Genomic DNA, 57671 nt, shown 5'->3' with positions numbered 1-57671 from the left:
TCTGGCACTGCTGGTGTTCTTCTGGCGGCCGCTGCTAATGACCGCGATAGATGAGGACCTTGCCCGCGTTGAAGGTATAGCCGTAGAAAAACTGCGCCTGTTATTGATGGTGTTAATGGCTGTGGTTATCGCGTTAAGTATGAAACTAGTCGGCGTTTTATTGATTACTGCTCTGTTGATTATTCCCGCAGCAACTGCACGTCGGTTAACTCAGTCACCGGAAGCGATGGCTTTGCTCGCTGCCTCCATTGGCGTTATTGCGGTGGTTGGCGGATTGTTCGCCTCTGTTGTACTTGATGTACCAGCCGGCCCTGGAATAGTTCTTTGCGCCGCAGCACTTTTCGTTCTATCCTTACTCAAACACGCGCGCTAGCGCCTGTGATTTTTTCCCGCGAGCGAGAGAAACCCAGCACCCGATTTTTCCTGTGCTATGGTTTTTTTAATTCGCAGAAAAACTACAGGACGTACAATGCGGTGGAAAATCAGTCAGTGTAGAACCAAGCTAAGTTTACGCATTTTTTTATTAAGCCTGGCTTTAATTGCTGGCTGCGTTAAATCACCACGCATCTACGATGTACAGCGTCACACAGTAGATAACGCCGTGAGTTTACCCCAGAACTGGACGCCCGCTACCCGCGACCATATGAACCAACTAAGCTTTGGTTCTCGCCTGATTCCTTACGAGTGGTTTTACGCACTAGAGCAAGCCGACTCTGATACGCGTTTTTTCTCTCACCAAAACATTCAAGAGCTTGGCTTTATTCCGAGTAATGTTTCAGAACAGAATGCCGATGGCTTACCCATAGGTTTTGTTGCGGACGAATGGCGCGGTGAAAAATGGCTGGGTCTCACCTGCACCGCCTGCCATACCGGACAGCTCCATTTCCGCGGCCAGACTTTGCTGATCGAAGGCGCGCCCGGAATGTTCGACTTTCAAGCTTTCGAAAAGGGACTCTTTCGCGCGCTGCAAACCCTCCTGACAGACAACAACAAGTACCAGCGTTTCACCAGGCAGCTGCAACCAGAAAACCCGGGTGAACTCATTGCCGCCTTGAACGAACGGGTAAGATTCATGAATGCGCGGCTGAAAGCCAATCGCACCACCGTACCTTATGGCTACGGTCGCCTAGACGCGTTCGGACAAATATTTAACGCGGTTAGCGCCGCCGCGCTCGAATTACCCGACAACACACACACTGCAAACGCGCCGGTGAGTGTGCCGGTGTTGTGGGACGCCTCACACCTGGATGTGGTGCAGTGGAATGCGTCCGCCGTCAATAAAGAGCCCGGTCCTCTCGGTCAGAATGTCACCACAGCACTTGCGGTATACGGCACGTTAGAACTGGATAAAAAAACCCTGCTTGGCTACAGCAATTCAGTAAACATCCGGAATTTGGGCACAATACAGCGGCACTATTACGACCTAATGTCGCCCCAGTGGCCCCAGGATATTCTTGGCACGATAAACACTGGCCTGGTACAAACAGGAGCAGCGCTCTACCAGAGCCACTGTGCCAGCTGCCATGTCGTGATCGATAGCCGCAACCCAAAACGCCAGTTGAGAGCAACAGTGGTACCGCAAAATATTATTGGTACAGACCCGGTGATGACGCAAAATTTCGCCGCAGCAAAAGCCCGCACCGGCAAACTCGAAGGGCGTAAAATCGTCGCTGGCCTCAAGGGGAACAAACTCCCGACTGTTGCACCTACTTTGGATATAGTGACTCACTTGGTCTCCAGTGTGATGGCGAATCGACCACTGGCAAGTATCAACGCAATAATGACCGAGCGCCAACCACAATATGAATACGAAGTGGATAGAAAGGCATTGAATTATAAAGCGCGTCCATTAAACGGGCTTTGGGCCTCAGCACCATTTTTACACAATGGTTCGGTGCCCACGATTTACGACCTGCTGCTGCCCGCAGCGGAGCGACCGAAAGTGTTTTTGGTGGGAGATGTGGATTTCGATCCGCAGCGGTTGGGATTATCCCAATCGGGTGGGACCTATCGATCGACTTACGACACCTCGCTGTATGGCAACAGCAATCAGGGGCACGAAATCGCTACACATCTAAGCGAAAAAGACAGGCTGGCATTACTCGAATACTTGAAAACACTATAGTTGCAGAAAAATCGTTAAAAAATTAACGAAACAGAACCGATTCACCTACCCGGTCAATCAATAGTTTTCGGTAGTACTCCGCTTTCGCAATCTGTAAAAATTCGAGTGGATTATAGTCATCGGTTATTACCGGCGCATTGCCTGCAGGAATATTCACTTCACGTTGTGCCAGCCATTGGGCAGTACCCTTTGAGCTGGGATGCAAGCCAGGATTAAGTGGTGCGTCGGACACAATAAACACATAATCCGAAAAATCCTCGCCGAGCCTGGGCACATAGTTTTTCCGATGAGCAAAAACGGCGTCTAGCGTGGCGGCGATTGACTGTACCGGTTTCAATCGTGTTGGGTCAGTAAATCCAACAAAATTAACCGCAAGCACACCATTTGGCGTGAGTCGGCTTTTCAATAATTGAATCATTTCTTCGCTGAGCAAATGAAACGGCTCTGCGCCGCCAGTGAAACAATCGTGAATAATCAGGTCATACTTTTGATTTTCCAATCGTTGCACCTGATAACGAGCATCGCCGACGATAACCTTTCCTGTCGGGCGGAAATTAAAAAAGTCGACCGCACTTTTGGCTACCGCGGGATCGATTTCGATTGCATCTGTAGCAATTCCAAACTTGGCAAGATCGGCAACAAGATGGCCTGCCCCCAAACCGATCAACAAGGCTTTTTCACTTTCGAGCTTAAACCAGGGCAAAGTGCGCACGATACTTTGATACCCCAAAAGCCCCTGCCCTGTTGGCAGATGTTCGACGCCGATGGTTGATGCATCGGACATCAACCAGCGCAAATCTTTCTCTGGCTGATCAACAACCCTTACCCAACCGTAGTGGGTTTCCTGCTCAAATAACACATTGTAATTTTCGTAGGATTTTGCAGACGCATTTGCCGCCTGTGCTCCCACGCCGATCACCACCAGTAATCCAGCGATCAACCACGGCCACAAGCGGGTGGCTAATTTCATACGGTGGCGTTCGTATATTACTAAGAGCAACGCGAGCAGCAAAAGCACGAGTGCTAGCGCCCATAAAATTGCGTGAGTTCCGAACAAAGGCAGCAGATAAAAACCCAGCACCAGGGTGCCAAGCACGCTGCCAATAGTACTGATTGCGTAGACATTACCCGCAGTTGCACCCACCCGCTCAACCCTGGCAGTGGCCATTTGAATCACCAGTGGGCCCGCCATACCTAGCATTAACAATGCCGGGGTAAATAGCACAAAAGCGCTTGCCAGCGCGCCGCCGCGTAATCCCAGCCCGTTAAACATAAGTTGCACCGGCTGGCTTAAAACCGGGATAGCGGCAATAAAAACGGACGCCGTAAATACCGCATGGGGCAATCGCCATTGCCCTCGATTTGCGGCGAAAAAGCCGCCGAGGTAATAGCCGAATGCCAGTGCCAGCAACGACACTGACAGTAACGAGGACCACACCACCAAGCTAACGCCATAGTACGGGCCAATAATTCGCGTACCCAGAAGTTCGACCATCATCACTGCAGCACCAGTGACGGATACGGTGCCGTAAAAAACAAAGTTATCCAGTTTTGCCTGGGAGCCTTTCTGTACTGTCGGCTGTTTACTCATACCCAATGTCTCGTTAACTACGTGCGATTAACACGATTAATTCATACAGCTCTCGCCTGTGACTTTTACACCCAGCGGTGCATTTTCTCCGCCTTTTACGCCACTAAATTTAAATGTGACTGTCTGCCCGGGAGCAATTTCAGCGTTCCACGACAAGTACTCTCCCGTATAGGGGTTATTGCCCGATAGGGCCACATCGTCAGCATCGATAATGGCTGAACCGTCGGGGTATTCCCAAGTAACCGACCAACCATTAACAGGGTGGTTTCCTTTGTTAATCAGGCGGATCTCACCCGTAAACCCATATTGCGTCACACTGGAAATAATGTGTTCACACAGTAAAAACTGTTTGTCTGTGGGTTTATCGGGTTTCGGTTGGGCTGGCTCCTGTGCAGACTCTAAGGGTTGAGCTTGCGCGGGCTCGGCGGGGGTAGGAATATTTTTTTCGCTGGTCACCGTTTTTTCAGCCGGCTTTTCCGAGTGGAATTTTAGTGGCTGAACCGGTGGCGAATCGGTCATCTTAGGGACAGGGGTAAGTGAAACTTTATTCGCGGTTGACGGCCCCCTGTTTACGACAAGCAATACAGCACCAACAACTACAAAAAGCAATAACACAAGCAAGAGACTTTTTTTCATTCTTGTACCGCTCTTGTTTTACGACATTATCAGAACCAAACCGCGCCTGACTCACTGCAAATTACATATCGTCTAACGGCTGATACGAACAACGAAAACCTGTTAACTAAAGAAAACTAACCCGGCGTTGCCGGGCTAGAAAACACCTAAAAACCGATGGAGGCAAGGGAACAATCCCCGCCTCCCGGCAATTATTGAATATTGGTGCAGGTGTTGCGACCTATACAGGTCTGCTGATTTTCGTTGTGCCACCCACTATCAGCGTTTTGACAGATAGGCACCATCCATCCATACCAGTTACAGGTTCCGCCAGTCGTGCTGCCGGAAGAGCTGGAGCTGCTGGAGGAGGAGCTTGAACTTGAGGAGCTGGATGAAGAGCTTGAGCTGCTGGAAGACCCGCCAGTAGAACTGGAACTTGAGCTGGAACTTGAGCTGGAACTAGACGATGAGCTGGAACTGGAGCTCGAGGATGAGGAAGAAGACGTACTGCTACCACTGCCGCCGCCACCAAAGTCTACGTCAACGCAGCTGAAAAAACGCTCGTAAGTATGTTCGTTACGACCCCACTCAGCAAAAATCACATGGCGTCCTGATCGGGATGGAACATTACAGGTAACATTGATGTGGCTGTTTGCCATATCGGCTTCTACTGCAGAGTTAGTGCTGAAGTCGCCAGGCACAATGCTTTCATCACAGAACGGCTGATCTTCGAAATCGGCCCAGGTAAGTTCACGCGTAGGGTCGAACGAGAAGCCAGGCTTGGTGATGTAGAACACCAGCTCTTCAGTATCGCTGAAGTGCGGACCATAGCTGATATCCCAAACAAAAGTTTGCTGGCCAGAGTTAAACGACGTTACCGGCCAATTGGCTGGAGTATCGTAGGGTGCGGGGTTCCAGGTTTCGCCATCGAAGCCACACACGTGCTCGGTACCTTTTACAACTTTGCGACCTTCGTGGTGCGCAACCACACTCATAAAGTTGTACCAGTGGGAGTTTTGACCGCCCGCTGCACGGTAATTAGCGAAGGCTTCGTCACACTTGGCACTGCTGGGGTTATCGGGTTTTTGCTCGGCACCACAGTGTTGCTGACGAGAAGGGGGGCTTTCGATGTAGCCGTGACCGAAAGCCAATCCTGCGAAACCGAATAGCGCGACGGCAGCAGAGGCTTTAACAAATTTTGAAGCAAACATGGTTGTTTCTCCTGGTTGCATTGGAAGTTTTCAGTTTTGAGCGGGTCATCCTTGGAATAGGGAGTTTTACCTTTGGTTGCGGTAACACTCGCCGGCGCAGTGAGCTCTAAGCTCTTTTTCCATTAATTGCATCACCTTATTATTTTTATTGTCGCAACTTGACCACACGGTTTTGCTCAATCGGAAAGAGACGCAAACTCGGAGTGGGCTAACGCGGTAAAACCCTGAATCTACACGGGTTTTTCTCAGCTGCTGAACCTCCCACTTTTTTATTATTATCAGTAAAAGTGATGAGGCTATTTTCTCAGCGAGCTTGGTGAGCCAGAACAGTATTCTCTGAAGCTGGACGATTAATCAACAGGTAGATTATGGATTTCTGAAATAATGGCGCAAAAATCAACACACAAGATCAAGCAAAAACCCCTAGCGCGATAATTCGCTATGTATAAAAACGCATTAATTTAATTTTCTAATTTATTCAGTCGTTATTTCACACGAATTTTTTATTTTGCCACCCCAGCAAACCACCCAAATTTATCAATGGCATAAACCAAGACTATCAAGCGCTTTTTAAGGTAGTCCTTTGGTCCAGTTTTTTATTCGTATTTTTGTATGCATTTTTTAACCGCCAATGAATTTTTCGACTGTGTTAGATCGTCCAGACTCTAATTCCAATCGCATGTATTTATAAACGAGAGATACAAGCGAGAGACACAAAACAGACACGTGGGCGCTATATCCGGATATTAGTTCCAACCGTGCGAGTTCTCACAAGCATTGCAAACCAGGTTTCATTTTACTATGGAGTGTTACCAAATTCCCCACCACAGTAACACTGCCATAGAACTCGCGCGGTATACTCGCTTGATCCAACTCGTTCATAAGCGAAAAAAAATAGGTCTCCTTTTCCAGATTTGTTAGCCACGCCTTTTTTATAGCCCAGCTAACTGGGCTATAAAAATTTCAACAAAAAAAAACTAGGTAGGTCGACGACATAAACTCGGCAACCTGGCTTTCAACAAATAGCTCACTACAAAATGAGGAGACTCGGCAGCTAAAAATGGATTCTATGTGGGGAGGCTTTGTCCAGCCGAGGTTTTAAACGCGAAGGTTAAAGCGGCTGCGATTGTGGCTTTTGAAATACCTGGTCTACCGCCGCGATTATTTTTAACTGAGCAACCGTCGCAGGGTGCTGAATTTCAGCCGAACGAATCAACAAGCGGTGCAGCGCATTTATTCTGCCAGTAGAAAATTCATGTTTACAAGGCTGGAGTACCGCACGAACCTCAGTCGCAAGATCGCCTATTTCCCGCAACATATGATGACTTGCTGAATACAATTCGGACGCGCGATTATTTGCCACGTTAAATTCATTTTCGAACAAGGTAATAATCGCGCTTTTCAGTTCGCGTGTTGTACTGGTTTCACACGTCGCAACGCCGACTGTGAGTAACGCTGTTGCATCTATCGGATCGAACAAATTGTGGCAAGGGTTTCCGCTGTACTTATTTTTCCACTCGCGCTGGCGAAGCCAGTAAAGCGGATTGAAAACATTTAAGGATCGACCGGATCGCTGCTGGCGATACAGCGCCCATACCAGGCCTGTAATCGCGGTAAGCAACGCAATGAGGATGTGCATGAAAAACCGTCCTGTTGAACACTCGTCACTGGCTCGGTCGCTCGCAAACACACAACCCCAGTGTCCACGCCTGTCGTTATAGGTGGCCTCCCAGTAGTCGAAAGATCACCCACAGCTTCGGCAATTACGACAGATGCTAGTCGAATTAAAAAGTGCTACAAATGACTTTTTCACACTAAGAACATGATTATTCACACGCCAAACACTCTTATTACGTTTAGTTATGTTGGGTACAAAGTGTCTGAGGTGGACACATCCGTTGTTTCTTTGGCGGGACATTCGCCCTGCCAGCCAGGGCGCTCGGTAAATAAGGAGTCAAGCCGACAGTCGATTCGATCCCATACTGGCTGAACAATCTGACCATCGAACTGCCTAGCTGCGCGGCGTGAGTAGTAACTGATGATTATCCTGGTCGATCTGAAAATGGAAGCGGCTTAATACGTTCATCCCCAGGAGACCGTCGATTTGTCCACCGAGGTTTACCTCCTGCACAGAGACTTGCATATCGTTCAACTGAAATTCGCCAAATTGGGCACTGGCCACCTGCATTAGACGCCCCTGAGCGACACCGTTTGCGGTATTGAAATAGCGCCACCCCATGTCCTGCCAGCCAGTGGCGGAAATTTGCTGGCCGAACGCACGGGTGTTTAACATAGTAATACTGGCGCCAGTATCCAGCATCAAACTTACCGGCTCACCGTTGTTCAAGCGCAGCTCGACCAGATAGTGGTCGCCGACCGGGCGCAGCGGAACACTGCTCGCAAAGCCCGGCGACGAGCTGGCCTGGTATTCCCCTTCATCCGCCCACAGCTCCCGCAATTCTTGCGCTTTGCGGCGCCAGCTAGGGTCGGATGAAATTTCGTCCAAATAGCGAAACGCGGTTTTGTCATCGCCCTGCATAAGCAGAAGCTCAGCGTAGCGGTATTTGTCCCCGGAACTTGCGACTCCCAATAGCGTGAGTTGCTCATAAAAACTTGCCAGGCCAAACCAATCTTCCGCCGATGCTAATTGTGCATCGTAACGTACTACGAACTTATACAGCTGCTCTCGCACCTGGCTGCGCTCGATGCGGCTGGTGGCGTAGCTGTCGGCTTGAATAAAACTGTGTAGCGCTTCATTGATATAGCCTTTCGCCCAGTTGTACTGCGCTTGCAGCAATATCACTTTAATATCGTTGTAGCGGTAATTTAACCAGGTTTCGGCGAGCTCAGAGAACGCCCGCAACTCAGCGTTACTCAATTTAAGCTCCAGATGCTGATATACCATCGCGCGCCAGCTTTGTAGCTCGCTTTCGCTTAGCGCAGATTCCCTGGCCGTGTAGAAATTCACAGCTTGTTGATACTGCTGGTTATTCAGGAGTGTTTCGAAGGTCGCCGCGTCATTATTTCGCGCACTAAGCTGTTGTAACGCTGAATCGCCAGCCGGAACGGTGCGACTGTTGTCCGGTTCGCTCTCAGTTGGCGCATCCGCTGCTGGTGCAGGTGAGTCCACAAACACGGGTACGTATTTGTCCTTCTCAAGCACGATTTGTGTTTGCGTAGACGGCGTTTTGCCGGTCGATAGCCCGTCCCGGCCAGTAAATTGATCGCGAACAACCCATCCCGCAGAAAATGCTGCGCCTATTAGCAATACCTGTTTAAGCACGCTCACTGGTTCACCTTGGTGTGTTTTTCTATTCGATCAAAAATTAAAAACAGGGTTTCACAGGCGGAAATTCACCCCGCGTCTATTTAATTGCCGGGTGAATACATATTTTGACAAATGATGGGGAAGCCCGGGTGAACCCCAGGCTATTAAACCAGAAAGGAGATTACAAGAACGCGGGCTTTATACCCAGCTCACCGCAGCTTTTCGAGAACAGGAATAACCGCTGGCTCAACGCCACGCCACAAGCGAAATGACTCTGCTGCCTGACCAACCAGCATGCCCAGACCATCGCTGAGCTGCTGCACCCCCATATCGCGCGCAAATTCGAGAAACGGCGTGAGGTCATCCGCATACATCATGTCGTACACCGCCGTATGCTCGCCAAAACAGCCAAAGTGAACGGGAGGTACTTCGCCGGCAATACTGGCGGAAGTGCCGTTAATAATCAGATCAAACGGCTCGGAAGGTAAGTTGTTATAGCTGTATCCGTCCACTTTACCGAAGCTGGTAAATTGCTTCGCCAGCTCCTCAGCTTTAGAGCGGGTGCGGTTGGCAATGGCAATACTCGCAGGGCTCTGCTGCAGAATCGGCAGCAATACACCACGTACAGCACCTCCGGCGCCCAACAGCAGTATTTTTTTGTTTTCCATTGGCCAGTTGAGCCGCTGCACAATATCGTGTACCAAACCAGCACCATCAGTGTTATCGCCGATGATCTCGCCATCTTCAAGGCGTGCCAAGGTGTTAACCGCACCAGCAAGCTGCGCCCGCTCGGTGAGTAATTTGGCGAATTGAAACGCCTCCTGCTTGAATGGCACAGTAACATTGGCACCGGCGCCACCGGCCGCAAAGAAGTTTTCCGCTGCCGACATAAACGCATCCAGCTCCACCAGTTCACGGGTGTACTCCAAATGCTGATCGGTTTGCTGGGCAAATGCGCGATGGATCTCGGGTGACTTCGAGTGCTCTATAGGGTTGCCGAATACACAGTATCGGTCGATTGTTTCAGTCAAGATAACCACTCCCTCGGTTGTAAATAATTATCGTAAAGGCTGGCTTCAGGGCTGCCGGCTTCCGGTTGCCAATCGTACTCCCAGCGAACCAGTGGCGGCAGCGACATTAAAATAGACTCAGTGCGACCGCCGGTTTGCAGACCAAACAAGGTGCCGCGATCGTACACCAGATTAAATTCCACGTAGCGACCACGGCGATACAATTGGAACTGCCGCTCCCGCTCACCGTAGGGCAGGTGTTTTCGACGCTCTACAATGGGCAAATAGGCACGGCAATAACTGTCACCAACAGATTGCATAAACGCAAAGCTGCGGTTGAACCCCCAGTGGTTTAAATCATCGAAAAATAAACCACCAATACCGCGGGGTTCCTGTCTATGCTTCAAGTAGAAATACTCGTCGCACCAGCGCTTGTATTCAGTATAGACCCCAGCCCCAAACTCTTCACAGGCATCCGCCGCTGTTCGGTGCCAGTGCCGACAATCTTCCTCGTTACCGTAGTAGGGTGTCAGATCGTAGCCGCCGCCAAACCACCACACCGGCGCTTCGCCCGGCTTTTCGGCAATAAAAAAGCGTACATTGGCATGACTGGTGGGGACATACGGGTTGCTCGGGTGAATCACCAGCGACACGCCCATAGCCTCGAAGCTGCGGCCGGCAAGTTCAGGCCTGTGGGCGGTGGCTGATGCCGGCATAGCCGCGCCCATCACATGAGAAAAATTTACTCCACCCTTCTCAATCACCGCGCCGTCGGTGAGCACGCGGGATTCCCCACCGCCACCCTCCGCACGCTGCCAGGTGTCAGCCGCGAAACGACCGCCGCCGTCAACGGCTTCAAGCTGGTTGCAGATGCGTTGTTGCAGATCGAGAAGATAGGATTTAACCGCCGCTTTATCGGGCGTATCGCTGGGGTTGGCCATGCCTGTTCCTGTAATTCAGGGGCGAATTATTTGCCCGCTGCGCAAATCGCGTATGACTGACGGGGTTGGATTGCCGCCAACGCGGCCAGGCGCATAGTAAACGCTATCGCGGAAATAATGGCGCACCTGAGTCGCATCCCGCGCGGGTCTCAGTGCCTGTGGGTTTGCCGAGGTCGACACTATCGGCCCGCCGTATGCCTGACACAGCGCCCGCACAACCGGGTGAGAAGACACTCGCACCGCAATAGTTGCATGCTGGCCACACACATTTGCCGGAATTCTGCCGTGATGAGGTATGAGCCAGGTATTCGGACCCGGCCAGGAGGCGGAGAGCTGTTGCTCCTGCGCTGGCGTAATGCCTTGCAGGAGCCACTGGATTTGCGCCGCGGACGCGGCGACGATAATCAGCCCTTTTTCAGGTTTGCGCCGTTTTAGCCAGAGGACTTTGTCGACAGCGTGCTGATTGAAGGGATCGCATCCGAGGCCCCATACCGCCTCCGTTGGATAGGCAATAACATCGCCTTTGTTCAATGCATCAACGCAGCGATGAATCGCGGGGTGGGCTCGGTAATCCATCAAGGAACGCCTTAGCGATTCTTCAGTTTTTCCTGCAGCGCAGCGTCTTTTTCCTGCACTTGTTGCGCATTGGCGGCGCGCTCGTCGATCAGTTTCTGATGCATGGCGGCATCGCCAACACCAATAATCTGAGCGGCCAGGTAGGCGGCGTTTTTTGCACCCGCTTTACCAATCGCAACGGTGGCAACTGGAATACCACCAGGCATTTGTACGGTGGACAGCAACGCGTCGAGACCGTCCAGGGAACCGTCGATTGGTACGCCGATAACTGGCTTAAGGGTGGTCGCAGATACCGCACCGGCCAGGTGAGCGGCCATACCGGCAGCACAGATAAAGGCTGCACAACCGCGCTTGTCCGCGTCCACAACATAATCGTGGGTCGCTTTCGGTGTACGGTGGGCAGAGGTGACTTTGGCTTCGAAAGGAATCTCGAGTTTTTCGAGAACGGTGAAAGCAGCTTCCATGATCGGCAGGTCTGAATCGGACCCCATCAAAATCGCGACAAATGGTTGGCTCATAACATTGGCTCCAGTAATTAAGAACGTCGTAAATCGCTGTAATTTATAGGGTTTTTACAGGATTTCGGGTAAAAATTAGTGAGGCCGGGCAAGGTACTCTAATTGGCGTGAAAGGACAAGTCTGGCACGGAACTATGTTTTAGGCGCATATATCCGGTACCGACATTCGCCACCAGCCCCTTAAGCTCTAAGGTTAGCAGGCAGGCCATTACATCGCCCACGGGCAGCTCTGTGCGTTCAGCAATTTCGTCGATGGGGGTCGATTCGTAGCCGAGCTGTTCGAGAATAATCGACTCTTCTTCCGTGGCCACAATTTCTGACTGCTGGGGTTCGTCGGCGACCTTGTCGAGATCCAATTGCTGCCATTGGAGACGAAGAAAATGCTGTAACTCGTCGACAATATCTTTCGCGTCGTCCACCAGCTTGGCACCTTCCCGAATAAGCTGGTGGCAACCTTTGGCGAGGGGGTTATGGATGGAACCAGGAATCGCAAAAATCTCCCGGTTTTGCTGAATGGCATAGCGCGCGGTAATCAATGAGCCACTGCGCGGCGCCGCTTCCACGACCAGTACGCCATAACTTAAACCGCTAATAACCCGGTTGCGTTGCGGAAAGTTGGCGGGTAGCGCCGTGGTACCCAGCGGGAACTCACTAACCAAAGCACCACCGGTTTGCACAATTTGATCGGCCATCTGCTTATTGCGCTGCGGATATACCTGGTCGATACCGGTGCCCAGCACCGCTATGGTTTTGCCTTGCGCAGCCAGCGCGCCCTGATGTGCAGCAGAGTCCACCCCCAACGCCAGCCCGCTGGTCACCACAAAACCGGAAGCTGCCAGCTCACGGCTGAAGTCGAACGCGGAACCGCGCCCGGAAGGCGTGGGGTTGCGACTGCCGACCACAGCGATCTGGGGAAATGACAACAACCGGGCATCGCCTGCCACATAGAGCACAGGCGGTGGGCGTTTTATTTCGCGCAATAGCTCTGGATAGTATTCGTGATCGGTATCGAGAATTTCGATGTTGTTGTTCTCGCACCACTCAAGGTCGGCGGCCATCAATTTGGCCAGGCGGGAATTATCGGCTTCGTGCTGGAATTCGCGCAGCAGCTGGCGCGCTTCCTCATTGAGCAGATCGGCGAGAGATTCGGGAGAGGTATTGAGCACACCCAAAGCACTGGGCGAACGCTCCATCAACTTCCAAAAAGTGCTGGCACCAACACCGGGGAGGTATTGTAAAAGCAGCTTCTGTTGTACCACGCTTAACATGTTGTAAACGTCCATCCGTGGGGTTTAGTGTTCTGAATGCTAACAGTGACTCGTGGTAATGTCACTGCTAGCGTTGGAATAAGCTTGGTTAAATTTATGGATTAGTGACGCGATCGGAAACCGATATTCCACGCTCAGCTTCCAAAACCAATCCAAGACTGACCTTGTCGAACACCCGAAATACCATCATCAGGCCCGCACGCTCGTCCGGAAGTTGCACCCGCTCCTGGGTAACGCGATCGATAATTTTTCCGCCTTTCTTATAAATTGCCATCACGTTACCGGGCGCAAGGCCCTCGCGACCGCCGCGATTAATTACCACAACATCCATATTGCCCACCTGGTGTACGCCACCCTCAACCGCCAGGATAACCCCGTTGATGTCGGATTCGGGAGGCGATGGGTAAAAGGTGGAGTCTATCGCGCGCTGCTCTTCCCGCAACAAGAGGTCGCCTGCGCGGATTTCTTCCGTGGTTCGGGAAATACTCAGTGTTGCCACTTCACCCGACACCCTCACCAGCGAACCTGTACCTATATCTCGCGCAAGCACGCCCAGCTTCTCGCGGGTTTCCGGGTCGACGAACGTCTCTCCGCGACGGTAAATACCGTATACCTGCTTGCCTTCCGGAAACTCGCCGCGCGCATAGAGACTATCGCCAGCGCCAACCACCAAATGCTCATCCATGCCCGCCAATACCCAGGGCGCACCCTTCAGGTCGGCTTCGTCAACAATACGGCTGCGAGACAAAAAGCTGTTTATTTTGTCCAACGGAATAGTTTCGATGGCTTCACCCGCGCTGAGTACGCGCGCTTGGGGCGAAAGTTTATACACATTGCCACGGCTCTCGATTGTGAGTCGTGGCTTGCCATCCATATAGATCAGGCGGATGACATCGCCAGGGTAAATGAGGTGGGGATTGGCAATCTGGGTGTTCACATGCCAGATCTCAGGCCACATCCAGGGATTCTTGAGGAAGGTTGCGGAAATATCCCACAAGGTGTCGCCTTTAACCACTGTATAGGTCGCCGGGACAGGATCATTCAGTTCCGGCACCTCTGCAGCCTGAGCTAGTGCAAATAGGGGGCTAGCCAGAAGTAGCAGGGCGGCGAGCAGGCCAGACAATTGCTTATTCATCTCGAGAGTCCTGTTCAGATCGGCGCTGTTGTCCCTTCACCCTTGGCCAAAGTGCAGGAGTAAAATCAGCCGCTAACCGTTATAATGGATGAAGAAACCCGGCCAGGCGCGCAGGATTGTCTGAAAAAGTTACTTGCGACCGGCCACAAAAAAACAGTATAACTCCTGTTTGATCATAATGTTAGCAGCGAAAGTTGCCTAGTTACTAGAAGTTTGTCACGTAATGGCACTGTTACCTATATTAGAATTTCCAGACGCCCGCCTGCGCACGGTTGCAAAACCAGTAGAGCAAGTGGACGAACGCGTGCGCGCGATTATCGACGACATGTTCGAAACCATGTACGACGCGCCGGGCATTGGCTTGGCGGCAACACAGGTGAATGTGCACGAGCAGATTATTGTTATCGACATCAGCGAGAATCACGATGAACCACTGGTGTTTATCAATCCACGCATCGACGTCCTCGACGAAACCCTGTTCGATTATGAGGAAGGCTGCCTCTCGGTGCCTGGCTTTTATGAAGAGGTTACCCGCCCCCGTCATGTGCGCGTTACCGCGCTGAACCGCGACGGAGAAGAGTTTGTGCTGGAACCGGAAGGCTTGTTAGCGGTGTGTATCCAGCACGAAATCGATCACTTGAAAGGCAAACTGTTCGTCGACTACGTATCTAATATCAAGCGCCAACGTATTCGTAAAAAGCTCGAAAAACAACACAAAGAGCGCGCCTGATTCCGACCCGCCCCATAACACACAAGGTTCGCTGTGAATTCGCACAGACGCAGACTCATATTCGCCGGTACGCCGGAATTCGCCGCCGCGCACCTGCGCGCCCTACTCGCCAGCGAGCATGACATTGTTGCCGTTTATACCCAGCCGGACCGCCCGGCCGGGCGCGGCAAAAAGCTGACTGCGAGCCCGGTAAAAGCCCTTGCCCAGGAACACGATCTTCCGGTTTATCAGCCCGCGTCTCTGCGTGCCGCCGAAGCCCAGGCTGAACTCGCTGCATTGGGTGCGGATGTCATGATAGTGGTGGCCTATGGGCTGATTTTGCCACAGGCAGTGCTCAATGCACCGCGCCTTGGCTGCTTGAATGTGCACGGTTCGATTCTGCCCCGCTGGCGCGGTGCAGCACCCATTCAACGGGCAATTGAGGCGGGAGATACCCATTCCGGCGTGACCATCATGCAAATGGACGCAGGTCTCGACACAGGTGCGATGTTGCTTAAGCGCGAATGCCCTATTCAGACTAACGACACCGCCAGCGATCTGCATGATCGGCTCGCGGAACTGGGCCCACCCGCGTTACTGGACACTCTGGCACAACTCGAAGATCTCACACCTGAAGCGCAAGACGATAGCCAGGCGAATTACGCCCACAAAATTGAAAAAGCGGAAGCAGTGCTGGACTGGCGATTGCCCGCTCTACAGCTGCATCGCCAGATTCGCGCCTTCAACCCGTTCCCGATCTGCTACACATTGCTCGACGATGATCGTCTGCGCATTCACAGCGCGGAACTCTGCGACCTGAGCGGTGAATCAGGCACAGTGGTAGCCGCCGACCGTGAGCGCTTGGTTATTGCGTGCGGTGAGGCATCGTTAGCGGTAACCCGCTTGCAATTGCCCGGCAAAAAGGCAATGACACCGGCTGAATTTGCCAACGGGCACAGTCATCTCTGCCCGGTGGGTACGCGCCTGGGCCTTCCGCCACAGGGAGAGCAGCATGGCTGATGCCCGCGTGCAAGCCGCACGGACGCTCGGCGAGGTGCTGGCAAAACACTGCTCACTCAACAAACCGTTCGATACCGGTATTAATAAGCTCGACGAACGTGATCGGGGTCTTTTCCAGGAGCTCTGTTACGGCACTTTGCGTTGGTATCATCGATTAGAAGCCATTGCCGGCGAACTTCTGCAAAAACCCCTGCGTAATAAAGACCAGGATGTGTATGCGCTGCTGTTAATCGGTTTGTATCAACTTGAATATCTGCGCGTACCCGACCACGCCGCCATCTCCGAAACTGTCAACGCCAGTCGCGCCCTTAAAAAGCCCTGGGCCAGTGGCCTGCTCAACGGGGCCCTGCGCAGCTTCCAGCGCGATCGGGAGCAAATATTCAAAAAGATTTCCGGCAAGCCGCAAGCATCGTTCAGCCACCCCAACTGGCTCGTTGCCCGCTTGCAACAAAGCTGGGGCGCACAGGCAAGCCGGATTTTGCACGCAAATAACCAGCAGCCACCGGTGTGCCTGCGGGTAAACCTCAAGCGCCAAAGCCGCGACGAATATTTGGTCAAATTGCAACAGGCCGGGCTGCAGGCGCAACCACTGGCGAGCTCACCGAGCGCTGTGCGTTTATTGTCACCCCTGGATATACAACAGCTGCCGGGATTCAGCGAGGGCCTGGTATCCGTACAGGATGAGGCCGCGCAGCTCGCCGCCTATCTGCTTGCGCTCGAGCCCGGGCAACGGGTATTGGATGCCTGCTGTGCGCCGGGCGGCAAAAGTTGTCACATTCTGGAAGCCGAGCCCGCGCTTACGGAACTGGTGTGCCTGGATTCCGAACAAGACCGTATGGCCCGTGTTGAAGAGAATCTCGCGCGCCTGCAATTATCTGGCGCAACGCTCACAACCGGCGACGCCAGCACCTGCCAATGGTGGAATAATCAACCGTTCGACCGCGTTTTGCTGGACGTTCCCTGCTCGGCAACCGGGGTTATTCGTCGCCACCCAGATATAAAACTGCTGCGGCGCGAAGATGATCTTGCTAAGCTTTCCGCTTTGCAGCAAGCGATTCTGAATAATGTATGGCAGATGTTGAAGCCCGGCGGCCTCCTCGTCTACGCCACCTGTTCAGTATTGCCGGAAGAAAACAGCGAGCTGATTACGCAATTTGTCACAGACCACAAAGACGCCGAGCTGGCGCCGATGGACGCAGATTGGGGAATCGAACAGCCCGCAGGGCGCCAGCTGCTGCCACAGCTCGAAGGCCCTGACGGTTTCTACTATGCTCGTTTGATCAAGGCTGGCTAGCCTGGCAGCCAGCCGTTTGGGGCACACATGAAAATTATCATACTCGGTGCTGGCCGCGTTGGCGGCACACTGGCGAGCAACCTGGCCAGTGAAGCCAACGATATTACCGTAGTGGATAGCAATGAAGGCTATCTGCGCGAACTGCGCGACCGCATTGATATCGGCGTAGTGGCTGGCCACGCATCACACCCGGAAGTGCTATTGCGCGCAGGCATCGAAGACGCCGACATGCTGATTGCCGTGACCGGCGTCGACGAAATCAATATGGTCGCCTGCCAGATCGCTCACAGCCTGTTTCGCACCCCCACCAAAATTGCCCGCATCCGCTCCCAGGAATACGCCAGCCATCCCGGACTGTTCCGGCCCGATGCGCTGCCCGTCGATGTAATTATCAGCCCGGAGCAAATTGTCTCCGCCTACCTTTTTCGGCTGATCGAGCAGCCGGGCGCCCTGCAGGTACTGGATTTTGCGGAAGGCGCAGTCCAGCTGGTGGCCGTGCGCGCTTACTACGGTGGCCCGCTGGTAGGTCAGGAGCTGCGCTTTTTACGCAAGCATATGCCCAATGTGGACACCCGAGTTGCGGCGATTTATCGACGTAACAGGCCGATTATGCCTACCGGTTCAACGGTAATCGAAGCCGATGATGAAGTTTTCTTTCTTGCCGCAAAGCAGGATATTCGCGCGGTAATGAGCGAGCTGCGCCGCCTTGATCGCCCGTACAAACGCATCATCATTGCCGGTGGCGGCAACATTGGTCAGCGCCTCGCCGAGCAGCTCGAGAACAATTACTCGGTAAAGGTGATAGAAAACAACGAAGCCCGTTGCCTCGCACTGACCGAACGCTTGAGCAAATCCATTGTGTTGCTGGGCAACTCATCCAGTCAGGAGCTGCTGGCGGAGGAGCATATTGAAGATACTGATGTGTTCCTGGCCGTCACCAACTCCGATGAAGCCAACATCATGTCGTCCATGCTTGCCAAGCGCATGGGCGCTCGCAAGGTGCTGACCCTCATCAGCAACCCCGCCTACGCGGATCTGGTACAGGGCAGCGATATCGATATTGCCATCTCCCCGCAGCTGGCGACTATAGGAACGCTGCTTACGCACGTAAGGCGTGGCGACATAGTGAACGTTCACTCACTCCGCCGCGGCGCAGCCGAAGCCATCGAGGTGATTGCGCACGGTGACAGCCGCACCTCCAAGGTGGTGGGGCGCGCGATCGAAGATATCGATTTGCCCGAAGGCGCCACCATCGGTGCAATTGTGCGTGAAGCCAGCGCAGAGGATTATCGGGACAGCGGTGTACGCAGTGATATGTCCCTGGGCAGCACCGGCAAAACCTACCAATATCAGGAAGTTATTATTGCCCACGATGACGTAGTGATCGAATCCGGCGATCACGTAATTTTGTTCCTGGTCGACAAGCGCTACACCCGCGACATCGAGCGCCTGTTTCAGGTCGGCTTCACCTTCTTTTAAGCGTGGCCAGCTGACTCATGCACTTCGCCATCATCGCCAAGGTACTCGGGATATTGCTGATGCTGTTCAGCCTGACCCTGACACCGCCGATTCTGGTATCTCTGTACTATGGCGAACAGGCGCACATCAGCTTTTTACTGGCTTTCGCAATTACCTTCAGCACCGGTTTGTTTACCTGGCTCCCGGTGCACAATGTGCAGAGCGACCTCAGTACCCGAGATGGGTTTTTAATTACCTCGCTCTTCTGGACCGTGCTCGCCCTGTTCGGTGCCCTGCCTTTTATCATCGCGCACAGTACCCAGCTGAGTGTCACCGACGCAGTGTTCGAATCACTCTCGGGGCTGACCACCACGGGCGCTACCGTGCTTACCGGGCTCGACTACCTGCCTCGCTCGATTCTGTTCTATCGCCAACAGCTGCAATGGTTGGGGGGTATCGGTATTATCGTTATCGCGGTAGCCATTTTGCCGATGCTCGGCATTGGCGGCATGCAGCTTTATCGGGCGGAAACACCGGGGCCGGTAAAAGACAGCAAATTAACACCGCGCATTACCGAAACCGCAAAAGCACTGTTCTTTATGTATGTAGCGCTAACCGCAGCCTGTGCATTCAGCTACTGGCTCGCGGGCATGCCGCCGTTTGAAGCTGTCGCTCATTCCTTCGCAACGGTCGCTATCGGCGGCTTTTCCACACACGACCTCAGTATGGGGTATTACGACAGCGCGCCGATTCTGATTGTGTCCTCACTGTTTATGGTGCTCTCCGGTATCAACTTCGCGCTGCACTTTGTTGCCTGGCAATCCCGCGGTATCAGCCACTATTTAACCGATCCGGAATTCCGTTTCTATCTCACCATGATTCTGATCGGTATCGTCATTACCGTGAGCTACCTTGCCAGCACCGGTATCTACCCAACGGAAAAGAGCATTCTTTACGGCATTTTCGAGTTGATATCTATCCTCACCACCACGGGTTTCGCGGTGGTGGATTTCACGCTTTGGCCAACTTTTCTGCCCTATTTGATTTTTATGTTCGCCTTTATGGGTGGCTGTGCAGGGTCCACCGGCGGTGGCTTAAAGATGATTCGGGTGGTTTTGATCATGAAGCAGGGCCTGCGGGAAATTCACCGCCTGATTCACCCCAATGCCGTTATTCCTATCAAACTGGGCCGCAAAACCATTTCCGACCGAGTGGTGGAAGCGGTGTGGGGGTTCTTTGCCGTCTATGTGGTGTCGTTTCTCGTCATGGTGATTGCCCTGCTCGGGCTGGAGCTCGACTTCGTCACCGCCTTCACCGCCGTGGGCGCTTGCCTCAATAATCTGGGCCCAGGCCTGGGCGCGGTCGCAGCACACTATGGCGATATTGGTGATACTGCGAAGTGGATTCTCTGCTTTGCCATGCTGCTGGGGCGACTGGAAGTCTTCACGTTATTGGTGTTGTTTACCCCGATGTTCTGGAAAAGATGATGCGTGCGCCAGAGATTTTTTAATAACCAGAATTATCATTTAAGCCCATCGTTATATCTTTTATAATCACCCCGCCGTAATCGTAGAATAAATAGAACAAGTACCGATTACTGAGCGCCACGTTGTCATTTCCTTTCAACCGAGGAATGCCTGGCTTTCGCCACTGCAGCGAGCCGGGCGGTAACACTACCCATGTTTAAATCGTCACAGCTACCTACAGTGTCGTGGGTCCTGCTGGCTGGAATCCTGCTCGTTGCCACATGGCTCGGCACGCAGATGATGCCGCCAGCACAGACATTCCACGACGAAAGCTTCCATATGCCGCAGATCCGTGCCTACCATATGGAACGCTATTCCCACCTGGAGAAATCGCTCACGATGATTCCGGGCTACCACCTGGCGGTGGCGACTGTGTCGAAAACGCTGTTTGGCCAGGGCATTAAAGATACCCGCCTTGCCAGCACCCTGTTATCACTGCCCGCGCTACTGTTTTTCTTCCTTTGTGCACGCCGGTTAGGCCATACATCACCTCTACTCAGTACCACGACCTATTACCTCAACCCGATATTCTTCCCCTTCTTTTTTGTCATTTACACGGATGTGCCGTCCTTGACACTGGTATTGGCGGGGCTCTATTTCACGCTGAGTCAGCGCTTTACCCTCGCTGGCCTTGTTATGCTGCTGTCGCTTGGGGTGCGCCAGACTAATGTCATGTGGTTGGCGTTGTTCTGGCTTTTCGCCCTCTATAATCTGCTGGGCAATCCGCTCCATATCCGTTGGCTCAAACCCGAGAACTGGCGCCAGTTGGGTGGGGCACTGTTGCGAACCTGGGCGTTTCCTATCGGAATTGTGGCGTTTCTAGTGTTCGTTTATCAAAACGGCGGCGTTGCTATTGGCGACGCCACTGCACACAAAATGGACCGCATCTTTGTCACTCAGGTGTTTTTCCTGCTGCTGGCTGTCGGCCTGCTTTTTATACCACTGCACCTGATGAATGCCCGCGCGGGGTTTGATCTGCTGCGCTTTCAGCCCCAGTGCGCGGTGATTCTCAGTCTGCTGCTGGTGCTCTACCTGCTCACCTTCTGGGCAGAACACGGCTACAACCTGTTCGACTTTTTCTTGCGCAATCGCGTTGTCATGTGGACCCGCGCCAATGAGGTACATAAAGTGCTGGCGTTTGTCCCCATGGCGATAGCGTTGCTGAGCTTAATGGTCACGCCTTTGCGCGAGAAACGATTTTACTGGCTGTACGTGGTGGCTATTGCTTCGCTGCTCCCCCACTCCCTGGTGGACCAGCGTTATTTCATGGAAGCCATCACCATGTTCCTGCTTTTCATGGTGCCGCAACACACCAGACTGCACTGGTACACCCTGGCGCTTTTCATACCTGTAACTTTGATTATTTGTATCGGAATTGGCGATATTCGCTTCTTTATTTAGCTAATTCCGCGCTCCTCCGGCGCTAAGACAGGTGTTTGTAAGCGAGTATTCACTCTAATTTTGACGTACATGAGCCGAGCCTGATGCGATCTACCTTCGTTAAATATGCACCATGGACCCTCCTTCTGATTATTGTGGTACTCGCCAGTAAAGGCGCTTATATGTACCCCCACGACCCGCTCGCGCAAACCGTCGGCTCCATTGCCGGGCATGAGTGGCAGTACAACATCTGGCGTACCCTCGGTATGGCCGACGCCCTCGCTGATGGTATGCCAGGGCGCTGGCTGAGCAGCTATTCGCACCACTGGGGCTACCCACTGTTTGAATACACCAGTCCTTTCCCTTACACCCTCAGCAGTGTGCTCCTGTTACTTGGCTTCGACGCGCACAGCGCGTTGAATATGGTCTGGTTGCTGACGTTTGCGGGCGCAGGCGTTGCCATGTTTTGGGCCATGCGCCCGATATTCGGTATTTGGAGTGCACTTGCTGCAGCCACCTGTTACATACTCGCGCCCTATCATCTGGTGGACATTTTTGTGCGCACCAACCTGGTGGAGACCTCCGCATTTTTGTTTCCCCCATTCGTTATTCGCGGGCTATGGGAGGCGCAACACGACCGCCTGAAAGGCGTGCTCTACGGCAGTATCGGCATCGCCCTGCTACCCCTTTCACACATGCTCTCGACCTACCTGATCGGCTTGTCGCTCATCGTATTTTGTGGCGTCTACTTCCTGTTATTGCCGCTGCGGGAGAAATTGCCTTTCGCGATAGGTGCGCTACTTATCGCGACCGTTGGACTTGGTTTAAGCAGCTTTTTCTGGTGGCCAGCGCTGGCAGACATCAGCGCAATCAAGGGTATGGACGCAATGACCGGCGGCTTTTACAGCTACACCAAACACTTCGTGTATCCCCACCAGCTGATCAGCAGCAAATTTGAATACGGGGCCAGTGAACCCGGGCCGGTAGACTACATGTCATTCAGTTTGAGCCTTGAGCGGGTGATACTCGCTGGCGCCGCAGTCGCTCTCGCGGTATTTGCCCTGCTGCGCGGGTTACTGCACCGCGACACACGCAACGAGCCACGCGCAGAGCTTGCCGCCAAACAGCAGCGCGCTCGCCTGGTTATCAGCGCTGCAATAACTGCCGCCTGCGCCAGTTTCCTCACCCTGGCTATTAGCGAGCCACTCTGGAAACTGTTGCCCGGTATTGAAGCCGCGCAATTTCCATGGCGTTTCCTGTTCCCCGCAAGTTTCTACCTGGCAATTTGCGCTGGCGCGGTACCGGTACTCGCCGGTCAACTTAGCCCAAAATTCCGTTGGTTAACGCCTCTATTAGGCGGCCTGGTGGTATTGGCGATTCTGCACTTGCAGTGGCAAGCTGCGCGTGCGGGCAGCTATGGTACGGTGGAACCCGGCGAGATCGCGCAACTTAAATCGGGCGAACTAGGCGTATGGACGACGAATCAGTTGGAATTTATGCCCGTAGGAACCGAAATTCCCTACAAGGAAGCACGCCGGGAAGCCACAGTTACTCTGTACGACAGCTTCTTTACACCGCAACCTGCGCGGGTATCCTTAGCGGAAATCGAAAATGGACGGGCAAAGGTCTTATTGCAGCCAGGCGCCGCGGGGACGCTCGTCATTAATCAGCACTGGCATCCCGCTTGGCGTGCGAGTGCTGATGGCGAGCCGCTGGCGACACGCCCTTTTGAGCAACATCCATTTGCCCCCATCGCCGTCGATCTGCCCGAGGGCGTGCAAGAACTGGAAGTTGTGTTTGGGTATTCCACCAGTGGCCGCTGGGGCCTGTGGCTGAGTTTACTGGCGTTCGCTGTCGTCGTCGCCTGGGCTGTAAGCACTCAACGTGGCGGACTACTGCGGAATGCGGTTGTCCCCTTGGGGTACTTGTGCACGTTACTGGTGTTTTATTGGCTGACCGGAACTCCTCGCACCGCCAGTAAAGAAGACCTGTTCGCCAGTGTGCACACCACAATTGCCGCCGAAGACTACGCAAACCCGGTGAATATGCATAGCGAGTGGAATGCGAAGGGCAACTTCATCATTCCCAGTAGCGGCGTCGCAGTGGAATTTGCGGAAGTTCAGCACAACAGCCACATATCCCTCTCCCTGGATTCCAATGACAGCTTTATGTTATGGCTGTTGAACAACGATGAGCTGGTTACCAGCGATTTTCTCCACGGTCGCAATGTGGGCGGCATGTTCACCTACACCCTTATGTTCAACAAAAACACCATGGACACCGGCTTCGATAAACTCGTATTGGTACCAGTAGCCGGTGACGGCGCCTTCAGTCTGGGTCACGTCGTTGCGCACAGCCAACACCCGGTGCCCGAAGACCATAAACGCGTGCAGCTAAGTGCCGGGATTCCAACCGTGCGCGCGGAGGACTACGAACTCTATAAAGCAAATCGCACCGAGTGGGACGACCCGTCTAACGCCACTATGAAAGAAACAGGTTTGCTCGTGGACTTCGGCAAACCCGTGACTGGCGACCGCATCGACTTAAGTCTCGACTGGAACGATTTCTACCTGGTGGGATTTGTGCGAGGCGAGGAATTTGTCGGCTTCGCAACCGCGCGAAAGGCTGCGGGGACAAACCTGAAAGGTCTGGCGCGCCGGAATTTGGCGATTCCAGACAATGTAAAAGAACTCGGCTTTGACAAGGTGCGGATCGTGCCCACCTGGGGCGATGGGTACTACAGCTTGGGCCATATCCGCATTGCCGGCTTGCGCGATGCACCGGCTGGACCAGTGCAGCCGGTATCAGAGCCGTAAATTTTCGGCCTGCGGGATAGCGCAGCCCTGGCGGTTGTAATTCAGGCGCATGCGCTCTGCATATTGGTTTTGCTCGCGGCGGGACAGGGTTTCGCCATCCTGCTGTAACACAATACGCTTGCTGGATGCATTGTGATTGATACCGCGCGTCAATCGCTCGTAATATTGAGCCGCGTTATCGCACACTTTTTGCCGATTCGCATCCGCCAACACCTGGGGATCATCGTCCGGGGTATTGCTGTAACGGGTGTCAATCGGTGTCGGTTTACGGCGAATTTTCACTGCATCAGCGCGGTTTATATCCGGCAGCGACACATTTTCAGCTTTAGCCTGCTCAGGTGCTTTGTCGCTGAAATGCAATTTTCCGTTGGCATCGCGCCAACGGTAGATTTCCGCAGCACTGACTGAAGGGAGAATAATGGGGATGGCGATCAAGCCGATCGCAAGTAATGCGCGCATTCGCATCGCTGTAAGTCCTTTTGTTCGATGAATCGAGTTGGTCCGTTTGTACTGTCCATTTTGTACTAAAAGTATACCAATGCGAATTAGCGCACACATTAGGTCGATCCGCTGGTTTTATAGCCTCACGCTATCAGCGGTAAGTATTGCAAAAATATTCGGCACTGATTTTCGCCTAACGGTGGTAAAAACGCGGCATTCCCTCTGGCTGGCGGCGAAAACGCTTGTATTCCCACTGGTATTGCGACGGCGCCAGCGCGACAGATTGTTCGACACCTACATTTAGAGCGCGCAGGCTTTCCGCCTCATCTGCAGAATCAATGCCCGCTGGCGCCTCCCAAAAATGGATTGCAAAGCCACTAGGCACGCGAATCGCCGCCCCCATAATGACTTGCGCGCCAGTTTTCTGTAACAGTTTATGCACCAGTGTCATGGTGAGCGCCTGATGGCCAAACAACTCGGCAAAATCGCCGCCGTTATCGTCCGGGTTTTGATCTGGCAGAATGCCAATTGTCTCGCCGCGTTTTAAGGTTCGCATCAGGCCGGCCACACCGCGGACATCTGTCGGTAGCTGGGTCGCGCCCTGCTTTGAACGCGCGGCGATCATCAGGGGTTCCAGATGTTTCTTTTTCGGTGGCTGATACAAAAATGCTATCGGCCCATAACCGGAACAGATAGCGCCCAACACCTCCCAATTCCCCACGTGCGGGCCAAGAATCATCAAACCTCGCGATTTATCCCGCTGAGTTATCAGGTGTTCGCCGCTGATCGACACAATTTGGCCGTGTAACCACTCAGTTGAACGCTGCCAGACAATGTTGATTTCAAATGCCAGGCGACCGGATTCAATCACACTCTGGCGCGCCAGTGCTGTCTGCTCCCTGGCACTCAGTTGCGGATAGCAGGCTTCAATATTGCGCCTGGTGGTATGCACCTCACGCGGCCCCACCAGCCAGGCAATTCGCCCCAGCAGTGTGCCAAAGAACAAGCCTGCAGGCAGGGGTAAACGGCCAATGCTGCGGAGGGTTAAGAGAGTCAATTTTGCGATGATCTTTTCCACGTATACTCACGATCACGCGCTCATGGTGGCGCGTTTGTATTTTGTTAGTTTGTACTTACTTTTATCTCGGGCGGCGAGATGGTGGATTATCCTTCATCCCGGTATAATTGCCGACCCCAAAAATACAGTTTAGAAAAAAACGCTGACCATTAGCGATCCACGAGAGAGAATCACTGTGTCTAAACCCGATGTGTCAACCTTTCAGGGCCTGATTCTGGCCCTGCAGCAATACTGGGCCGAACAGGGCTGTGTCGTTTTGCAGCCGCTGGATATGGAAGTCGGTGCGGGTACCTTTCACCCTGCCACCTTTTTGCGTGCCATCGGCCCGGAAACCTGGAACAGCGCCTATGTGCAGCCTTCCCGCCGCCCAACCGACGGCCGTTACGGTGAAAACCCGAACCGCCTGCAGCACTACTACCAGTTTCAGGTGGTACTGAAGCCGTCACCGGACAATATTCAGGAACTCTACCTCGGATCGCTAAAACACCTTGGCGTTGACCCCGGCATCCACGATATCCGCTTCGTGGAAGACAACTGGGAATCCCCCACCCTCGGCGCCTGGGGGCTCGGCTGGGAAGTGTGGCTGAACGGCATGGAAGTAACCCAATTTACCTACTTCCAGCAGGTGGGCGGCCTCGAGTGCTACCCGGTAACCGGCGAGATTACCTACGGTATTGAGCGCATCGCCATGTACCTGCAGAACGTTAACTCCATTTACGACCTGGTGTGGACCATCAGCCCGGACGGTACGCCCGTCACCTATGGCGATGTGTTCCACCAGAACGAAGTGGAAATGAGCCACTACAACTTCAGCCATGCCAACGTGGACTTTCTGTTCCAGACCTTCGATACCTGCGAGGCCGAGTCCAGCAAGCTGATCGACGCAGGATTGCCGCTACCCGCCTACGAAATGGTGATGAAAGCCTCCCACGCATTCAACCTGCTGGATGCCCGCCAGGCTATTTCTGTTACTGAGCGCCAGCGTTTTATCCTGCGTGTGCGCACTCTCGCCCGCAATGTAGCGCAGGCCTATTTCGACGCCCGTTTGAAACTCGGGTTCCCGATGGCTCCCGCCGCCTTGCGGGATGAAGTGATCGCCAGGGCCAACGCTGAGGGGGAGAAGTAATATGCATTTCTTAGTAGAACTGGGCACCGAAGAGCTGCCACCCACCGCGCTGAAAACCCTGTCGCACGCCTTCACTCAAGGTATCCAGGACGGGCTCACGCAAAAAAATCTAGGTTTTGATTCTGTAGAATCTTACGCCACGCCACGTCGTCTTGCGGTCTCGGTCACCGGGCTTGCCGACAAGACGCCGCAGGAATCTGTAAAAATTTTCGGCCCTCCGGCGCAGGTGGCGTTTAAAGACGGCGCACCTACCAAAGCCGCAGAGGCTTTCGCCAGGAAAAATGGCATTGCGCTGGAAGCACTGCAAACCGGCATGGACGGCAAAGTAGAGAAGCTGGTGTACGAAACCACGGCGGGCGGTGAAGCCACGGTCGATCTGCTGGCGGATCTGGTAGCGCAATCGCTCGCCAACCTGCCCATCGCCAAGCGCATGCGCTGGGGCGCAAGCCGCACGGAATTCGTCCGCCCGGTGCACTGGCTGGTCATGCTGGCCGACGACAAGGTCCTCCCCGCAGAGATTCTGGGGCTGACCAGTGGCAATGAAACCCGCGGCCACCGCTTTCACTACAATCAGCCAATTACCTTAAAGCACGCGAATCAGTACGCTGCCGCACTGGCGGAGACTGGCCACGTTGTCGCCAGCTTTAGCGAGCGCCAGGCGATGATTGTGAAGCAAGTGAATACCGCCGCCGACAAACTCGGTGGCACTGCGGTGATCGACGCGGATTTGCTCGATGAAGTCACCGCACTGGTGGAATACCCGGTCGCGCTGGCAGGCAACTTCGAGAATGAATTCCTGAACGTGCCCTCCGAAGCCCTGATCTCTTCGATGAAGGAGCACCAAAAGTATTTCCACGTGGTAGATAACGACGGTGAACTCCTGCCGCACTTTATCACGATCGCCAATATTGTGTCGCAAGACCCGGCGCAAGTGATCGACGGCAACGAACGCGTCATTCGCCCGCGCCTGTCAGATGCCAAGTTTTTCTTCGAGACTGATAAACAAACCAGTCTGGAAGCGCGTCGCGAAAAGCTCAAGACGGTCGTTTTCCAGGCCAAGCTCGGTACTATCTACGATAAAACCGAGCGCATCGGCAAGCTGGCGACGCTGATCGCTGCGCGCCTGGGCGAGAACGAAGCCACGGTTAAACGCGCTGCTGAACTGTGTAAATCGGACCTGGTGAGTACCATGGTTTACGAGTTCACCGACCTGCAGGGCATTGCCGGGTATCACTACGCCAATAACGATGGCGAAGATGCGGAAGTCGCCCAGGCGATGGTTGAGCAGTACATGCCCAAATTCGCGGGTGATGACCTGCCAGCAACAGCCACCGGCACCATCATCGCACTGGCCGACCGCCTCGATACCATTACCGGGATTTTCGGTATTGGCCAAAAGCCGACCGGTTCCAAAGACCCGTTTGCACTGCGCCGTGCTTCGGTAGGCGCCCTGCGTTTGATGGTTGAGAAAAAGCTGGATCTCGACCTGCGCGATCTGATCAACGCCGCCGCAGACAGCTTCACTGCCTTGCCTAACGCACAGGTGGTGGACGATGTGCTCGCCTATATGCTGGAACGTTTCCGCGCCTGGTATGAAGAAGCCTCTATTCCAGCCGAAGTGTTTATGGCGGTAAGTGCCAAGCAATTGAGCAATCCGCTGGATATTAACAACCGTGTTTACGCGGTCGCCGAGTTCAGCAAATTGGCGGAAGCCCAGGCACTCGCCGCCGCCAACAAGCGGGTATCCAATATTCTTGCGAAACTCGACAGCGCACCCGCCAGCGAAGTGGATGCTGCGCTGCTTACCGACGGCGCTGAAAAGCAATTGGCAGACGCGCTAGCCAGCTACGCAGCGCAGGCGCGACCACTACTGGCAGAGGCAAATTACACAGACGCGTTAAAGGTACTTGCCGGTTTACGCGCAACGGTCGATACCTTCTTCGACGATGTAATGGTAATGACCGACGACATGGCGGTGCGCAATAATCGCCTCGCCCTGTTGCAATCGTTGCGTGACCTCTTCCTCGAGGTTGCAGACATATCCCTTCTCGCGGTTAAATAAATCCCTCGCCCGGCAACCGCCGGGCGCCTTTCATTTCTAACGCTTACAGGGGTTGATCCTTGTCTTATTTTCGTTCCGGTCTCTTTTCCGTGCTGTATTTTTGCACCGGTATGTTTTTTGGTTCTCTCTCTGTCCTGCTGCTGGTGTTGCCTATTCGCCTAAGGCACAAAATCATAATGAGCTGGACTTTTATGGCCGTGCAAATGCTGCGCTTTATTTGCGGGGTGAAGTACGAGCTTATCGGCAGGGAACATTTGCAAAATCGGCAAGGCCCAGTGGTGATTCTTGCAAAACATCAGAGCACCTGGGAAACGCTTTACCTGCAAAACCTGTTTTGGCCTGCATCCACAGTACTGAAAAAAGAGCTGCTCAACATTCCCTTTTTCGGCTGGGGGCTACGTGCGTTGGTACCGATTGCCATCGACCGCGAAAACCCGCGCGAAGCGCTGCGCGAGGTTAAAGTTAAAGGGTTAAAGCGGCTAAAGCACAACTACAATCTGTTGCTGTTTCCGGAAGGTACGCGCATGAAAGTTGGCGAACGGGGCAAGTACGCCCGCAGTGGCGCAGATATTGCGATAGAGTCTGGAGTAAGCATTATTCCAGTCGCGCACAATGCGGGTAAATTCTGGCCCAGCGGTGAATTTTTGAAAAAGCCTGGGACGATTAAAATCGTGTTAGGCGAGCCCATATCACCCGAAGGCAAAACCAGCAAAATGTTAATTCAACAAGTGGAAGACTGGATCGAAACCACCGTTAAAACACTCTAACCGGGTTTGTTATGCGTCGATCGCTCACCTGGCGCGGCTTCGCGCTGCGTTCACTTTTTGCCTTGCTACTGGTTGCCTTAAGTTATAACCCTACGGGCTACTCCTTTTCCCACTGGTTGCTGCGAGTATTTCCAAATATCACGCCACTGCTTGCGCTGAGTTTTATTGTTCTCACCATTGGCTGGGCCATTTATATCCGTGCGACCTTTCGCTCGCTTGGCGCGGTCGGCACTGCGCTGGCGATACTGCTGTTCGTCTGTATTATCTGGTTGTTCGTGGATTGGGGATGGCTGCGGCTGGACAATGTGTCCGTCACCACCTGGCTGGTGGAGCTGATTCTGGTATTGGTGCTGAGCATCGGCATTAGCTGGAGCTTTATCCGCCGGCGCTTGTCAGGGCAAGTGGATGTGGACGATGTAGATGCTTGAGCACACTCCCGCAAGGTTGTAATCATCCTTGCGGGATTTAGCACCGGCAAACGGGCACACAACGCCTTTTACTAAATAGAAAGCTTATCTATTTAATTTGCCCGGTTAACAATGTGCAATGCCGTGTTTATTCGACTTTAAACTCAACTTCCAGAAACGCCTCATAAACGATCTCATCGAACGATGAACCCCCGCTGCTGGGTGTTGGTGCGAAGCTGCTTTCATCTGCCATGGTCGCGGAAGTTTTCATCCTACGCTGGGCTGTCACCAGCACTTCTTCAACCCCTCTCGCGCCCACACTGGCGCGCTGAAAAATGCGCGAATCGCGTATTGCCACCGGCTTTAGCGTGATACCCAGGGTTTTCTCGTAGTTCTTTTTTGTCGCCATAATTTTAGCCAGTGCTGCAGCTTTCACTTTTTGGTCGAACTCATCTTTTTGCGTGTGCTCGAACTCGGTACTGCTGACTTCAATTTCTTTATGGGAATCGGCTGCGGTCGCAATGGCTTCCATCTGCTTTTCTTCGCTGATGGTAATCGCCATACGATTGACCACCTTGTAGCTGTCGGGCTTGCTGCCGAACCAGCCGTACTGGGGCGAGGTGGAAAATTTTGAGCTTTTAATGGCATCGGCGGCGATACCCGCCTTCAGCAGCTGTTGTTGGATGCTACTGCGCAAAGCCGCGTTGGCGGCAAGTGATTTCGCCAGTTGCTTTTCTTCGGTGGTGACCACCACGCTGACAATGGCTTTATCGGTGTAGGCTTTTTCCTGCGCTTCACCACTGATCATCACCCGGTTTTCCACCGGATGCACCAGTTGCCGCAGCTCGTCCGGCGTGCCTTTAATTTCCGGCGCCGCCTGTGCGGTTATTGCGCCAATTGAGAGAAGTGTTGCTGCCAGTAATCGCATGTTGGGGTCCCTGTTTCGAATAAAGAATTATTATATCGACCGCCAACGGTGAAATCGTTACCAAGGTGTAACCCTGCTAACCCGTTCAATACCCAGGTTTGTAAAATTATGCCAGGCCTTCATATTCTGCGAGGCATTCAGGGTTGGCGATCGCCTCCAGGTTATTGACTGCTTTGCCGTTGATGAGTTTCGCCACCGCCAGTTCAATCTTCTTGCCGGACCGGGTGTAGGGAATATCTGCCACTTGGATTACGCGCTTGGGTACATGGCGCGGTGTGGTGTGGGTTTTAATGGTGGTGCGTATTTCTGCCATACGCGCTTCGTTGAGAGTTTCGTCAGCTTTCATTTTAACAAACAACATAACTTCCACGTCCCCGGCCACTTGTTTGCCGACGCACACCGCATCTTCGATATAGCTCAACCGCTCAGTCTGCTGGTAGATTTCTGCGGTGCCGATGCGCACACCGCCGGGGTTTAAGGTCGCATCGCTGCGACCATAAAAGATCGCTCCGCCGCGCTCGGTAATTTCAATAAAATCCCCGTGAGTCCATACGCCTTCGTGACCTGCAAAATACGCGTCGTGCAGTTTGCTGTTATCCGGGTCGTTTAAAAAATACAGCGGGCGCGATGGAAAGCTGTTTAAACAAATTAATTCCCCCTGCTTGCCTACCAGGGATCTGCCATCGTCGTCAACACAGTCCACTGCCATACCCAATCCCGCGCACTGTAATTCGCCCCGGTACACCGGCAAAATCGGGTTGCCGAGAAAAAAGCAGCCAATAATATCGGTCCCACCGGAAATACTGGCCACCAGCAGATCGTGTTTTATTTCGTGATAAATAAAATCGTACTGCTCCGGCAGCAAGGGCGAACCGGTGCAAAGCAAGGTTTCCAGCGATGAAAAGTCGCATTTGTACAGCGGCACTTTCGCGTCTTGTAATACCTTTAAATATTTTGGCGAGGTGCCGAATAATTGGATTTGCTCTTCGCCAATTAGCCCCATGAATTTTTCAAAGCTCGGGTACGCGGGCGAGCCTTCGTATAAATAGGTGGTGCCACCAAAAAAAAGCGAACTCACCAGCCAGTTCCACATCATCCAGCCGCAGGTGGTAAAAAACAGAATGCGCTTCTGCGCGCTAAAGTCACTGTGCAGCCCCAGTTCTTTTATATGCTGTAACAACACGCCACCGGTGGCGTGCACAATGCATTTGGGTTTGCCGGTAGTACCGGAGGAGTACATGATGTAAAGCGGCGCCGCAAAGGCGCGGGGAACAAACGCAATCGGGTTATCGGATTCCGGCTCCTGCCAGAGCTCGGCGTGCTCTATGGCGGAGATATCCGGCGATTTGTGATAGCGATCCACAACCAGTACTTTTTCGACACTGGGCAGCTGCGCAACAATGGCGGCAACCTTGTCGCAAATATCGTAGTACTTGCCGTTGTACTGGTAACCTGCACAGGTCACCAGTACCCTGGGGCGGGACTGGCCGAAACGGTCTACCACACCATCGACCCCAAAATCGGCACTGGTGGAGGTAAACACAGCGCCGCTTGCCGTGGTGGCGAGCATTGCAATGACCGTCTCCGCGATATTGGGCATATAACAGGCGAGCACGTCGTCTTCCTGCAGGCAATCGGCAAGCTGTGCCTGCAGACCGGCGACCGCGGATCTTAGCTGGGCGTATGTGTAGCTGCGTTTGTCACCGCTTTCCAACAGGGATACCAGCGCGGGGTGATCCGCCTCGCCGTGCAGCAACAGGTTTTCCGCAAAATTGAGGATCAGGTTTGGGAACCAGCCATAGTGCTCAAAGCCAAGATCGGTCACTGCGGGCTCGCGTTCCCCCGCAACTTTAACCTGGTAGAAATCCATCAACGCCAGCCAGAAATCCCCTGGATGTGCGACAGAATAATTGTGGAGCGCGCGGTAGGAAGGAGACGTCAGTGAAAATTCACTGGCATAGTGTTTCATAAAGCGCCACATGGCGCTGCGTTGAATCCGTTCGGGGCTGGGTTGCCAAAGCATGATGTCGCACCTGTGGAAGAATCATGGCTGAATTTTATTCTAGCCGAGTTCATGCTGCGACACAGCAATGTTAAGATTTTACGCGCCGCTTTCTCTGCGACGCGTTTTCTTGTTTAACTTTTTCTCCCACCGTGCTTTCGCCAGAAATGAATCACAGGCAATAGGCTTAGCCCAATAATGGCGCCATATAAATGCGCATCGACAATCACCGCCGCATGCATGTGCTCTTGCAGGTAGTAGATATCGTAGCTGGGCAGTTGCTCGCTGAAGAGTTTGCCCACCACCCCGCAACCGATCAGCACCAGCAGCCAGCGCGGATACAGTTCGTTGCGCAGCAACGCCAGGCCAATACCAAACAATAGCAGCCCATGCAATACCCCGGACATGCCCGCGTAATAGCTCAACTCCGGGTTAAAGAGCAGAAAACCCGCGCTGATGCCGAGCGCCATCAACAAACCGCAGCACAACCAAACCCGTACCGGAAGCAAGCTGCCAAACAGATGCATGATCAGCACCAGGCCACTCATATTCAGCAGGGTGTGAACCAGCCCCAGGTGCACCAGATGGCCGGTGACGACCCGCCAAACCTCGCCGTGCAGTATCGCGCTGCGGGCGTACTGCAAACTGGGGTTAAGCCAGCTGCCGAGCACGCCCAGCAGCAGCTCTATAACCACAAACAGGAGCAGAATAAACAGCCACAACGGCGGTGATTTAATTGGTAAAGGCATCGACACTAGTCTTGATATTCAATATCGCCAACAGAGTACGGCGGGAATACCGCGTACTTGTTCATTTTACGCTTGGCATAGGTGCCGGTTGACGCAATACCGACCCCCCAACTCGGAGTAATATACGGGAAGCTGAACGATGGGCCGAACTTCAGCAGGCTGAACACCTGCCCTATTCCCGGCACCCATTCCAGATCGTAGTAGATACCCACACCACTGGATACGGTTTCCATTGCCCCAGAGTCCCGGTCTACTTTAATTACACGGCCAAAGCTCAGCGCATCCCACACCAGTTTTTTGGTCATTTTCAGCACTTCAGTGGTTTTTTTACCTTCCAGATCGGTGGTGAGAAACTGCAATTTGGTAGCCGTAATGAGCAGATCGCCATTGTTGTCCGCTTGCGCAAAATAGGCCGCGTAGTCGCTGTCCAGTTCGTGGCGCTTGGTTTCCACCAAGCCACTCTCACCAAAGCTGTAATGCACCAGTTGATGCACACCGCGTTTGTCAGCGGGTATGTCCTTGCCCATCAGGGTTTTATATTGCTTAACGAGGCCGCTGCCAGTTAGCCGATAATTCGGGCCCATCAACGCCCAGAAGCTATTGCTGTCTTTGGGGTCAGGTTCCAGGTCGACACCCAGCGCAATGCTTTTTTCTGGCAGTACGTTAACGTCAGCCAACGGGCTAAGGCTCGCGGTATCGTATACAAAAATACGATTGCTGTAGGTTTCCAGAAACGCCAACCGCTGATCATCGGCGAAGTAGATTACGTCTACAAACGTGGTTTTCTCTTCGCCGCCTGCAGGCAATTGCACACGTTGACGCTCCACCATCGCCAATGGGTCACTGGCATCGATGACGGTAAAGCTGCGTTTGCCCAACAACACAATCTGGTTATTTGCGCTGATCGTTACGTCAATCGGCGACGAATCCACCACCACTTCAAACTGCTTTAGCAGTGCAGGTGCGTCAGGAGCGGCAGCGTGAAATACGCGTACCTCCATAACGTAGGCATTGGCTTCTTTGTCCGTATCCTCTTCTACACGGCTGGCAATATTTACCGTAAATAAATAACTGCTGTCGGCAGAAAACAAGGTGAAAAGCGGGCGCTCTGCCTCCGAGGCCAAATCAATCCAGTCCTCTTCAATGCTACCGCGATCATCTGGATTAGTGCGAATAAGATGCCGCTGCTTGCCGTCAGTATCGGTCGCCACAATATAGTGGCTCGATTTAAATGTGCTGGCGGCCTTGCCCTGGCCGTTGTCTATTACAATGTTGTGCAGCTTGGTAGGATTGAGGCCAACCGGAATTTTAAACAAGGGGTTCTGCCCGTAATACAAATCTACCGGCACTGTTTGGTCATCGATATGCAGTGAATTTACTGCGAGATTTTTACCTTTTAACATCACCCATTCACCGGGTGAGAATCGCTCATCGGCAAATGCGGTGCTTGGTGTGTTGCCAAGATTTTGCGGCAGGCTGCCTAAATCGGTCAGCCCGCTGATCGTTGGCTTGCCAGCAACGGCAGGTGCTGTGTGGCTGATATACACTGGGTCAGGTTTGCTCGGGGTGGTAGTTTGGCAGGCTGCCAACAGGCCGAATCCCAGCCCTATAATTATTCCTTTGGTACACATTCCTTTTAAGTTCAACGTTTATCTCCTCAATAATATCCACAGGCCGGTCACAATAAAAATGCTGCCTGCGGCCCGCTGAATAATCGCTTCGAAGCGGGCGTCGGCGAGCAGGTTTTTACTTTTGCTCACGGCAAACGCGTAGCATACCATGACACCACCGACGATCACCGCCGCCAGAATATAGAGGATAAGCACATCCATTGCGTTCACTTGGGTGAGATCAATAAATGCGGGTAAAAACCCCAAATAAAATAAAATGGCTTTCGGGTTCCCCAGCGTAACGACAAGCCCAATCCAAAAACTGCGCTGGGATTTTGGCCCTTCGGTATCTAACGCTAGCGGTTTATCCGCATTGCGCCATGCCTGCACACCCAACCACATCAGGTAGGCAGCACTGGCATATTGAATAAATAAAAACAGCGGTTCCAGCGTCGCTGCAATAAAGCTCATACTCGCCACTACCACAGCGATATAAACGAAGTCGCCCGCAACAATACCCGCACTGGTGTAAACCCCGTGACGAAAATTAAGCGCCAGCGTACGGCTGACCACCAGCAGTACGCCGGGGCCAGGGGTCGCGGCCAATACAATCATGGTTGCGGCGAGCGCGATAACGGTTTCGAGTTGCATGTTGGGTCTCGTGTACAAAAAGCGTTGGTGCAATGGGTTATTGAAAAATAAAGAAGGCCCGAATTCACAACCAAGCCAACACTGCAACTTAGCTGAAAATCCGGGCCTGACGATCTTCTTCGACCTTAGGGTAAAATTTGTGTCTAGTTTACCCTGTGCAACGAGAAGTAGGCGTTGTGATTAACGATTATCCGTCGATTATTTAGCAACTACAATTTGCTTGCCGTCGAAGTAGTACGAGGTAAGCACCTCGCGTTTGCCCTTACCACTGTCGTCGCTGTAATCGGCGATCACGCGCACCTGATAGCTACCGGGCAATTCAGTGGGAAGAATCGCAGAATAGATACCATCGCCCTTCTTCCTGTCTACATCACTGCCGTAGTCGTTCAGTTCAATGGTTTTAATACGTTCTTCCAGTGGTGGCTCTACGGGTTTGTTGCGACAACGCTTGTTGCCCTGCTTGCCTTCAGAACAGTAGTAATCTTCGGCTTCGCTATCTCCGGTTGGCCAGGCTGCCAGTATAATTTCGGCAGTCATACGCGCTTCCTTCACAATTTCACCATTAGCTACAATTTTTGCTTCAACCGCTGGGTAGTCTTCGGTCATACGCGCTTGCGCAAAAATATGCGTGGTGGAATCACCGTAGACCGCGATATCCACGCCGGATGTTTCTTTGTGATTACTCTCTTTCGGCGATGACACTATCACCTTCCATTCGCCAGCATGATCGTCGCGGAACATGCATTTGTAAGGCAACTTCACGTTAACCAAACGATGGGTATCGCCCTTGCGAATTTGCACCCCGGGCTTGTTAAGCCGTGTCGCAATGGTACAACCGCGCGGTGAGCGCAAGCTGATATCAAAGCGGTCTGGATCGGGCTCGCTCCACATAACAGCAAAGGTCAGGTCGCGTTCAGATTTCAGGACCGGTACATCCAGGACGGCCGATTCACCTGGCGCGAGGTCGTAGTGCGGATCGATTAAGGTCGTGCTGTCCGCAGCCGAAGCCGCAATGCTGAGGAAGTGTTTGCGCAGTTGGAGATCGCTGACATCCTTGTTCTCCAGATGCACACCGCCAGTACTCAACGCCAGCGGCGTAAGCTCCGCTTCATTAGTACTGGTGCCAAAACCGACACTGTAGAGGGTGACCTCACTGGCCAATAGTGGCGCAGTAATATCAGTAACGCTGGTACCAACTGGTCGATTATGCAGGCCATCCGTGAGCAGCAGCATAATCTGGCGATCACTCGGGTCCACCGCCGTGGTGAGCTGCGCGATACCCTCGTTTACCCCATCAATAATGTTGGTCATTCCGCCGGCTGTCATACTGTTAATCGCAGTCTGCGCGGCGCTCAGGCTTGCGGCATTCACCGGCTGTAAATTAAATGCCGGACTAAACGGTACAACTACTTCATGGAATTGCACCAGCCCCGCGCGATGTCCTGCGTCGAGATCGAGAAAATCCATAAATACATTAGCCGCATACTTCAGCGCGTCCATTTTAGACACGCTTGGATCTGGCGCCGATGACAGGTTCATGGATCCACTGCGGTCCATCACCAGTACCACGTCGGTATTTTGCGCACCGGTTACGAAGTTGATATTGGGTGTGGTCTCCCCTGTCGCCACATCAACTTCCCGCAGCCGGTCGATCTCGCTGAAATCCGGCGACGCCATACCCGCAGGCGCATCGTCGTAACATTCCGTGGCGAAGCCGGTATTGCCTGAACCGTTTAGTGTAGAGAGGTTATAACGCCCCGTGTTATCGAGATCGGCATTGGGGACATTCACACCCCAAGGCACGATACACACGTAGTAGCTGCCAGCCGGCACCCCGCGGAACTCGTATTCACCACTGCTTACACCTGCCTCCGCATCAAACTGGGTCGCTGTAAAGGCTTCGTACACAGGTGCACTTAAATCGGCAGTGTTATACGCCCACACTCGCACACCCTGTGCGGCAGTGCCATTAATCTGGCGCACACGTCCGCTGATAGACCCGGTCGTCCATGGTGCGGTGCCGGTGGGGTAAAAACCCATACCGGGATTGCTCCGCGCGGCAGCCATTTCATCGTCGGCTTCCAGCGATCGAACATTGTTTTGCCAGGTCACACTGGTACTGCTCACCGCCGGGTACATAGTGGCGGGGCTATTACCGCTGAACACCATACTGGTGTGCGATACCCCAAACAAATGGCCAAATTCGTGGGTCGCGACCGCGCGAATATCGTGCACATTGGGTGTGCTATTGGGTGTGGTGGAATAATTAAAGTTGGTATCGTTCCAAATCATATCCGCGTCGAATATGGCACCGGTTGGCAACTGACTGCCATTGGGGTAGATACCCGGATCCAGGTCACCGCAACCGATATCCCGATTGACGTCGCTGATAATCAAAGGGGGGCCCTGATAAACGAACGTCCAACCGACAGCAATGGTTGTCGCGCTGAAGCCAAATGCGCTGTCATCCCAGGTCACAATATTCTCCAGGTCACAGCCTAAGTCTGAGGTACTTGTGGTACCGCCATAGCTTGCGCTAATCACCGCTTCGGGTACGTTTTCCCAGGCTTGAAACGCGGCCGTCAGTTCGGCTTCCGCGTCGGCAATGCTGATTGGTGTGGCGTTATTGGTTACACCGTTTTCGTTGAGCACCCACTCCATAGGATAGGCAGCAGGAACCCAGCGGCGCTCATGAATAGCAGTTTCCGCCAGGTTGGGTATTTCAATATTGTCGGCCGCCCATGCCGATTGCGGTAAGCTCGAGTACAACACGGGTAACAACAGCGCAGAACCCAACAGTCCGCGCTGGTGGTTGCGCCCGTTTCGATTCATTCTTGTAAAAACATTCAACATGATCCTTCTCCCTGTTTATTTAATTTGCGCTTCAATGGCGCGTACCTGTTGCTGTACGCGAGCATCGTTGAAATAGGCATCTTTCGACGTTGCGGCGGACTTCAATAGGATCTTGCCTTCACCTGCCGCAAAGGTTTTTTTGCCTTTGCCGTAAAGCGATTTTTCATCGGTATCTTTCACAAAAAATACCGCTAGCTCGTTTTCTTTCAGCGCAATCTCATGGGCAGATGTCATGGCAATATTGCCGACTCGTCCGCCCATAGTGACAACCTGTACCGATTTGCTAGCGAGCTTGCCTTTAAGCACCTGCATCGGCGCCACAGTGGCTTCAGTGACAATCACTTTTCCCACCCAACGCGATTCCGTTTTTAACACGCGGCCGACAAATACATCGGAACTAACCTCAGACGCGTGCTGCATTCGCACGCCTGTACTTTCCGCGTACTCGTCAACAGCTAAAGCGGTGGTGCAGGGCAAACCGATACATGTCGCCAGCGCCAGTTGCTTCCATGAAAGGCGCATGCGTGCCGCACCTGCGGCCGAAGCGGATTTAAATAATCGATCAATGGGTTTCATAGTTATCTCCTTGAATGAACATGCTGTCAGCGGGTGATCAGCGTTTACAAAACGGCTTACAACTCGCGCATCTGCGCACCCGTTTTCGCCATCCAGTGTATTCCTTGGTGTTTTTGCAGCATTTACACAACGGACAATCACCGTTAAAAAACGGACTTCTTGTCGCAGGTCCGGTTTTTAAACGTATAAAAATCGCTGGAATGGGATCTTCGATATAAAAAAGCCCGCGCGAGGCGGGCAACTAGCGGGTCACCGGGAGGTGACGGGCGGGGTAGGGGTTTTTCGCAACCGGTTTTTGTCTTTCTTGGAATGGCTTAGAATTCTAAAGCTTTAAAATGTAATTTTTAAAATTACCCAGAGCTAAAACGCAATATCGCGACCTGGCTCCGGATCATCCATTTCTTTTTCAATCCGATCTTTTAACGCCTCATCGTAAGAATCTGAATTGCCATAGCCGGCGGGAATCGCAAACGCTGTAGCATCGATAAGGTGTGCAATATTGTCTTGCACGTGCTCATCTTTAACCTTGTACAACACGAATTCCGCATTGGAGATATTGCTGGACATATCGCGGGGCGTGGTTAAAACCATCAATAATGTCAGCGAGGCATCGTAATCTCGGCGTTCATTTTTGGAACTACCATAATCACCATCCTGGTTACCGTCCAGATACCCGCTAATTCGAAAGCCACCGTAAGGCCCCAGGTTTGGATCGAATTGCGAACCGTGATTCGAAAAAGTATTAATAAACCGATAGCTATATTGCTTGTTGATCGTTTCGAAATAAAATTCGGTCAGACGCGCAGGAATTTCAGCCAACATTTTTGGTTGTGGTTCCTCTTCCCAGCTGCCCTCTTTATCACCGTTCTCTCCTCGATTAAAATTGATCGGTTTAATTTTCTTGTTAGTCTGCGGTCGCTTAAACACCGCAAAACCTGCACCCGCGTGTCCGTCAAAACTAATATGAAACACATTGGTAATCGGGTCAGCAAACCAACTTGGGCTTAACAAATCGCTAAATTTGGGCGCCAAAGTTTTAGTGTCAAATGCGACTGGATCGTAATCCGGGATAAGGCCATATATAAGCGGGTAGAATTTTAACCGTGCGTCAATAATGGGTATGCCATTGCGCCATTTGGTATCCACGCCAATTCGGTCGACGGCGGCAATGTCGCCACTGCGTAACTTGAGTTCACGCCCCGGTGATGCGGTGGTCATCAAGGTGTCTGTGGTGTCTCGCCAGTGGCTTGCGCTACATAAACCAAACAAGGCATTACACTTAACATCATAAGCATTTACCCCAAACGCGAATGGGCTCACAAAGCCGCTGGCGTCGTAGAATTCCGCAGGGCCCGGCAGGGTCTGGCGGGTGTCAAACGTAAGGTTGTGGCCAGGCATTGTTGGGTCGAACCGAAATACATCCAACAGCGACGGCGCTAACAGGGTACTTCCATTGAACGCTTGCAGGTCCACAACGCTGGTAAAACCCAAGGCATGGCCGAGCTCGTGACTGACGACGCCCGCGAAATCATACCGCTCACCGCTGATATCGCCTTCGCGGTAAGCGAAACGCTCTTCGTGCAGCAGATTAAATTGAATACTCGCATCTGCGTGATGTTCGAGCGTGGCACCGTAGGTGGGATCGTACGTAGGAGCGATATTCAATACTTTTGCGTTGGCAAATGAAAGCTCCACGTCTGCCAGCGGTGCGGCACTGTGTGCGACAGGTATCGCCTGAGGTAAGGCAGATATCCAACCCGCCTCTCCCGCGGTCGCTTCCGCCAACAGCGCATCAACTACCAATTCTGCAGCTACGCGCGTCCTTGCCAGTCTTACAGAAGCGAGTATGCCTTCACTAGAGAAATCATGGGGCTCAGCCCAACCCACATTAATACTTATTGTGACTGGATCACTAAACGCCTCTTCCCAGTGCGCAGCGGCACGATACACTGCATCCATCTGTTCCGCACTTAAAGGTTTGGCGGAATCGTTGTTAAATCTGAACTCCAGCCCATGGGCAACGCCCGCCAGCATGCACAGCACACCCACCAGACCTGTCAGAGCAACACGCTTGATCGCGAGCGCGCAGTTAATAGCTAAACCAGCATGTGAAGCAAAATATATAGCAAAATTCCTTGCCCATCGCCGTTTAATAGTACTTATTAAAAATGCCTCGGTTTTTCTATTTCGTCCGTTCATTTACCCGCTCCTTTTTTAACACATTTGGGTATCTCAGCCCCAAGTACGTGACTAGTGATCTGCGCTTTGCCGTACCGTTCCTGTCTGGCTTTAGTCGTTTAATACAGCATTTGCAACGCACCCTTCGGTAATTTGTCACTGCGAACATAAATTGACCAGTGCCAAAATACGCCTCACCCCGTTGCTTGCGGCTTCGTAAACTCCATAAGTTTCGGTGAATGCGCCTCCACAAACATTCAATAAAAAGACAAACACCTTCAAAAAAGCGCTTTCATTGGATTTAACCCACATTTTTCAGTGCTCTCGCAAGCGTTTATGGAAAGGTTTTATCCGTTTATCGCGGCCGGACACACTGTGAGGGAAGTAAAACAATGACGACGTTGCTAAACATGCCCCTGCAGGCAAGCTCGCGTATTGTTTGCGCTGCAATGCTGCTTTGGAGCCTTATCTGTGCCGGGTTTTGCGCTGTCGCGCGAGCCGAATCTTCAAACGCAACAGAGCCAATGCAGTCCATTCAAAGGCTTATACAGGATGCAAATTCCATTAAAAGAACAGATGCCACACGAGCAATAAAACTGGCACACACAGGCCTGTCGCAGCTTGAGGACTCGACAGAGTCGCCAGAAAAACTCATATTATTTAATATATTAGCAATTGCCTATTTACAAAGTGGTGAACTCGCAAGTAGCGAAGAATATGCGCAAAACGCGTTAATCTTGAGCGGAAAATTACAGCAGGATCTAGCGCAAGCAGAGGCGTTAAATACCCTGGGCGCAATGCATTGGTACCAGGGAGACCACGACCTAGCCAAGTCGTATTTTGAACAATCTCTTGCAGTACGTATGGAAATCGAAGATTCGGCAGGTCTCGCCAGCGTCTACAACAATCTCGGCATACTTGAGGAAATACAGGGTCGCTATCACCGCGCCATCGATAATTATTTACTCTCCATCGAAAACGCAAAACGCACAACTCAGAAAGACTTGCTTGCGCGTCCGCTAACGAATTTGGGCGTAGTCAATCAAATGCTTAAGAATTATAACGAGGCATTGAACTACTACCAGGAAGCGCTAACACTGAAACTGGAATTAAACGATTTTCCCGGCGCCGCGCTCGCTTATAACAACATCAGTGAAATTTACCGGGAGCGCGAAGACCTTTCCGCAGCAGAAGCAGCGCTGCTCGCTGGCCTGGCACTCCTTGATAACCAGCAGGCACCACAACAATTAGCGTTGCTTTCAGTTAACCTTGCGGCTGTTTATGTAGAATTGAATCGACCACTCGAAGCACGTTCGCTGTTTAGTCGAGCTGAAGCGATTAACAACACAATTAATAATCCACGAATAAGAATGCACCTCGCTCAAGGGCAAGCGCGCTTGTTCTTTGCAAACAACCATTACCCCGAGGCTCTAACGTACGCAACCCAGTTTCACACCCTTGCCGCTGCAGAGCAGGATCAACAATCCCTCAAAAAAGCGTACTATTTACTCTATCAAATTTATCAGGCTACCCAATCGAGCGCCGACGCACTCGATGCACTCCTGGCATACAGTAATCTGCAAGAAATACTTTATTCCCAAGATAACTCACGATACGTAGCCAGTTTACAAGCCGAATTCGAAAACGAACGCAAAGAAAGGGAACTCGCACAGTTGCGGGAAAATAGTGCACTGAGCGCATTAGCTCTAAAGCGCCAGCAACTGTTCAATTACGGTACGATACTGCTGGCAATTATTGCGCTCTTGGTACTTGTACTGTTCTTCCGTGCACGAGCTAATCGTATACAGACGTCATTGCTTGAACAAAAAGTTGCGCAACGCACGCAGGAAATTCAGGACAACGCGCTCACAATCAAGCAACTATTGGCCGAAAAAGAAGATCTTTTACAGCATAAAAATGAACTTTTCTCGGTTATTTCCCACGAATTTCGCACGCCGCTTACATTAATATCCGGCCCAATAGAGTTCCTGTTTGGCAATAGCCGTAGTCAACCGGTAAAGGACGCCACCCGCCGGATACAGGCCAATACTCATCGGCTCATGCGCCTGGTGGACCAACTGCTTGACCTCGCACGTATCGATCAAAAAATTGCCCCAAAACCCGCCCTGGTCGACGCCAGTCGTTACGCGCAATTTTTACTCTCAAATATGGAACCGCTATTCACCCAACGTCAACTGGTGCTCACCGCGAATATCGGCAAGGATTGTCAGATTGCCGTAAATCCGGAATCGTTGGAAAAAATCATGGTAAACCTGGTGTCAAATGCCATTAAGTACACAACCAAAGGTGGGGAAATAAAAATTGAACTGGCGCGGCAAGAAGATCACGTTTTATTTGCGGTAACTGATAATGGTATTGGTATTGCCGAAGCGGATCAGGCGCGAATTTTTCAACGCTTTACCCGATTGGAAACCGATCTCAGTAAATCTACGCCAGGCACCGGTATCGGGTTAGCTCTGGTTAAAGAGTTGGTCGAACACGCACATGGAGAAATTAAGCTACACAGCCGACTTCACGAAGGTAGCCGATTTGAAGTTCTCTTCCCCATCGCACTTAATGATAGAGCTTCAAACGATATCAATAATGTTAGTTTGCAACAGAATACTTACCCTGGCCAGGCTAACCCCAATACAACCTCGCTGGTATACGCTACAGAAATTCAATGTCTGAGCATCGATTCAGACTCTCGCATGCCGTTATATTTACGACCTGACGAAGATCACTACCACGCTGAAAGCCAATCAAAAGAAAGCCCTGAGCATACAATTCTGATTGTGGATGACTGTGCAGAAATGCGTGATTTTATTGGCCTGTGCCTGGGGCCACAGTTTAATTGTCTCTATGCTGAAGACGGCAAAGACGGGGTTCGACTCGCCTTACAGGAAATCCCAGACTTAATTATCACTGATCTGATGATGCCCACAACCGACGGTTATCAATTCGCCAAGATTCTGCGCGAAGAGTCCCTGACCTGCCATATTCCTATTGTTATGCTCACAGCCAAAGGCGAAGCTGAAGCGCGCCTGACAGCGTGGCAAACCAATATAGATGAATTTATCGAAAAACCTTTCTCTACTACCGAATTAGTTTTGCGTTGCAATAACCTGCTGAATATTCGCCAACTTTTAAGCAGTCATTTGCGAGATCATTTATCTAAGGGATCTACGGAAAAAGGCCGTAGCGAAATTCAAATTAATCCTTCAGATAAGCAATTCTTGCAAAAACTTCACGGCTTTCTTGAGCACAACTATATGGAAAACATTCGCGCACGGGAAATCAGTAGCGCGCTCTGCATCACTGAAAAGCAACTGCAGCGTAAAGTTAAAGCGCTCACTCACGAAACGGTACCAACTTTTGTTCGCAACTATCGGCTACAACGGGGAGCAGAACGTTTAGCCGCTGGCGAAAATATTACCCGTGTAGCACTAGATGTTGGTTTTTCTTCGCAGAATTATTTCAGTACCGCTTTCTCTGCCCGCTACGGATGCTCGCCAACGGAATACAGGAAAGCACAACAAGCCGCAGTTTAAAGATCATAAAATGCCTGCAATTTGCGCTTAAATTTACAGCCATTTTTTCATACGAAAGACTATGGCTAAAATTATAATGGTGATTAAACTCATGCCGGTCACCACCCAAAACGCGTTCGGATCTTCTACGCCAGGCATACCGCCGACATTAATCCCCATTAGGCCGGTAAAAAAGCCCAAAGGTAAAAATATCGCAGCCGCAACAGTAAGCACATAGGTTCTCTGATTCATCGCATCAGACATGCTGTTAACTAACTCTTCCTGTACAACACTCGCGCGCTCGCGTATTGCATCCAGGTCTTCAATATGACGAATAAGGCGGTCGTTAATATCGCGGAGAATGAGCGCAATGTTTTCATCCAACCAAGGCATACGGTCGAATACCAGGCGATTCATTGCTTCCCGCTGAGGCGCGAAGTAACGTCGCAACACCACACCTTGTAACCGCACACCCGCCAACTGGCGACGCACGCCATCTGTATCGCCAGACAACACCAGTTCCTCCAGCTCGAGCATTTTTTCCTCGAGTTGTTCCACCGTATCATTCATTCGCTCCACCAGGCGCTCGTTAAGCTCCAATAAAAACTCCGCAGCCGAGGTTGGCCCGCTACCCTCTTCAAGGCTATTAATAATATCGATGGTCGATAGCAGGCGGCGTCGATAAGTGGTAATAATGCGTTTCCCGTCAGTCCAAACGCGAATGGACACCATGTCCTCTGGATCTTCCCCCGGGTTGGTATTAACGCCACGCAGGGTCATTAACAATTTTTCACCGCGTGAGATCACCCTCGGTCGTGTGTTTTCACTTACCAAGCCTTCATACGCCAATTGGGAAATGCCCGCTTCCTCTGCCAGCCAGGCAAGAGCAGCCGGTTCCTCAAAATTCATATGCAGCCAGAGTATGCCCTGGTCCTGGCGCCACAAGTCCACTTCTGCGCTTGTTAAATGGCGAGCACCGCCATTGCCATCCAACAAAAGTGCATGAGAAAAGGTTTGTTCGGTAATCATTAGCAGCCACTATCCACGGGTTTTTTGCGAGGATAGCATATTCACGAGACGGGCTTTGGGGCTGGAAATTTGGGGCTGTCGAAGGGAAGCGACCAGCCCTTAGGTTGGGCCGGTCACTATGCTTAGTATTACAGTGCTGCGAGTGTTGCGCTGCTCACAGCTAGAACGCCATCAGTTTGTCGATTAAGTGCAACGGTTTGCTCGTAACCGGTCGCTGTTTCGCCAATGATCATGGTCGCAGAGGTAAAGCCTGCCGGAAAACTCAGCACCCACCGATCTTCGCCTACAGCTTGCAATCCGGGTACCTCGCCAACCAGATTCTCTATTCGGAGCGTGTAGGACGGTGTCAGGTTTGCCCAACGCAATATCGCTTCAATGGTGAGACGTTCGCCCGCGCCGATAAGCCGTGACTTGTCGCTCTCTTCGCTGCCACCCGATACCTCGGCAAACAACGTTGGGCTTACATCAAAAAACTCCTCGGCAAAGAAGTCACTGGAAACACTTTCGTCGCAAGCGGTGGAGTCTACGCAAATGCGATTGTCCACTAGGCTAAATGTTGCGTTGTTAATACCCTGGCGCTTGGGCGTGGCGTAGAAAACGCGGTATAAGCCCTCAATGGCTTTCGCTTCAGTAGTGGCAACCTCTGTAAATACCGCTTCCAATTCTTCCGCACTTTCGAAGCTGTTTACCGTAAGTACCTGTTCGCTACTCGCTGTAATAGCCTCCAGATTCTCGAGGTTAACGTTATTACCGACGGCAATTGCATACACTTTTTTACGTGTTCCAAAAAAGTTAGTTAGGTCGGCTTCAATATCTGCAGGAGAACGTGAATCAAAGTTGTGTTCGCCATCGGTGAGTAACACAGCGTAGCCGCGCTCGACAGCAATCAGGTCTATTTGATCATTCCAACGCTCTGCTGCGATTTCCATAGCGCCCAGTAAATTGGTGGAATTACCGCGCTCCAACACACTATTCGGTATTGTATCTATGGCGGCTTCCAACAAATTGATGTCCGATGTGTAATCAGTCAGCAGGGTGATTTCACTGTCAAAACTGTAAATGGCCACTTGTTGTTGCCCGGGGAGTAGGCGCGATGTTTTAGTGTCGTTCTCGTATGAGATGAGCGATGCTTTCGCAGCAGTTTTTAGCTTTTCCATCTCACCAGAGTCGATACTGGTACTCACATCGAGTAGCAGTACCGTTCGCAGTTGCACGGATTCCTTTGGAATCTGCTCACTAGTCAGATAGGATTCCACACCAACGCGCTGATCGTTTTCTTCTACGTAGAACGCATCGGTGTGCAATTGAGTGACTGGTTCACCGCTGGCGACATCCTCAACCCGTAACCCCGCGATCACAAAACTCGGCAATCGACTATCGAACCCCATTAACTCCAGGCTGTAGCCCTCTTCTCCGAGGCAGCTCGCGCTAAGCCCCATAAAATCGAGCCCATTAAACGTTCCTTCACTATTTTGTAGAACGCAATTCTGACCTTCCGGTTGCTGCGCAATAATCACGCTGAAATCTGTGCCGGCGGTAAACGTCTGCGGAAAAAAGAACTCACCGGGTTCTGTAATCGATTTGTGTTGACCCGTATATATCTCTTCCAGCTCCAGTTCGAGGCCGCTTACCAAACCGTCGACACTTCCGTAAAGCGCTACCCCCTGGCCGCTCGGTACAGGTGACGGCGTTGGCGACGGTGATGGTGATGGCGACGGGGTAGGTGTTGGGCTGGGCGACGGACTCGGTGAAGGTACCGGCGTTGGAATAAAGCTGGGAACGTTAGTCGGTACTTGGGGCGAACCCGGGTCGTTAATGCTCGTAGTTCCGCCTCCGGGGCCTCCTCCGCAAGCTGATAGTAGCAATCCTGAAACTGCCAAAACCCCAATAGATCTGATACTTATTAACATATTTTTTACTCCCCACCCTCTTCCATTTGGCACGACTGCGCCTGATCTTAATGCATTGCAGCTAACTTATGCTTTGTAACAATTGTTATGAACATGTGATTCGAAAATAAAACTTGTAGTCCGTAGCAGCCCTGCTGGTACATCTCACTAAACACTAAATTATGTACTTACTATTTCGAAACACCGTTATAGTCTCGTATTTTATAAAAACGCTCTTGAATTATTTTACCGCCAATTTACGTATAGATTTACAGCTTACAAGCTTAAAAAGCCGCAATAGTGATTGAGTAAGATTCTGTGGTGTCGAAAATTTTTATTTTGGCGTAAAAAACTTCTTTATTGTGTGTCAAACCCAATATTGTTGCTTAATTACGTTAATCTTATTTGTGAATATTATTTTTTTATCACTGCGTTGTCCCGAGGTTTGTTCCTTCACTCCCTTGTTATATCGGCGAGTATTTCATCAGCAAGGTAGTTTACGAACACACGCGCTGCAGGTTTCGCAGCTCTACCTGCTGGAAATACCGCATGTAGCGGCACGTGCCCCATAGTCCACCCTGGTAGTACAACAACCAGTTTACCCGCAGAAATCTCGCGACGCGCAGCGGCCAGTGTCATACAGGCAATCCCCAGCCCACAACAGGCAGACGCCAAAGCTACCTCGTTAGTCGTTACCAGCAAATGCCTCTCAAGTCGTAACCCTGTGGTAGTTCCATTTTTATTAAAATTCCACACGGTAGGTGAGCTGCTCTGCATTGCGATTATGCGGTGATTAGCGATATCACTAGGTGACTCCGGCACTCCGTATTGAGCAAGGTATTCTGGAGACGCAACAATCCCACGCGGTAAATCTGCCAAGTGCTTCGCAACCGCAGTCGAGTCATCTAGCTTACCGAATCGAATCGCTACATCTATACCCTCTATAACCAACGCCTGACGTTGATCGTCAGTTATCAACTCCACTTTTAACTTAGCGTGCTCAGCCATAAAGCCAGGCAGTATCGGTACGATTTCTCGAACAGCAATAGTCGAAGACAAGCCCACACGAAGTACTCCACGTAGCTCACCTGTACCACGTACCGCATGCTCTGCGTCATCCAAACTGTCCAAAATTGCTTCGATGCGAAGTAGAAAATCCCTACCTGCATCCGTAAGCGTAACCGCGCGTGTGGTTCGCAAGAGCAAGGCAACCCCCAATTCCGACTCCAGCGCTTTCACAATACGCGATACCGTTGGTTGAGGCATATTTAGCTCGCGGCCGGCTGCGCTAAAGCTACCGAGTCGAGCAATTCGGGTAAAGATGCGATATGCCGTAAGTCGGTCATTCATGATATAAATGAATAATAGAAAGTCATTTATTTAGTCTACTGGGATAATTTTGAATAAATCAAACTATAGCTCCTTTGGCAACAAAATGTATAAACCTGGAGCTAATCATGACACTACAACACATTATCGATGCAATAGAAGCGTCCCCTCGACCACTGCAAGCTAAGCTCGATGCGTTGAAAGAGGCATTCGAAACTCAGCTTGCACCACCCGAAGTCGTTTCAATAATGCAGCGTGCGACTCAGGCTCTAGTAGACTCACGCCAGGCTGAAAGCGCACTCAAAGCAGGGAACCGCGTACCGCAATTTAATCTACCCGACAGTAACGGCGAACCTTACTCACTTCAGCACTTACTAAACAAAGGTCCTCTCGTGCTGACTTTCTATCGAGGAATCTGGTGCCCCTACTGTAATTTCGATTTACGCGCACTTGAGGAGTCCCGTTTGGACCTGGAATCAAGAGGAGCCCAGCTTGTAGCCGTTTCCCAACAAACAGCCGCCAACAGCCGGAAATCCAAGGAAGCAAATCACCTTGGCTTTCCTATCTTAGTTGACACTAAAGGAGATTTAGGCCACCAATTTGGCCTTCGCTGGCAAGTACCGGAGGATCTAAAAGCGGTGCACAAACAACTTGGTGCCGATCTAGAAGTCTTTAATGGAGAATCGAGTTGGACGTTACCAATGCCAGCGCGTTACGTTATCGACCAGGATGGCGTAATCGTTTATTCCGAAGTGAATCCTGACTACACGCGCAGGCCCGATCCGTCGGAGCTATTGGCGGTGCTGGACGGTTTAAAGAAAGTCAAAAGCAGAGTCTAAAAAAATCCCGTGTCTTTCGGCACGGGATTTTGATTTTGAAAAAGCGAATAGATGTAAGTTAAAAACTACACGTCCAGATTAGCCACCGCCAGTGCATTGGTTTCGATAAAGTCACGGCGGGGTTCTACTTGGTCTCCCATCAGGGTGGTAAAGATCTGGTCTGCGGCTATAGCGTCTTCCACGGTAACCTGGAGCATACGGCGGGTTTCCGGGTCCATGGTTGTTTCCCACAATTGCTCGGGGTTCATTTCACCCAATCCTTTGTAGCGCTGGATGTTATAGCCTTTTTTGGATTCGTTCATAATCCAATCGAGTGCCTCAGCGAAGTTGTTTACTTCGCGAGTACGCTCACCTTTGGCTACGAACGCCCCCTCTTCTATTAGACCATTCAGCTTTTCACCCAGTGCAGTAATCACTTGATAGTCATCCGAGCTAAACAAATCGGATGACAGACGAATTGTGTGTGCAACACCGTGGGCGGTCAGCTCGATTACTGGGGTGAATTCACCGCGCTCTTTGTTTTCTTTTACCACGGAGATAAACCGATGGGTTTTGCTCTCTGCGTTGAGAACGTCCAGGCGCAGTTGCAGTTTATCGTTCCACTCGGTTACCAAAGCTTCGTCGGTAAAGCTTTCTGCCTGTAATGCTGGTAGATACAACATCTGGTGCAGAACTTCGTTGGGGTAGAGCCGTGAGAGTTTGTCGATCACCGCAATGCCTTTGCGGTAGTCTTTTACCAGGCTTTCCAATTGCTCACCAGATAATGCTGGCGCATCCGCGGACAAGTGAAGTTTGGATTGCTCCAGAGCCGCATTTGTAAGGAACTGCTGAAGTGCATCGTCGTCCTTCAAGTATTCTTCATGCTTGCCTTTGCTGATTTTGTACAAGGGTGGCTGTGCGATAAAAATATGGCCACGCTCAATTAATTCACGCATTTGGCGGAAAAAGAATGTGAGCAACAGGGTGCGAATATGGGAACCGTCTACGTCCGCATCCGTCATGATGATAATACTGTGGTAGCGCAATTTGTCCGGGTTGAACTCTTGCGCGCCTATACCACAACCCAGCGCAGTGATGAGTGTACCGACTTCGGCGCTGGACAGCATTTTGTCGAAGCGTGCTTTTTCAACATTTAGAATCTTACCTTTAAGCGGCAAGATCGCCTGTGTTTTACGTGAACGACCCTGTTTGGCGGAACCGCCAGCGGAGTCACCCTCCACCAGGTAAAGTTCGGAAAGTGCAGGGTCTTTCTCCTGGCAATCTGCCAATTTCCCCGGTAAGCCTGCGATATCCAATGCGCCTTTACGTCGGGTCATTTCTCGCGCTTTTCGTGCGGCTTCACGGGCTTTTGCGGCTTCAATCATCTTACCCACGACAGATTTCGCTTCCTGTGGGTTTTCCAGCAGATAATCGTTAAACGCTGAGCCCATTTCCTGCTCAACCGCAGTTTTAACTTCAGACGATACAAGCTTGTCTTTGGTTTGCGAGCTGAATTTCGGGTCTGGTACTTTCACCGAAATAATGGCAACCAAACCTTCCCTGGCATCATCACCAGTGGTGGCGACTTTCTCTTTTTTACCAATACCTTCACGCTCGATATAGCTGTTAAGCCCGCGGGTAAGCGCTGCCCGGAAACCTGCTAAGTGGGTGCCACCATCTCTCTGGGGAATATTGTTGGTATAGCAGTAGATGTTTTCCTGAAAGCCATCATTCCACTGCAGAGCAACTTCAACGCCTACGCCATCGTCTTCTCGCTGAGCAGTAAAGTGCATTACCTTGTTGATTGGGTTTTTGTTTTGATTCAGAAACTCTACAAAGGCTTTAAGACCGCCTTCGTACTCGTAGACTTCTTCTTTACCACTGCGTTCATCCAACAAACGAATGCGCACACCGGAATTGAGGAAACTGAGTTCACGCAGGCGTTTCGCTAGGTGCTCAAAGTGAAATTCAATGTTATTGAAGGTCTCTGCTGAGGGCCAAAAATGTACCTCTGTGCCCGTGAGTTCAGTCTCACCGATCACTGACAAAGGCGCTTGCGGTACACCGTGCTTGTAGACTTGCTCCCAGACTTTACCGCCACGGCGGATGGTCAGCTTCAGCTTTGAGGACAAGGCATTTACTACTGACACGCCCACTCCATGCAGACCACCTGATACTTTATAGGTGTTGTCATCGAATTTACCGCCAGCATGCAATACCGTCATAATAACTTCTGCAGCGGAAACACCCTCTTCATGCATTTCCGTCGGTATCCCGCGACCATTATCCGAGACAGAAATAGATTCGTCTGGGTGGATAACTGCCAGAATCTCACTACAGTGGCCAGCGAGGGCTTCGTCGATGGAGTTATCCACGAGTTCGAAAACCATGTGGTGCAAGCCGGTACCGTCGTCTGTATCTCCAATATACATCCCTGGTCGCTTGCGAACAGCATCCAAGCCTTTAAGAACTTTGATGCTCGACGAATCGTAGTTGTGCTCTGTATCGCTCATAGTAAGAAACTGTCTCTTAGTGTAATGTCATTCTTCAGTTCTACCTGCCCGTGTTTCACGTGAAACATTCTCAGGCTTTCATCATCAACCAGCTCCCAGCCGGTGAGAATAGATTTAGGGTCTATCGCTGTAGCAAATACTTGAGATCCTAAATTTTTTAGTGCTTTACCAACAATTCTCAAATTTTTTTCGTCTAGTTCAGCGGGCAAATCGTCTAGCAAAAACACCGGCGTTCGGCCGGTAGTAGTCCGAAATACCAGTGCTTCTGCTAAAAACAGTGCGACAATGACGGACTTTTGTTGTCCTCTAGATAATTCCTCGACCGCTGGGACTCGCGCTAGATTTATCTTTACGTCTGACTTATGTGAGCCAATGTGCGTATATCCCGCTGCTACGTCCCGCTCAAATTGATCTTCGAGTTGCTCATTATAATTACCGGTCTTCGACCAACCAGAAACATATGTACAAGATAGCTCAGCACCCAGAGTTTCCGTAAAATCGAACTGCCCAATTTCATTTAAGAAGTGGGTTTGAAATAGTTCAAACACCTCTGACCGCATAGATTCTATATGTTGAGCTGCTTTTGTTAATTCCTGGTCCCACGGCAATAACTCGGAACGTGTAATTTTATCACGCCGCAGCAAACTATTGCGTTGTTTAATACAACGGGCGTATAGCTTCCAATAGTGCTTGAATTCTTGTTTCACGTGAAACACCAACCAGTCAAAAAACTTGCGCCTTACCTGACCACTACCCTCTAGCAATTGAAACGAAGCAGAATTCATAACCAACAACGGTAGACACTCCGCAAGCTCAGTTGCTGTGTGCGCAGCCTTACTATCGATACGAATCTGTATATCGCCATTACTAGCGCGACTTAAACCTATATTTCGCGTGGTGCCTTCAAATATTTGACCGAAAAGAGTAAAACTTTTTTCGTCATTGTTGATAAGACGGCGAAATTTGTGGGTACGAAAGGAGCGCCCATGAGCCAGGACGCTAATTGATTCAAGAATAGATGTCTTACCAGAGCCATTTTCGCCAGAGATAAGGTTAATACCCTCGCCCGGCTGAAGCGTAGCGGAGCGAAGGTTACGAAACTCAGATATATCTAGGCGACGGAGTGTTGGCATAGTGCGCTGCAGGTGCAGCTAAACGGCGTACTTAAGCAAGCCCTCGCTTCTTAGAGGCGCATTGGCATAACAACATAAGACGAGTCTGAATTTTCAGGCTCTTCCAACAGTGCGCTACTATTAGAGTCAGAAAGAGTAATTTTAATATTTTCCGAATCCAATACATTAGCAACATCCTGAAGGTAACTAACGTTAAAGCCAACCTCAAGAGCGTCGCCATTGTAGTCAACCTCTACCTGGTCTTGAGCTTCTTCCTGTTCCGGGTTATTTGCAATGATAGTGAGAGACCCAGCGACAAGTTCCAACCGAACTCCACGATATTTCTCATTGGACAAGATTGAAGTACGCGCAAATGCTTGCTTTAAGTCCGAGCGATTACCGAGAACGACCTTGTCGCCGCCTTTTGGTAGTACCCGTTCATAATCCGGGAATTTACCGTCGACAAGCTTGGACGTAAATGTGTACTCAGCCGTGGAAGCGCGCATATGGCTGGAACCTAGGGACACTTCGACACCGTCTTCACTATCGTTAAGCAAACGTGCCAACTCGATGACACCTTTACGCGGCAAGATAGCTTGCTTTATTTCGCTCACATCTACATCGACAGGGCGAGAACAAACAGCGAGCCGGTGTCCGTCGGTTGCAACTACACGTATTTCACCAGGCCGCAACTCCCAAAGCATTCCGTTCAAATAGTAGCGAACATCTTGCTGGGCCATTGCAAACGCAGTGCGGTCGATCAACCGTTTTATCTCTTTTTGCTCACAGCTTATATTTATATCGTTACTTCCCTGCTCTACCGCCGGAAACTCGTTCGCTGGCAATGTCGACAAAGTAAAACGAGATTTTCCGCTTTTTACCGTAGCTTTTTGATCTTGAAGACTAAACTCGATAACGGATTTATCAGGAAGGGAGCGACAAATGTCTAGAAACTTCTTGGCGGGTACCGTTATTTCGCCGTTGCCAGGTGCACTCTCGAGCTGTACCCGGCCGATAATTTCAACCTCCAGGTCAGTCCCCGTTAAAGACAGTTGATCTCCTTCAATCTCCATCAGCACATTGGCCAGCACTGCCATGGTTTGGCGACGTTCGACAACACCTGCAACCAATTGCAGAGGTTTGATTAATGCTTCACGTGAAACGGTAAATTTCATACTACGGCTCTTTCCTGCTGGGTCCTGGAATATTCTAATAGTGTAATTTTATACGGAGAAACCACCTAGGTGGTTAAAGTTCGCAACAGATTCTTCACATCTTCACGAATATCCGCATCGGATTCCTGCAGATCACGTATTTTGCGGCAAGCGTGCAGCACCGTTGTATGGTCACGACCTCCGAACGCGTCTCCTATTTCCGGCAAACTATGGTGTGTAAGATCTTTTGCTAAGTACATGGCGACCTGGCGCGGACGAGCGACAGACCGGCTACGACGCTTTGAGTGTAAGTCGGAAACCTTGATTTTATAATACTCTGCTACAACACGCTGAATATTATCAATGCTGACAAGCCTGTCTTGGAGCGCGAGCAAATCTTTCAACGCTTCACGCACAAGCTCCACGCTAATGGAGCGCTGAGTGAACTGGGCGTTCGCAATTACTCGTTTTAATGCGCCCTCCAACTCCCGAACATTCGATCGAATACGCTGAGCAATAAAAAACGCTGCGTCGTCCGGCAGTGGCATTCGTGACGACTCGGCTTTTCGTTTCAAAATGGCAACACGCGTTTCTAGTTCAGGCGGTTCTATAGCAACGGTTAAACCCCAGCCAAAGCGGGATTTTAACCGCTCTTCCAGCCCATTAATCTCCTTCGGATATTTATCACAAGTGAGAATAATCTGCTGACCACCTTCGAGCAGTGCGTTGAACGTATGGAAAAACTCTTCCTGTGAACGCTCTTTACCAGCAAAAAATTGAATATCATCGATTAACAACGCATCGACACTGCGATAAAAGCGCTTAAAATCGCTGATCGCGTTTAATTGCAGGGCTTTTACCATGTCTGCAACAAAGCGTTCAGAGTGAAGATACACAACGCGAGCACCGGGTTTACGCTGAACCAGGGCATTACCGACAGCGTGCATAAGGTGAGTTTTACCAAGCCCAACGCCACCGTATATAAATAGCGGATTGTAGGCACCGCCGGGGTTTTCAGCGACCTGACTGGCGGCGGCAAGGCCCAGCTGGTTGGATTTACCCACCACAAAGTTGTCGAAAATAAACGTGGTATTCAAATTGTGCTTGTGCTGAATGCCACCTTCGACGTCCTTCTTTTTGACGCGACTGGTTAACTGGGAGCCAAAGTCCTGTATATCTCTTGGTGAGACGGTCTCGATTATCGGCCGAGATTCAATTTCTAACAGCGGATCTGTGGAGCGAGGCTCGACGAAGTCGTTACTGTTTTTCGTCGGCTTGAATAGATCCTCTACCACCCCTTGCAACGGAATACGTTCGCGATCAGCGCTACTCTCTGTAGAACCCCCAATAGCACCCTCGTTAGAACGTTCGTTAGACGGTCTACCGCTGCCAAACCTGCTCATTTCAAGCGGTTGAGTAAAACGTTCTTGGGATTCACTGAACGGTGACTGGCGGCGATGTGGTGATTGAAACCCTAGATCGCTGTGGCCGCTATAGTCAGCTGAGGTATTTCCTTTGGGTGGCTGAAAGGAAGATTCATCGCGACCTGTTGAGGGTAATGGATCTGGAACAGGCACGGCAGGAGCGACTTTGGCGTTCCGAACGACTTCAAAACCGGCACGCGCACGCTGAGCAACCGCAATCTCCAGTGATTTTGGCCCGGCATCGGAATTACTAATGATCTCTTCAATACGCGTACGATACTTATCGTTCACCCAATCCTGTACAAAACGGTTAGGTGCGATCAGACGCAACAGCAGAGTAGATGATTCCTCTACGCGCAGTGGCCGAATCCACGTGTTAAATTGCTGAGATGGTAATTCGTTTTGTAAACAGGAGACGCACTGCTCCCAACAAGGGTCAGACAATTCTGATACTCCAATAAAAATAGCTGGCTACCGCCCGTGGCTTGCCCACCCTAAAAGTGCTCCCCACAGCCAGGTGAACTCCCTAATGCTCATTTTTGAGCGAAAAAATCCCTGCGACGCGAAAGTACGCATCGACTTTATAAAATTGCATTTTTGAATCCCGACAACGGGAAAACGACTTCTGAGGTAAAAACGTTATCGTCGGTTTTAGCTGGGTTTGTTTAACCGAGCCACCGCTCTCATAATCGCTGCACCTGAACAAGCACTCGTGCCGTGAAAACCCGTGCAGTGAGTGACTTTGTTTAATACAGTAACCCTGCTTAGAAACTGCGCTTCAAGGCTAACTGTCGATGACAAACAGCACTTAAAAACCTATAACAAATCTTCTTTACAAGGCCGTTTTTCTAAACTGCCAAAGGAACCAAACCTTTACGTCAGGTCTGCGAAGACAGCAACATTATTAATGTTGACCCCGAAGAAATTCAAATAACCGAGAAAGTTATCAACAACAGACTATTGACAACCTTACTCTGTTGATAA

The 57671-nt window shown here is 51.5% G+C and carries 43 protein-coding genes (1 of these 43 running past the window's edge); 15 read left to right on the top strand and 28 right to left on the bottom strand.

What is annotated here, in order from left to right; all coding sequences use genetic code 11:
- Positions 1–373 carry the 3' end of a zinc ABC transporter permease subunit ZnuB gene (gene znuB, locus TERTU_RS00215; protein WP_015818493.1) on the top strand. It extends 425 nt beyond the left edge of the window, so only the last 373 of its 798 coding nucleotides appear in the window; its start codon lies off the left edge, out of view; the stop codon is at positions 371–373.
- Between the two features lie 228 nt (positions 374–601).
- On the top strand, positions 602–2125 hold the full coding sequence (locus tag TERTU_RS00210; RefSeq protein WP_228378220.1) for a di-heme-cytochrome C peroxidase: 1524 nt from the start codon (positions 602–604) through the stop codon (positions 2123–2125).
- A gap of 22 nt (positions 2126–2147) precedes the next feature.
- On the opposite strand, the gene TERTU_RS00205 is transcribed toward TERTU_RS00210, so the two are convergent.
- The 11 genes from TERTU_RS00205 to TERTU_RS00155 form a co-directional block, all read right to left on the bottom strand.
- A complete protein-coding gene (locus TERTU_RS00205) occupies positions 2148–3716 on the bottom strand; it encodes a fused MFS/spermidine synthase (RefSeq protein WP_015817510.1) in 1569 nt (522 codons plus the stop codon).
- 36 nt (positions 3717–3752) lie between these two features.
- Positions 3753–4352, bottom strand: coding sequence for a cellulose binding domain-containing protein (locus TERTU_RS00200; RefSeq protein WP_015819012.1), 600 nt, complete (start codon positions 4350–4352; stop codon positions 3753–3755).
- Between the two features lie 191 nt (positions 4353–4543).
- Positions 4544–5542 (bottom strand): lytic polysaccharide monooxygenase, encoded by a 999-nt coding sequence (locus TERTU_RS00195; protein ID WP_015820216.1) that lies wholly within the window; start codon positions 5540–5542, stop codon positions 4544–4546.
- A gap of 1111 nt (positions 5543–6653) precedes the next feature.
- Positions 6654–7181, bottom strand: coding sequence for a hypothetical protein (locus TERTU_RS00190; protein WP_015817310.1), 528 nt, complete (start codon positions 7179–7181; stop codon positions 6654–6656).
- 372 nt (positions 7182–7553) lie between these two features.
- A complete protein-coding gene (locus TERTU_RS00185; protein WP_015816854.1) occupies positions 7554–8831 on the bottom strand; it encodes a retropepsin-like aspartic protease family protein in 1278 nt (425 codons plus the stop codon).
- A gap of 188 nt (positions 8832–9019) precedes the next feature.
- Entirely contained in the window at positions 9020–9841 is an 822-nt protein-coding gene (gene aroE / locus TERTU_RS00180) for a shikimate dehydrogenase (protein ID WP_015820324.1), read from the bottom strand.
- The gene (hemF, locus tag TERTU_RS00175; protein ID WP_015817565.1) at positions 9838–10761 is read right to left on the bottom strand and encodes an oxygen-dependent coproporphyrinogen oxidase; all 924 of its coding nucleotides are present in this window, start codon (positions 10759–10761) and stop codon (positions 9838–9840) included. Before hemF ends, aroE begins: the two co-directional genes overlap by 4 nt.
- Before the next feature lie 15 nt (positions 10762–10776).
- Positions 10777–11337, bottom strand: a complete 561-nt coding sequence (tsaC, locus tag TERTU_RS00170) for an L-threonylcarbamoyladenylate synthase type 1 TsaC (RefSeq protein ID WP_015820758.1) — start codon at positions 11335–11337, stop codon at positions 10777–10779.
- Positions 11338–11348: 11 nt separating this feature from the next.
- Positions 11349–11855, bottom strand: a complete 507-nt coding sequence (purE, locus tag TERTU_RS00165) for a 5-(carboxyamino)imidazole ribonucleotide mutase (protein WP_015819290.1) — start codon at positions 11853–11855, stop codon at positions 11349–11351.
- A 98-nt stretch (positions 11856–11953) separates the two neighbouring features.
- The gene (gene dprA / locus TERTU_RS00160; RefSeq protein ID WP_015819609.1) at positions 11954–13123 is read right to left on the bottom strand and encodes a DNA-processing protein DprA; all 1170 of its coding nucleotides are present in this window, start codon (positions 13121–13123) and stop codon (positions 11954–11956) included.
- A 94-nt stretch (positions 13124–13217) separates the two neighbouring features.
- Positions 13218–14258: a LysM peptidoglycan-binding domain-containing protein gene (locus TERTU_RS00155; protein ID WP_015818165.1), complete on the bottom strand. Its 1041-nt coding sequence runs from the start codon at positions 14256–14258 to the stop codon at positions 13218–13220.
- Between the two features lie 223 nt (positions 14259–14481).
- Here TERTU_RS00155 and def point away from each other — a divergent pair, with 223 nt between their 5' ends.
- The 7 genes from def to TERTU_RS00120 all read left to right on the top strand — a co-directional run bounded on the left by def (position 14482) and on the right by TERTU_RS00120 (position 24461).
- Positions 14482–14988 carry a peptide deformylase gene (gene def / locus TERTU_RS00150; RefSeq protein ID WP_015817955.1) on the top strand — a complete coding sequence of 169 codons (507 nt, stop codon included), beginning with the start codon at positions 14482–14484 and terminating at the stop codon, positions 14986–14988.
- Positions 14989–15021: 33 nt separating this feature from the next.
- Positions 15022–15987 (top strand): methionyl-tRNA formyltransferase, encoded by a 966-nt coding sequence (gene fmt / locus TERTU_RS00145; protein WP_015818578.1) that lies wholly within the window; start codon positions 15022–15024, stop codon positions 15985–15987.
- A complete protein-coding gene (gene rsmB, locus TERTU_RS00140; protein ID WP_012779328.1) occupies positions 15980–17281 on the top strand; it encodes a 16S rRNA (cytosine(967)-C(5))-methyltransferase RsmB in 1302 nt (433 codons plus the stop codon). The genes fmt and rsmB overlap by 8 nt, the downstream gene beginning before the upstream one ends.
- Positions 17282–17308: 27 nt before the next feature.
- Positions 17309–18760 carry a Trk system potassium transporter TrkA gene (gene trkA, locus TERTU_RS00135; RefSeq protein ID WP_015817347.1) on the top strand — a complete coding sequence of 484 codons (1452 nt, stop codon included), beginning with the start codon at positions 17309–17311 and terminating at the stop codon, positions 18758–18760.
- Positions 18761–18777: 17 nt separating this feature from the next.
- Positions 18778–20226: a TrkH family potassium uptake protein gene (locus tag TERTU_RS00130; RefSeq protein WP_015818050.1), complete on the top strand. Its 1449-nt coding sequence runs from the start codon at positions 18778–18780 to the stop codon at positions 20224–20226.
- Positions 20227–20418: 192 nt separating this feature from the next.
- Positions 20419–21666 (top strand): Dol-P-Glc:Glc(2)Man(9)GlcNAc(2)-PP-Dol alpha-1,2-glucosyltransferase, encoded by a 1248-nt coding sequence (locus tag TERTU_RS00125; protein WP_015818044.1) that lies wholly within the window; start codon positions 20419–20421, stop codon positions 21664–21666.
- A gap of 83 nt (positions 21667–21749) precedes the next feature.
- On the top strand, positions 21750–24461 hold the full coding sequence (locus tag TERTU_RS00120; protein ID WP_015816800.1) for a 6-pyruvoyl-tetrahydropterin synthase-related protein: 2712 nt from the start codon (positions 21750–21752) through the stop codon (positions 24459–24461).
- On the opposite strand, the gene TERTU_RS00115 is transcribed toward TERTU_RS00120, so the two are convergent.
- Both TERTU_RS00115 and TERTU_RS00110 read right to left on the bottom strand, forming a co-directional pair.
- Entirely contained in the window at positions 24450–24920 is a 471-nt protein-coding gene (locus TERTU_RS00115; RefSeq protein ID WP_018416029.1) for a DUF4124 domain-containing protein, read from the bottom strand. The genes TERTU_RS00120 and TERTU_RS00115 overlap by 12 nt on opposite strands.
- A 175-nt stretch (positions 24921–25095) precedes the next feature.
- Entirely contained in the window at positions 25096–25980 is an 885-nt protein-coding gene (locus TERTU_RS00110) for a lysophospholipid acyltransferase family protein (protein WP_015817341.1), read from the bottom strand.
- A gap of 175 nt (positions 25981–26155) precedes the next feature.
- Between TERTU_RS00110 and glyQ the strand changes: the two genes are divergently transcribed.
- The 4 genes from glyQ to TERTU_RS00090 are packed head-to-tail and all read left to right on the top strand — an operon-like array spanning position 26156 to position 30363.
- Positions 26156–27106, top strand: a complete 951-nt coding sequence (glyQ, locus tag TERTU_RS00105) for a glycine--tRNA ligase subunit alpha (RefSeq protein WP_015820325.1) — start codon at positions 26156–26158, stop codon at positions 27104–27106.
- A gap of 1 nt (position 27107) precedes the next feature.
- Positions 27108–29168, top strand: a complete 2061-nt coding sequence (gene glyS / locus TERTU_RS00100) for a glycine--tRNA ligase subunit beta (protein WP_015820870.1) — start codon at positions 27108–27110, stop codon at positions 29166–29168.
- Between the two features lie 59 nt (positions 29169–29227).
- Positions 29228–29935 carry a lysophospholipid acyltransferase family protein gene (locus TERTU_RS00095; protein ID WP_015817733.1) on the top strand — a complete coding sequence of 236 codons (708 nt, stop codon included), beginning with the start codon at positions 29228–29230 and terminating at the stop codon, positions 29933–29935.
- Positions 29936–29946: 11 nt separating this feature from the next.
- Positions 29947–30363: a DUF6524 family protein gene (locus TERTU_RS00090; protein WP_015817235.1), complete on the top strand. Its 417-nt coding sequence runs from the start codon at positions 29947–29949 to the stop codon at positions 30361–30363.
- A gap of 127 nt (positions 30364–30490) precedes the next feature.
- On the opposite strand, the gene TERTU_RS00085 is transcribed toward TERTU_RS00090, so the two are convergent.
- The 8 genes from TERTU_RS00085 to TERTU_RS00050 form a co-directional block, all read right to left on the bottom strand.
- Positions 30491–31270, bottom strand: coding sequence for an SIMPL domain-containing protein (locus tag TERTU_RS00085; RefSeq protein ID WP_015820608.1), 780 nt, complete (start codon positions 31268–31270; stop codon positions 30491–30493).
- A gap of 106 nt (positions 31271–31376) precedes the next feature.
- Complete coding sequence (locus TERTU_RS00080; RefSeq protein ID WP_015820315.1) at positions 31377–33293, bottom strand: acetoacetate--CoA ligase; 1917 nt, start codon at positions 33291–33293, stop codon at positions 31377–31379.
- A gap of 113 nt (positions 33294–33406) precedes the next feature.
- Positions 33407–34021 (bottom strand): rhombosortase, encoded by a 615-nt coding sequence (gene rrtA, locus TERTU_RS00075; RefSeq protein ID WP_015819219.1) that lies wholly within the window; start codon positions 34019–34021, stop codon positions 33407–33409.
- A 5-nt stretch (positions 34022–34026) separates the two neighbouring features.
- Positions 34027–35667 carry a lipoprotein gene (locus tag TERTU_RS00070; RefSeq protein WP_015818067.1) on the bottom strand — a complete coding sequence of 547 codons (1641 nt, stop codon included), beginning with the start codon at positions 35665–35667 and terminating at the stop codon, positions 34027–34029.
- A 3-nt stretch (positions 35668–35670) separates the two neighbouring features.
- On the bottom strand, positions 35671–36282 hold the full coding sequence (locus TERTU_RS00065; RefSeq protein WP_015820862.1) for a LysE family translocator: 612 nt from the start codon (positions 36280–36282) through the stop codon (positions 35671–35673).
- 198 nt (positions 36283–36480) lie between these two features.
- The gene (locus TERTU_RS00060; RefSeq protein WP_228378219.1) at positions 36481–39135 is read right to left on the bottom strand and encodes a VWA domain-containing protein; all 2655 of its coding nucleotides are present in this window, start codon (positions 39133–39135) and stop codon (positions 36481–36483) included.
- Positions 39136–39150: 15 nt separating this feature from the next.
- Complete coding sequence (locus TERTU_RS00055) at positions 39151–39711, bottom strand: hypothetical protein (protein WP_015819677.1); 561 nt, start codon at positions 39709–39711, stop codon at positions 39151–39153.
- A gap of 360 nt (positions 39712–40071) precedes the next feature.
- Positions 40072–41910 (bottom strand): NF038122 family metalloprotease, encoded by a 1839-nt coding sequence (locus TERTU_RS00050; protein ID WP_015820529.1) that lies wholly within the window; start codon positions 41908–41910, stop codon positions 40072–40074.
- A 371-nt stretch (positions 41911–42281) separates the two neighbouring features.
- On the opposite strand from TERTU_RS00050, the gene TERTU_RS00045 reads away from it, so the two are divergent.
- Positions 42282–45440: a hybrid sensor histidine kinase/response regulator transcription factor gene (locus TERTU_RS00045; protein WP_041589991.1), complete on the top strand. Its 3159-nt coding sequence runs from the start codon at positions 42282–42284 to the stop codon at positions 45438–45440.
- A gap of 33 nt (positions 45441–45473) precedes the next feature.
- Here the strand turns inward: TERTU_RS00045 and TERTU_RS00040 are convergent, their stop codons facing one another.
- From TERTU_RS00040 to TERTU_RS00030, 3 genes are all read right to left on the bottom strand, one after another.
- On the bottom strand, positions 45474–46448 hold the full coding sequence (locus tag TERTU_RS00040; protein WP_015817210.1) for a zinc transporter ZntB: 975 nt from the start codon (positions 46446–46448) through the stop codon (positions 45474–45476).
- A 128-nt stretch (positions 46449–46576) separates the two neighbouring features.
- Entirely contained in the window at positions 46577–48358 is a 1782-nt protein-coding gene (locus tag TERTU_RS00035; RefSeq protein ID WP_015817549.1) for a vWA domain-containing protein, read from the bottom strand.
- Positions 48359–48790: 432 nt separating this feature from the next.
- Entirely contained in the window at positions 48791–49687 is an 897-nt protein-coding gene (locus TERTU_RS00030; protein ID WP_015820848.1) for a LysR family transcriptional regulator, read from the bottom strand.
- Between the two features lie 107 nt (positions 49688–49794).
- Here TERTU_RS00030 and TERTU_RS00025 point away from each other — a divergent pair, with 107 nt between their 5' ends.
- Positions 49795–50505 carry a peroxiredoxin-like family protein gene (locus TERTU_RS00025; protein WP_015819021.1) on the top strand — a complete coding sequence of 237 codons (711 nt, stop codon included), beginning with the start codon at positions 49795–49797 and terminating at the stop codon, positions 50503–50505.
- Positions 50506–50570: 65 nt separating this feature from the next.
- On the opposite strand, the gene gyrB is transcribed toward TERTU_RS00025, so the two are convergent.
- The 4 genes from gyrB to dnaA all read right to left on the bottom strand — a co-directional run bounded on the left by gyrB (position 50571) and on the right by dnaA (position 57131).
- Positions 50571–52997 (bottom strand): DNA topoisomerase (ATP-hydrolyzing) subunit B, encoded by a 2427-nt coding sequence (gene gyrB, locus TERTU_RS00020; protein ID WP_015819410.1) that lies wholly within the window; start codon positions 52995–52997, stop codon positions 50571–50573.
- Positions 52994–54130 (bottom strand): DNA replication/repair protein RecF, encoded by a 1137-nt coding sequence (recF, locus tag TERTU_RS00015; protein WP_015819935.1) that lies wholly within the window; start codon positions 54128–54130, stop codon positions 52994–52996. Before recF ends, gyrB begins: the two co-directional genes overlap by 4 nt.
- A gap of 50 nt (positions 54131–54180) precedes the next feature.
- Positions 54181–55284, bottom strand: a complete 1104-nt coding sequence (gene dnaN, locus TERTU_RS00010) for a DNA polymerase III subunit beta (RefSeq protein WP_015820654.1) — start codon at positions 55282–55284, stop codon at positions 54181–54183.
- Between the two features lie 65 nt (positions 55285–55349).
- Complete coding sequence (gene dnaA, locus TERTU_RS00005) at positions 55350–57131, bottom strand: chromosomal replication initiator protein DnaA (RefSeq protein WP_015819043.1); 1782 nt, start codon at positions 57129–57131, stop codon at positions 55350–55352.
- Positions 57132–57671 lie beyond the last annotated feature (540 nt).

This window comes from Teredinibacter turnerae T7901, from assembly GCF_000023025.1.
GTDB lineage: Bacteria > Pseudomonadota > Gammaproteobacteria > Pseudomonadales > Cellvibrionaceae > Teredinibacter > Teredinibacter turnerae_B.
The sequence above is the reverse complement of the archived record's forward strand: the minus strand, read 5'-3'. Positions and strand labels throughout refer to the sequence as shown.

Coding starts and splice junctions, on each gene's coding strand:
- TERTU_RS00035 (WP_015817549.1), bottom strand. CDS start 48,358: ATGTTAATAAGTATCAGATCTATTGGGGTTTTGGCAGTTTCAGGATTG.
- TERTU_RS00195 (WP_015820216.1), bottom strand. CDS start 5,542: ATGTTTGCTTCAAAATTTGTTAAAGCCTCTGCTGCCGTCGCGCTATTC.
- TERTU_RS00090 (WP_015817235.1), top strand. CDS start 29,947: ATGCGTCGATCGCTCACCTGGCGCGGCTTCGCGCTGCGTTCACTTTTT.
- TERTU_RS00205 (WP_015817510.1), bottom strand. CDS start 3,716: ATGAGTAAACAGCCGACAGTACAGAAAGGCTCCCAGGCAAAACTGGAT.
- dnaN (WP_015820654.1), bottom strand. CDS start 55,284: ATGAAATTTACCGTTTCACGTGAAGCATTAATCAAACCTCTGCAATTG.
- TERTU_RS00200 (WP_015819012.1), bottom strand. CDS start 4,352: ATGAAAAAAAGTCTCTTGCTTGTGTTATTGCTTTTTGTAGTTGTTGGT.
- TERTU_RS00040 (WP_015817210.1), bottom strand. CDS start 46,448: ATGATTACCGAACAAACCTTTTCTCATGCACTTTTGTTGGATGGCAAT.
- def (WP_015817955.1), top strand. CDS start 14,482: ATGGCACTGTTACCTATATTAGAATTTCCAGACGCCCGCCTGCGCACG.
- rrtA (WP_015819219.1), bottom strand. CDS start 34,021: ATGCCTTTACCAATTAAATCACCGCCGTTGTGGCTGTTTATTCTGCTC.
- TERTU_RS00080 (WP_015820315.1), bottom strand. CDS start 33,293: ATGCTTTGGCAACCCAGCCCCGAACGGATTCAACGCAGCGCCATGTGG.
- TERTU_RS00065 (WP_015820862.1), bottom strand. CDS start 36,282: ATGCAACTCGAAACCGTTATCGCGCTCGCCGCAACCATGATTGTATTG.
- rsmB (WP_012779328.1), top strand. CDS start 15,980: ATGGCTGATGCCCGCGTGCAAGCCGCACGGACGCTCGGCGAGGTGCTG.
- dprA (WP_015819609.1), bottom strand. CDS start 13,123: ATGTTAAGCGTGGTACAACAGAAGCTGCTTTTACAATACCTCCCCGGT.
- TERTU_RS00130 (WP_015818050.1), top strand. CDS start 18,778: ATGCACTTCGCCATCATCGCCAAGGTACTCGGGATATTGCTGATGCTG.
- TERTU_RS00030 (WP_015820848.1), bottom strand. CDS start 49,687: ATGAATGACCGACTTACGGCATATCGCATCTTTACCCGAATTGCTCGA.
- purE (WP_015819290.1), bottom strand. CDS start 11,855: ATGAGCCAACCATTTGTCGCGATTTTGATGGGGTCCGATTCAGACCTG.
- TERTU_RS00025 (WP_015819021.1), top strand. CDS start 49,795: ATGACACTACAACACATTATCGATGCAATAGAAGCGTCCCCTCGACCA.
- gyrB (WP_015819410.1), bottom strand. CDS start 52,997: ATGAGCGATACAGAGCACAACTACGATTCGTCGAGCATCAAAGTTCTT.
- TERTU_RS00155 (WP_015818165.1), bottom strand. CDS start 14,258: ATGAATAAGCAATTGTCTGGCCTGCTCGCCGCCCTGCTACTTCTGGCT.
- TERTU_RS00055 (WP_015819677.1), bottom strand. CDS start 39,711: ATGAAACCCATTGATCGATTATTTAAATCCGCTTCGGCCGCAGGTGCG.
- TERTU_RS00085 (WP_015820608.1), bottom strand. CDS start 31,270: ATGCGATTACTGGCAGCAACACTTCTCTCAATTGGCGCAATAACCGCA.
- TERTU_RS00060 (WP_228378219.1), bottom strand. CDS start 39,135: ATGTTGAATGTTTTTACAAGAATGAATCGAAACGGGCGCAACCACCAG.
- TERTU_RS00050 (WP_015820529.1), bottom strand. CDS start 41,910: ATGAACGGACGAAATAGAAAAACCGAGGCATTTTTAATAAGTACTATT.
- hemF (WP_015817565.1), bottom strand. CDS start 10,761: ATGGCCAACCCCAGCGATACGCCCGATAAAGCGGCGGTTAAATCCTAT.
- TERTU_RS00190 (WP_015817310.1), bottom strand. CDS start 7,181: ATGCACATCCTCATTGCGTTGCTTACCGCGATTACAGGCCTGGTATGG.
- TERTU_RS00115 (WP_018416029.1), bottom strand. CDS start 24,920: ATGCGCGCATTACTTGCGATCGGCTTGATCGCCATCCCCATTATTCTC.
- TERTU_RS00125 (WP_015818044.1), top strand. CDS start 20,419: ATGTTTAAATCGTCACAGCTACCTACAGTGTCGTGGGTCCTGCTGGCT.
- recF (WP_015819935.1), bottom strand. CDS start 54,130: ATGCCAACACTCCGTCGCCTAGATATATCTGAGTTTCGTAACCTTCGC.
- tsaC (WP_015820758.1), bottom strand. CDS start 11,337: ATGGATTACCGAGCCCACCCCGCGATTCATCGCTGCGTTGATGCATTG.
- TERTU_RS00045 (WP_041589991.1), top strand. CDS start 42,282: ATGACGACGTTGCTAAACATGCCCCTGCAGGCAAGCTCGCGTATTGTT.
- TERTU_RS00120 (WP_015816800.1), top strand. CDS start 21,750: ATGCGATCTACCTTCGTTAAATATGCACCATGGACCCTCCTTCTGATT.
- glyS (WP_015820870.1), top strand. CDS start 27,108: ATGCATTTCTTAGTAGAACTGGGCACCGAAGAGCTGCCACCCACCGCG.
- trkA (WP_015817347.1), top strand. CDS start 17,309: ATGAAAATTATCATACTCGGTGCTGGCCGCGTTGGCGGCACACTGGCG.